The 57,671-nt window shown below is 64.6% G+C and carries 50 protein-coding genes and 1 tRNA gene (2 of these 51 running past the window's edge); 23 read left to right on the plus strand and 28 right to left on the minus strand.

All coding sequences use genetic code 11. The features are described from left to right. Window positions 1-65, minus strand: the start of a protein-coding gene (gene ahcY, locus H1S03_RS05325; protein WP_185803487.1) for an adenosylhomocysteinase. 1,327 nt of this gene lie to the left of the window's left edge; the window shows 65 of its 1,392 coding nt (coding positions 1-65); it begins with the start codon at window positions 63-65; the stop codon falls past the left edge of the window. A gap of 87 nt (window positions 66-152) precedes the next feature. Here ahcY and H1S03_RS05330 point away from each other — a divergent pair, with 87 nt between their 5' ends. After that, the gene (locus tag H1S03_RS05330; RefSeq protein ID WP_185803488.1) at window positions 153-740 is read left to right on the plus strand and encodes an HD domain-containing protein; all 588 of its coding nucleotides are present in this window, start codon (window positions 153-155) and stop codon (window positions 738-740) included. After that, window positions 737-1,645, plus strand: coding sequence for an NrtR DNA-binding winged helix domain-containing protein (locus tag H1S03_RS05335; RefSeq protein ID WP_185803489.1), 909 nt, complete (start codon window positions 737-739; stop codon window positions 1,643-1,645). The genes H1S03_RS05330 and H1S03_RS05335 overlap by 4 nt, the downstream gene beginning before the upstream one ends. A 34-nt stretch (window positions 1,646-1,679) precedes the next feature. On the opposite strand, the gene H1S03_RS05340 is transcribed toward H1S03_RS05335, so the two are convergent. From H1S03_RS05340 to H1S03_RS05350, 3 genes are all read right to left on the minus strand, one after another. Next, window positions 1,680-6,884: a translocation/assembly module TamB domain-containing protein gene (locus tag H1S03_RS05340; protein WP_185803490.1), complete on the minus strand. Its 5,205-nt coding sequence runs from the start codon at window positions 6,882-6,884 to the stop codon at window positions 1,680-1,682. Beyond that, window positions 6,884-8,680 (minus strand): BamA/TamA family outer membrane protein, encoded by a 1,797-nt coding sequence (locus H1S03_RS05345; protein ID WP_185803491.1) that lies wholly within the window; start codon window positions 8,678-8,680, stop codon window positions 6,884-6,886. The genes H1S03_RS05340 and H1S03_RS05345 overlap by 1 nt, the downstream gene beginning before the upstream one ends. Before the next feature lie 187 nt (window positions 8,681-8,867). After that, window positions 8,868-9,665, minus strand: a complete 798-nt coding sequence (locus H1S03_RS05350) for a response regulator (protein WP_249777810.1) — start codon at window positions 9,663-9,665, stop codon at window positions 8,868-8,870. A gap of 168 nt (window positions 9,666-9,833) precedes the next feature. Between H1S03_RS05350 and H1S03_RS05355 the strand changes: the two genes are divergently transcribed. The 3 genes from H1S03_RS05355 to H1S03_RS05365 are packed head-to-tail and all read left to right on the plus strand — an operon-like array spanning window position 9,834 to window position 10,717. Continuing rightward, window positions 9,834-9,986, plus strand: coding sequence for a NepR family anti-sigma factor (locus H1S03_RS05355; RefSeq protein ID WP_166188913.1), 153 nt, complete (start codon window positions 9,834-9,836; stop codon window positions 9,984-9,986). Beyond that, on the plus strand, window positions 9,979-10,527 hold the full coding sequence (locus tag H1S03_RS05360) for a sigma-70 family RNA polymerase sigma factor (protein ID WP_166188915.1): 549 nt from the start codon (window positions 9,979-9,981) through the stop codon (window positions 10,525-10,527). Before H1S03_RS05355 ends, H1S03_RS05360 begins: the two co-directional genes overlap by 8 nt. 46 nt (window positions 10,528-10,573) lie before the next feature. Continuing rightward, window positions 10,574-10,717, plus strand: a complete 144-nt coding sequence (locus tag H1S03_RS05365; protein WP_166188918.1) for an entericidin A/B family lipoprotein — start codon at window positions 10,574-10,576, stop codon at window positions 10,715-10,717. Window positions 10,718-10,792: 75 nt separating this feature from the next. Here H1S03_RS05365 and H1S03_RS05370 read toward each other — a convergent pair whose 3' ends face one another. The 6 genes from H1S03_RS05370 to H1S03_RS05395 form a co-directional block, all read right to left on the minus strand. Beyond that, window positions 10,793-12,142: a TRAP transporter large permease gene (locus tag H1S03_RS05370; RefSeq protein WP_185803493.1), complete on the minus strand. Its 1,350-nt coding sequence runs from the start codon at window positions 12,140-12,142 to the stop codon at window positions 10,793-10,795. Next, window positions 12,139-12,678, minus strand: a complete 540-nt coding sequence (locus tag H1S03_RS05375; protein WP_185803494.1) for a TRAP transporter small permease — start codon at window positions 12,676-12,678, stop codon at window positions 12,139-12,141. Before H1S03_RS05375 ends, H1S03_RS05370 begins: the two co-directional genes overlap by 4 nt. A 97-nt stretch (window positions 12,679-12,775) precedes the next feature. Then, window positions 12,776-13,768, minus strand: a complete 993-nt coding sequence (locus H1S03_RS05380) for a P1 family peptidase (RefSeq protein WP_185803495.1) — start codon at window positions 13,766-13,768, stop codon at window positions 12,776-12,778. Further along, window positions 13,752-14,492 carry an SDR family oxidoreductase gene (locus H1S03_RS05385; RefSeq protein ID WP_185803496.1) on the minus strand — a complete coding sequence of 247 codons (741 nt, stop codon included), beginning with the start codon at window positions 14,490-14,492 and terminating at the stop codon, window positions 13,752-13,754. Before H1S03_RS05385 ends, H1S03_RS05380 begins: the two co-directional genes overlap by 17 nt. Window positions 14,493-14,737: 245 nt before the next feature. Then, window positions 14,738-16,027 carry an FAD-dependent oxidoreductase gene (locus H1S03_RS05390; protein ID WP_185803497.1) on the minus strand — a complete coding sequence of 430 codons (1,290 nt, stop codon included), beginning with the start codon at window positions 16,025-16,027 and terminating at the stop codon, window positions 14,738-14,740. Further along, the gene (locus H1S03_RS05395) at window positions 16,024-17,415 is read right to left on the minus strand and encodes an aspartate aminotransferase family protein (protein ID WP_185803498.1); all 1,392 of its coding nucleotides are present in this window, start codon (window positions 17,413-17,415) and stop codon (window positions 16,024-16,026) included. Before H1S03_RS05395 ends, H1S03_RS05390 begins: the two co-directional genes overlap by 4 nt. Window positions 17,416-17,592: 177 nt before the next feature. Here H1S03_RS05395 and ychF point away from each other — a divergent pair, with 177 nt between their 5' ends. Continuing rightward, entirely contained in the window at window positions 17,593-18,690 is a 1,098-nt protein-coding gene (gene ychF, locus H1S03_RS05400; protein WP_185803499.1) for a redox-regulated ATPase YchF, read from the plus strand. 114 nt (window positions 18,691-18,804) lie between these two features. On the opposite strand, the gene H1S03_RS05405 is transcribed toward ychF, so the two are convergent. Beyond that, entirely contained in the window at window positions 18,805-19,944 is a 1,140-nt protein-coding gene (locus H1S03_RS05405; protein ID WP_185803500.1) for an MFS transporter, read from the minus strand. A 238-nt stretch (window positions 19,945-20,182) separates the two neighbouring features. Here H1S03_RS05405 and H1S03_RS05410 point away from each other — a divergent pair, with 238 nt between their 5' ends. Both H1S03_RS05410 and H1S03_RS05415 read left to right on the plus strand, forming a co-directional pair. Next, the gene (locus tag H1S03_RS05410) at window positions 20,183-20,773 is read left to right on the plus strand and encodes a biliverdin-producing heme oxygenase (protein WP_185803501.1); all 591 of its coding nucleotides are present in this window, start codon (window positions 20,183-20,185) and stop codon (window positions 20,771-20,773) included. Beyond that, window positions 20,760-23,318 carry an HWE histidine kinase domain-containing protein gene (locus H1S03_RS05415; protein WP_249777811.1) on the plus strand — a complete coding sequence of 853 codons (2,559 nt, stop codon included), beginning with the start codon at window positions 20,760-20,762 and terminating at the stop codon, window positions 23,316-23,318. The genes H1S03_RS05410 and H1S03_RS05415 overlap by 14 nt, the downstream gene beginning before the upstream one ends. Before the next feature lie 100 nt (window positions 23,319-23,418). Here H1S03_RS05415 and H1S03_RS05420 read toward each other — a convergent pair whose 3' ends face one another. The 9 genes from H1S03_RS05420 to H1S03_RS05460 form a co-directional block, all read right to left on the minus strand. After that, window positions 23,419-23,934, minus strand: coding sequence for a DUF421 domain-containing protein (locus H1S03_RS05420; RefSeq protein WP_185803502.1), 516 nt, complete (start codon window positions 23,932-23,934; stop codon window positions 23,419-23,421). Between the two features lie 336 nt (window positions 23,935-24,270). Further along, window positions 24,271-24,346 (minus strand) — tRNA-Thr (locus H1S03_RS05425). A gap of 44 nt (window positions 24,347-24,390) precedes the next feature. Further along, window positions 24,391-25,968: a heme biosynthesis protein HemY gene (locus H1S03_RS05430; protein WP_185803503.1), complete on the minus strand. Its 1,578-nt coding sequence runs from the start codon at window positions 25,966-25,968 to the stop codon at window positions 24,391-24,393. Window positions 25,969-25,988: 20 nt separating this feature from the next. After that, complete coding sequence (locus tag H1S03_RS05435) at window positions 25,989-27,602, minus strand: mitofilin family membrane protein (RefSeq protein WP_185803504.1); 1,614 nt, start codon at window positions 27,600-27,602, stop codon at window positions 25,989-25,991. Between the two features lie 70 nt (window positions 27,603-27,672). Beyond that, the gene (locus H1S03_RS05440) at window positions 27,673-28,374 is read right to left on the minus strand and encodes a uroporphyrinogen-III synthase (RefSeq protein ID WP_185803505.1); all 702 of its coding nucleotides are present in this window, start codon (window positions 28,372-28,374) and stop codon (window positions 27,673-27,675) included. Next, window positions 28,371-29,297, minus strand: a complete 927-nt coding sequence (hemC, locus tag H1S03_RS05445; RefSeq protein ID WP_185803506.1) for a hydroxymethylbilane synthase — start codon at window positions 29,295-29,297, stop codon at window positions 28,371-28,373. The genes H1S03_RS05440 and hemC overlap by 4 nt, the downstream gene beginning before the upstream one ends. A 107-nt stretch (window positions 29,298-29,404) precedes the next feature. Then, window positions 29,405-31,666, minus strand: coding sequence for a phosphoenolpyruvate--protein phosphotransferase (ptsP, locus tag H1S03_RS05450; RefSeq protein ID WP_185803507.1), 2,262 nt, complete (start codon window positions 31,664-31,666; stop codon window positions 29,405-29,407). A 216-nt stretch (window positions 31,667-31,882) separates the two neighbouring features. Beyond that, a complete protein-coding gene (locus H1S03_RS05455; protein WP_166188955.1) occupies window positions 31,883-33,133 on the minus strand; it encodes an aspartate kinase in 1,251 nt (416 codons plus the stop codon). 100 nt (window positions 33,134-33,233) lie between these two features. Continuing rightward, a complete protein-coding gene (locus H1S03_RS05460) occupies window positions 33,234-33,650 on the minus strand; it encodes a DUF1178 family protein (protein ID WP_185803508.1) in 417 nt (138 codons plus the stop codon). Window positions 33,651-33,761: 111 nt separating this feature from the next. On the opposite strand from H1S03_RS05460, the gene H1S03_RS05465 reads away from it, so the two are divergent. The 7 genes from H1S03_RS05465 to phoB all read left to right on the plus strand — a co-directional run bounded on the left by H1S03_RS05465 (window position 33,762) and on the right by phoB (window position 41,757). After that, window positions 33,762-35,027: an ATP-binding protein gene (locus tag H1S03_RS05465; protein ID WP_185803509.1), complete on the plus strand. Its 1,266-nt coding sequence runs from the start codon at window positions 33,762-33,764 to the stop codon at window positions 35,025-35,027. Between the two features lie 160 nt (window positions 35,028-35,187). Next, window positions 35,188-36,177: a substrate-binding domain-containing protein gene (locus H1S03_RS05470; protein ID WP_347339208.1), complete on the plus strand. Its 990-nt coding sequence runs from the start codon at window positions 35,188-35,190 to the stop codon at window positions 36,175-36,177. A gap of 135 nt (window positions 36,178-36,312) precedes the next feature. After that, on the plus strand, window positions 36,313-37,692 hold the full coding sequence (gene pstC / locus H1S03_RS05475; protein ID WP_185803510.1) for a phosphate ABC transporter permease subunit PstC: 1,380 nt from the start codon (window positions 36,313-36,315) through the stop codon (window positions 37,690-37,692). A 13-nt stretch (window positions 37,693-37,705) separates the two neighbouring features. After that, the gene (pstA, locus tag H1S03_RS05480; protein ID WP_221892600.1) at window positions 37,706-39,484 is read left to right on the plus strand and encodes a phosphate ABC transporter permease PstA; all 1,779 of its coding nucleotides are present in this window, start codon (window positions 37,706-37,708) and stop codon (window positions 39,482-39,484) included. Window positions 39,485-39,511: 27 nt separating this feature from the next. After that, entirely contained in the window at window positions 39,512-40,309 is a 798-nt protein-coding gene (gene pstB / locus H1S03_RS05485) for a phosphate ABC transporter ATP-binding protein PstB (protein WP_166188965.1), read from the plus strand. 22 nt (window positions 40,310-40,331) lie between these two features. After that, a complete protein-coding gene (gene phoU, locus H1S03_RS05490; RefSeq protein ID WP_185803512.1) occupies window positions 40,332-41,030 on the plus strand; it encodes a phosphate signaling complex protein PhoU in 699 nt (232 codons plus the stop codon). A 13-nt stretch (window positions 41,031-41,043) separates the two neighbouring features. Then, window positions 41,044-41,757 (plus strand): phosphate regulon transcriptional regulator PhoB, encoded by a 714-nt coding sequence (phoB, locus tag H1S03_RS05495; protein WP_166188970.1) that lies wholly within the window; start codon window positions 41,044-41,046, stop codon window positions 41,755-41,757. Window positions 41,758-41,828: 71 nt separating this feature from the next. On the opposite strand, the gene H1S03_RS05500 is transcribed toward phoB, so the two are convergent. Continuing rightward, a complete protein-coding gene (locus H1S03_RS05500) occupies window positions 41,829-42,182 on the minus strand; it encodes a glyoxalase superfamily protein (RefSeq protein WP_185803513.1) in 354 nt (117 codons plus the stop codon). Continuing rightward, window positions 42,182-42,772, minus strand: a complete 591-nt coding sequence (locus tag H1S03_RS05505) for a GcrA family cell cycle regulator (RefSeq protein ID WP_185803514.1) — start codon at window positions 42,770-42,772, stop codon at window positions 42,182-42,184. The genes H1S03_RS05500 and H1S03_RS05505 overlap by 1 nt, the downstream gene beginning before the upstream one ends. Window positions 42,773-42,915: 143 nt before the next feature. Between H1S03_RS05505 and H1S03_RS05510 the strand changes: the two genes are divergently transcribed. After that, window positions 42,916-43,725 (plus strand): ABC transporter permease, encoded by an 810-nt coding sequence (locus tag H1S03_RS05510; RefSeq protein ID WP_249777813.1) that lies wholly within the window; start codon window positions 42,916-42,918, stop codon window positions 43,723-43,725. Between the two features lie 3 nt (window positions 43,726-43,728). Here the strand turns inward: H1S03_RS05510 and H1S03_RS05515 are convergent, their stop codons facing one another. Beyond that, window positions 43,729-44,166: an NUDIX domain-containing protein gene (locus H1S03_RS05515; RefSeq protein ID WP_166188974.1), complete on the minus strand. Its 438-nt coding sequence runs from the start codon at window positions 44,164-44,166 to the stop codon at window positions 43,729-43,731. A gap of 84 nt (window positions 44,167-44,250) precedes the next feature. Between H1S03_RS05515 and hslO the strand changes: the two genes are divergently transcribed. Further along, entirely contained in the window at window positions 44,251-45,288 is a 1,038-nt protein-coding gene (gene hslO, locus H1S03_RS05520; protein ID WP_185803515.1) for an Hsp33 family molecular chaperone HslO, read from the plus strand. 49 nt (window positions 45,289-45,337) lie between these two features. On the opposite strand, the gene H1S03_RS05525 is transcribed toward hslO, so the two are convergent. Further along, window positions 45,338-45,856: a DUF4329 domain-containing protein gene (locus H1S03_RS05525; RefSeq protein ID WP_185803516.1), complete on the minus strand. Its 519-nt coding sequence runs from the start codon at window positions 45,854-45,856 to the stop codon at window positions 45,338-45,340. A gap of 48 nt (window positions 45,857-45,904) precedes the next feature. Here H1S03_RS05525 and H1S03_RS05530 point away from each other — a divergent pair, with 48 nt between their 5' ends. The 4 genes from H1S03_RS05530 (at window position 45,905) to H1S03_RS05545 (ending at window position 48,952) form a co-directional block, all read left to right on the plus strand. Then, window positions 45,905-46,537, plus strand: coding sequence for a CoA pyrophosphatase (locus H1S03_RS05530; protein ID WP_185803517.1), 633 nt, complete (start codon window positions 45,905-45,907; stop codon window positions 46,535-46,537). Beyond that, on the plus strand, window positions 46,521-47,687 hold the full coding sequence (locus tag H1S03_RS05535) for a CCA tRNA nucleotidyltransferase (protein WP_185803518.1): 1,167 nt from the start codon (window positions 46,521-46,523) through the stop codon (window positions 47,685-47,687). The genes H1S03_RS05530 and H1S03_RS05535 overlap by 17 nt, the downstream gene beginning before the upstream one ends. Window positions 47,688-47,759: 72 nt before the next feature. Next, a complete protein-coding gene (locus H1S03_RS05540; RefSeq protein WP_185803519.1) occupies window positions 47,760-48,374 on the plus strand; it encodes a LysE family transporter in 615 nt (204 codons plus the stop codon). Next, the gene (locus H1S03_RS05545; protein WP_185803520.1) at window positions 48,371-48,952 is read left to right on the plus strand and encodes a LysE family translocator; all 582 of its coding nucleotides are present in this window, start codon (window positions 48,371-48,373) and stop codon (window positions 48,950-48,952) included. Before H1S03_RS05540 ends, H1S03_RS05545 begins: the two co-directional genes overlap by 4 nt. Here H1S03_RS05545 and H1S03_RS05550 read toward each other — a convergent pair. Beyond that, window positions 48,918-49,517 carry a hypothetical protein gene (locus H1S03_RS05550; protein ID WP_185803521.1) on the minus strand — a complete coding sequence of 200 codons (600 nt, stop codon included), beginning with the start codon at window positions 49,515-49,517 and terminating at the stop codon, window positions 48,918-48,920. The two genes, H1S03_RS05545 and H1S03_RS05550, sit on opposite strands and share 35 nt — an antisense overlap. Next, the gene (hemF, locus tag H1S03_RS05555) at window positions 49,508-50,389 is read right to left on the minus strand and encodes an oxygen-dependent coproporphyrinogen oxidase (RefSeq protein WP_185803522.1); all 882 of its coding nucleotides are present in this window, start codon (window positions 50,387-50,389) and stop codon (window positions 49,508-49,510) included. The genes H1S03_RS05550 and hemF overlap by 10 nt, the downstream gene beginning before the upstream one ends. Before the next feature lie 166 nt (window positions 50,390-50,555). Here hemF and H1S03_RS05560 point away from each other — a divergent pair, with 166 nt between their 5' ends. Continuing rightward, a complete protein-coding gene (locus H1S03_RS05560) occupies window positions 50,556-52,394 on the plus strand; it encodes an ABC transporter ATP-binding protein (RefSeq protein ID WP_185803523.1) in 1,839 nt (612 codons plus the stop codon). Beyond that, window positions 52,391-54,226 carry an ABC transporter ATP-binding protein gene (locus H1S03_RS05565; RefSeq protein WP_185803524.1) on the plus strand — a complete coding sequence of 612 codons (1,836 nt, stop codon included), beginning with the start codon at window positions 52,391-52,393 and terminating at the stop codon, window positions 54,224-54,226. Before H1S03_RS05560 ends, H1S03_RS05565 begins: the two co-directional genes overlap by 4 nt. Here H1S03_RS05565 and H1S03_RS05570 read toward each other — a convergent pair. Both H1S03_RS05570 and gltX read right to left on the minus strand, forming a co-directional pair. Then, window positions 54,210-56,711, minus strand: coding sequence for a methyl-accepting chemotaxis protein (locus tag H1S03_RS05570; protein WP_185803525.1), 2,502 nt, complete (start codon window positions 56,709-56,711; stop codon window positions 54,210-54,212). The two genes, H1S03_RS05565 and H1S03_RS05570, sit on opposite strands and share 17 nt — an antisense overlap. Before the next feature lie 58 nt (window positions 56,712-56,769). After that, window positions 56,770-57,671, minus strand: the 3' portion of a protein-coding gene (gene gltX / locus H1S03_RS05575) for a glutamate--tRNA ligase (protein ID WP_185803526.1). 421 nt of this gene lie beyond the right edge of the window; only the last 902 of its 1,323 coding nucleotides appear in the window; its start codon lies off the right edge, out of view; its stop codon occupies window positions 56,770-56,772.

The raw sequence follows: 57,671 nt of genomic DNA on the forward strand, positions 1-57,671 counted from the left end.
ATGTCGAGTTCCTTGCGCCCGTAATCGGCGAGAGAGATATCCTTGACGACGTAATCGTTGGCCATAACCTGCGGCTCCCTTAATTCATACTTGACGCGCACATAGCAAAAGCGGCCACGTCTCACAATGCAGACGATGCCGCAGGAGGTGATATGACGGAACGGGCTTGGCAACGGATGCTGTCGGGACGCAGGCTGGACCTGCTGGATCCCTCGCCCCTGGACGTGGAGATCGAGGATATCGCGCACGGTCTGGCCTTCGTCGCGCGGTGGAACGGGCAGACGCGGGGCGACTGGCCCTATTCCGTCGCCGAACATTCCCTGCTGGTGGATGATCTGTTTCATGAGATGAATCCCAAAAGCCCGGCCAGATGGCGGCTGGCGGCCCTCCTGCACGATGCGCCCGAATACGTGATCGGTGACATGATCTCTCCCGTGAAATCCGCTGTCGGGCCGGGATACAGGGCGATGGACATGCGGTTGACGGCGGCGGTGCATCAGCGCTTTGGCCTGCCGCCGGTTATTCCGCAAACGGTCAAGCAGCGGATCAAGCGGGCCGACAGGATCTCCGCCTGGGCGGAGGCAGTGCGCATCGCGGGCTTCACGAAAGCGGAGGCGAACCGCCTGTTCGGGGCACCGCGTCACAAACCGGCCGAGGCGATCCGCATCGACCTGCGCCCGCCCAGCGTGGTGAAGGATGCCTTTCTGGATCGATTCGCACAGCATATGGCCGCGATGTGAGCCGGGAGATCGAACTGGGCCTCAGCGCCGTTCTGGTCGGCGTGATCGAGGGGGAGCACCGCGCCGTTCCGCATGTGCTGACCCTGCCGGGGCCGGAGCTGCCGACGCGGGCCTTTGATCCCGAACGCCACGGCACGTTGGAGATGTCGCTGCGTGACTGGGTCGAAAGCGATACTGGCCATACCCTGTCGCATGTAGAGCAGCTCTACACCTTTGGCGATCGCGCCGGGGGCGAGGGGGCGCATCACGTCTCCATCGGGTATCTGGCGATCGTGCCGGGGCGCGAACGGCTGGAGGGGCAGGACTGGCGCGCCTGGGCGCAGTTCTTCCCGTGGGAGGATCGGCGCGAGGGGGTGCCCCCGACCCTGACCGACCTGTTGGAGCCGCGCCTGCGCAAATGGGCAGATACCTCAAACAAGCGGGACCGGTTGCGACTGTCCTTCGGGCTGGATGGGCATCCCTGGCGCGACGAACTGGTGCTGGAGCGCTACGAACTGCTGTATGAAGCGGGTCTGGTGGCGGAATATTTCAACGATCGCAGGCAGCCTGTTCCGGCCGAGATCGCAGGCACGGGCCGCCCCATGCCCCGCGATCACCGGCGTATCCTCGCGACCGGCATCGGGCGTCTGCGGGCGAAGCTGAAATACCGGCCCGTCCTGTTCGAGTTGATGCGTGAGACGTTCACCCTGTTTGAATTGCAAAGTGCTGCGGAGGCGGTATCTGGCCAGCTGCTGCACAAGCAGAACTTTCGCAGGATGATGATGCAATCCGGTCTGATCGAGCCGACGGGCGCGCAAACCAGCAGGCGCGGCGGTCGGCCCGCATCCGAATACCGCTTCGCTGCGGAAGCGGAGTGGGAACGACGTGTCAGTCCCGTCCGTTTCGGCGGGGCGCGGGTGCGCTGATCCCGGCTGGCTCCGCGCATTCCGGGCGATGCCCTCAGAAATCGCGGGAATAGCTGATCCCCACCGATGACGATCCCGACCCGGCCGAGATTCGGGCGTCGATCACCACGTTGCGGATCACGTCCAGCTCGATCACCACGGTGTTCTCTCCCGATCCGTCCAGCGCGGTTTCCGCGCCGATGAACACGCCCTGACTCAACGTCTTGCCCACGGTCAGGCTGGAGCCGTCACCCCCACTGCCCGCATCGAGTTGCAGCACATCCACGCCCAGGGCACCGCGGGCGACGTCGAACGGGCCGCTGTTGCCGGACAGCAATGTCGCCAGGCCCGAGGCAAGTTGCAGCGCCTGACCCGCGTTGAGGCTTTGCTGCGACTGACCGAACAGAAGCTGGGGCAGAACCTCCTCCTGCGGCAGGGCGGGTTGCGAGGCAAAGTCGATCTGCGGATCGCTGGCGGACCCGGAAATGATGATCTGTCCCGTCAGATCGTCATCGGTACGGCTTAGAACGATGTTCAGACGCGGGTCGATATTCGCCCCGCCGTCGAAGGTGATGACGCCTTCCTCCAGATCGAAGCTTCGCCCGATAAGCGAGAAGGTGCCGCGCAACCGCTCGATCTGCCCGGTGATCCGGGGCGATGCGGCGGTGCCGCGCACGTCCAGCGCCAGGGCCCATTCCGATTCCAGACCCCGGCCCCGCACGAACAGACCGTCTGCCGCGCGAATGTCGATGTTCAGGCTGATGGAGGTCGGGGCGCTTCTCTCCTCCTCCTCCTCCGGCTCACCGATGATGCGCACGTCGTCAAGGGTGACGATCTCGGGCGGGGTGGCGTTGACCAGCCGGAATTCGGCCCGGTCCACGTTCAGATCTCCCGCCACGTCAAGCGCGCTGAGTGGCCCGTTGACGCCGACCGTGCCGCTGATCTGCGCGGTCAGGTCATCGCGGCGGACCAGAACGGCGTCCTCCGCCACGAACTCCGACACCAGGGTCAGCGGGCCGTCGCCCGTGTCCAGGTTCAACGTGCCCGATACGAAGCCTTGCCCGCCATCGCTGCCCTGCACGACGAAGCCCAGATTGCCGTTCGGGTCGATATCGCTGATGATTGTCAGTTCCGTCAGGATCAGGCCCAAGTCCAGGTTCTCGTAGCGTCCATCGGACAGTGACACGTTGCCACCGACGCGGGGCGAGGCGAGCGTGCCGTCCACGTCCAGATCCAGCGTGGCGAGGCCGGACAGAATTTGGCCCGGTGCCGGTACGAATGCCCATAACGGGCGCACTTCGCCCGCCCACCGCACCGTAGCGCTGAGCGGTTGATTCATCGCGGGTTGCGGAATCGGGCTGCCCGCACGGGCGACCAGCGGCACCGATGCCTCGATCTGGAAAGGTTCCTCGAAACCTCCGTTGACGATCACCCCCGCATCCACGACCCGGCCGTTCCAGTCGGCTTCGAAGACGGCATCGACCGTCAGCCCTTCCTCCAGCACGTCGGAGCCGACGAAATTCACCAGCGTTCCGTTCAGCGTGGCACTGGCGCGCGACGGGCGCGTGTCGAATTGCGCTGTCGCGTCCAGACGCCCGGCGACAACGGGCACGCCCAGTTCCTCGACCAGGGTTTCGAGATCTACCCCGTTCGCCTGCAGCGATCCGACCAGCCCTCCACCGATCAATTGCACGGATCCTGTCAGCATTCCTGCGCCGGGCAGGCGGATCGCGATATCATCGGCTCGCACAGCACCGCCCGCAATGGACAGTTGCAGCGGGCGCTCCAGCGAAATCCGCGCGTCGCCCACCGTTGTATTCAGGGTGGAGACGCTGACATTCGTCGCCCCGCCCTGCATTGCGACCTGCGCGCACGTGTCCAGTGTTAGCGGTTTTTCCAGTGCCGTACCCGTAGCCGCAACGCCGACCGTCAGGTCAGAGAGAGGTCCGTTTGCGTCGATATCCGCCGTGGTGATCTGCGCGGCGCCAAGGTCGAGCCCCTCGACCGCCACATCGGCGGCAATGCCCGGATCACCCCCCAGCAGGTCCGTGGCGTCGGCTTCAATCCGGGTGCTGGCTGCCGTGATCGCACCGGTTCCGGCACCGTTGAGGTTCAGGGATACAGTCGCATCCTGCCGCCCGCCGCGCGGCGTTAGGGTGATACGCCCCGAACCCGTGCCGTCCAGATCGGCCAGCGGGATCAGCGACAGATCGGCGCGCGACAGGTCCAGCGTCGCCTCGGTCAGCAAGGTGGCCAGATCGACATCGGCGCGGCCAGACAGCCGTTGCCCGACCAGCGTGCCGTCGAGGTCACGCAAGGTCAGCGCTCCGTCCGACAGCGCGATATCAGCCGTGACATCCGTGTTCGCCATCGTGCCGTCGCTGCCGATCAGGGCGATATTCGCCGCGATGTCGTCGCTCAGCACGACCTCATGTTCCAGTGCGATGGTGCCCAGCGGCGTTCCCGCCACGCTCAACCCGCGCACGCCGGCCGACCCGTCGATCCGCATCGGTTCGCCCAGCGAGACTGTGCCCTCAGCCCGCAGCACACCGCTGGCCTGAATATCGTAGGCACGGGCCAGATCGGCAATGTTGGTCGAGCGCAGCGCGTAGTCCAGCACCTGCCCGCCCTCACGCGGCGTCAGGGTGCCGCTCAACGCGTCGGAGGTCAGGTCGGCCTCAGCGGTGACCAATGCGGAATCGGTCATCCGCGCGGTGGCGTCCAGCGTGACGGGGCCGAGGATTTCGGGCGTCAGCCTGTCCACGCGCAGACCCGCCATTTCGGCATTCGCGGCGACGGTATAATCGTCGAGCGGGCCGTCCAGGCTCAGCCGGATCTCGGCGGCTGCGATATCGGCAAGCTCACCATAGGCACCGCCGCGCAGGTCCGTCTGGACCTCGGCGTCGATCACATCGTCAATGCGCGCGACCTCCGCCGTGAGGGTCAGCGCTCCTTCGAGCGGTTGACCGAAGGCCTCGGCCAGGGGGGCGAGGCGCGGCACCTCGGCATCCAGCCTGGCCGACAGATCGCCGCCATCAATGGCGTATTGCGCCGCGCCCGTCGCATCCACGGCGCGGCTGGTCAGGTCGATACGTTTCAGGTCGAGCACTCCGTCCGCGAACAGCAGTTCCGTTTCCAGCCGCACGGGCCCGATGACGTCGGCGGATACGTCCATGGCGCTCAACCGTTCGGCATCCAGCGCGCCGCGCACGGTATAGCCCGCCTCGGCCCCGCCCACCACGCTGGCATTCAGGTTCAGCCGATCGGCACGGGCGATATCGGCGAAGCGCGGCTCCAGCACTTGCGCCGTCGTGGTGGCGGACAGGACACCTTCGGACACCGTTCCCTCAGCCCGCAGATCCAGCCGCCCCGAGGCGTCGATGCCGTAGGCCTGCGCGAACGGTTCCGCCTCCTGGGTCTGGACCCGCGCCTCAAACTGCGCGAGGCCTGTTTCACGCTCCTGCGTGGCGCTCAGATCAATGTCGAGCGGGGTGGAGCGCAGGGTGAAACTGTTGAGCGTCAGGGTTTGTGTGCCGAGAGTGGCCTGGGCCTCGATCTCAGCGGGGCCGATCAGACCTGCCTCCAGCTCATCGAGGCGCAGCCCGGTGGCGGTGCCGTCCAGATTGATGCTGATATCCTCACCCTGCTGGCCGAGCTCGACCACCAGATCGAATCGCTCCAGATCGGCGGGCGGGCTGCGGAAATCCGCGATGCGCCCGGACAGGCGACCGTCCAGAACGCCCTCATTGCGCTGTACGCGCCCGATCAGCGCCAGTTCGCCTGTGGCCTCCTGACCGTAGGACCGGGCAATCGGCGCCACGCTGTCGGTGGACAGGTCGATGGACAGGTCGGCATTCTGAAAGGACAGATCGGTGCGCCCCTCGGCCGAGAAGGAGATCAGCGGGCTGTCCAGACGGGCGGTGTTCAGCTCCACCAGATCCCCCTCCTGCACCACATCTATGCGCAGGGTCGCCTCGCCCAGCGTGTCGGCATCGACCTGATCCAGCCGCAGACCGGTTCCCATGCCGTCGGCGGTGAAGCGCAGCCGTTCGTCCAGACGTCGGGCGTTCAGGGTCAGGGTCACACGTTCGGCATCGACCAGAGCGGATCGGAAGTCGATCAGCGCGCTTTGCCCCTGTGCGGTCAGGTCATCCGGCGGGCCAGTGACCTGACCCTCGAAAGTGAACCCCGCGAAGGCCACGCCATCCACCAGGTTGGACAATTCGCGGTTTCCCTCCACCCTGATCGCCAGATCGCTGGCCTGCGTTGTCAGATCGAAACTGCCGGTGCCGTTCAGTTGCAGGGCCGGGCTGTCCAGTTCCAGCGCGTCGATGCGCAGCACGCGATCCGCGCCCTGCACGATCGCGACATCCAGTTCCGCACGCTCACCAGTGACGGCGCGGATGGAGGGGGACATTTCCGGCCCGGGAACCAGGACGAAATCCGCCGTGACACCCAGCGGTTCGACATAGCTGACCACGGCCGCGCCCTCCGCCTCGAACACGTCGTCGGTTTCGGCGTCGAAGGTCAGTTGCCAATTGTCGCGCGGGCCGTTGCCGCTGAGTTGCACGGCACTGGCGCTGTCCTCGGGAAAACCGGCAAGCATGGCGACGACGCCGCCAGCGGATTCACGCGCGATCAGATCCACGGCCAGCGTTTCCGCCGCGAAATCACGCAGATAGGTTAGGTCGATTTCCCCGTCGATATCGTCGGTCCGGGTTATGGTCAGTTCCAGACGCTGCTCGTCCCCCTGATCGCGGGCCGAACCATGACCGTCGAATGTCAGGCTCTGCCCCAGAACGTCGGGTCCGATGCGGATATCCTCCAGGGTCATCTGGTCTAGGCTGACCGGAATGGGCGCGCGGGGCCAGTCGAAGGGCGACGGGGTGCCCTGCGTCTGTTGCACGTCCAGCTCGGGCGCCTCGGCGTTGGGAGATGGAAGGCGCTGCATGTCCAGACCGCGAATGATGATCCGTTCCAGTTCCAGTTGTCCGCGCAGAATGGCTGAGGAATTCCAGTCCACCACCAACTGTTCGATGGTCAGCCAGACGCCGGTGCCGTCGGAGATCTCCACCCCGTTCAGACGCGTCGCGCCCTCGGCATCCTCAACCAGATCGGCGGTAATCTCGAAACTGCCGGGCGAGGAAATCTGGCTCAGCGCGAATTGCACCAGCCGGTTGTCCAGATCGAAGATCGAGGTCTGGGCCACGGCGGGAAGGCTCAGCGTCAGCCAGATCAGCAGGGTGGTCAGAATACGCATCAAAAGGCCTGCCCGATTGCGAGGTAGAACTGGAACCCGTCCTCATCCGCGTCGGGATCGAGGGGGAAGGCGAAATCGGCCCGTACAGGCCCGATGGGTGAGTAGTACCGCACGCCCAGCCCCATGGCCGCGCGCAGATCGTCGAATTCCGGCGACACATTGTCGGAGACCTGCCCCGCCTCGGCAAAGACCACGCCGCCCAGATCGCCCCGGACGGGAAAGCGCAATTCGGTTCCGATCTCGACCGCCGACAGACCGCCGCGCGCATCGCCGTCGGAATCCTCGGGGCCCAGTGAGCGGCTGGCGTAGCCGCGCACCGATCCGCCACCCCCGGCGAACAGGCGTCGGGTGATCGGCACGTCGAACACGTCTTCCGCGATGATCGAGCCGATGCGCAGGCGTGAGGCCAGAACGAATGTCTGTTCCTCGTTCAGTGGCAGATAGTTCGCGATGCGGCCGTCGATCCGCACGAAGGACACGCTGTCGCCGTCCACCTCCCCCCCGAAGGGTGAGAGGGTCAGCCGCCCGCGAATGCCTTCGCGCGGGTCCAGCGGGTCGCCGGTATTGTCATAGGCCACGAACAGCGGGAACCCCAGAACGGAGATTTCGGTATCGATGCCGTCTTCGACCACATCGGATACTTCCAGAATGGTGGACGCGCCCGCGCGCCACTCCTCGCTCAACTCCCGCTCCACCCCGGCCCCAATGGTGAAGATGTCGCCGCTATAGGCATCCTCGTCGATATTGGCATATTTCGCGGCAAGGGTCAGGACCTGCCCGTCGCGCCCGAATTGCGGGATGCGGAAACTCAGCCCGGCCGAGCTGTTCTCAGTGCCCAGTTCGACCTCGAACAGGCCATTTTCATTGCGGCCCAGCAGGTTGCGATGCTCCAGCGAGGCATTCAGGGTGACGCCCACATCCGTGTCGTATCGCAGCCCGACGGTGCCGGTGCGCGGCTTGCGCTCATCCACCGTCACCGTGATCGGCAGAGCGGCGGTGCCGGGCGATTCCTCGGGCGGTTCGGCGGTGACGGTGTTGAACAGTTCCGTCCGCACGAGGTCCTGCTGAAATTCCGCGAGGGTCAGCGCATCATAGATCTGCCCCGGCTGCCAGGTGATATAGGTGTCGAGATATTCCTCCTCGACCGCGCTCAACCCGACATAGCTGACGGAGCCGAAGGTGTGGGGTTGTCCGGCATCAATCCTCGAGCGTACGGACAAGGAGCCATCTGCAGGGTCGGCGACGGCCTCCCGATCAACATAGCGCGCATAGGCGTAGCCCTTACCGCGCAAGGTGGCGATGGCGGCGTCCTCGGCCTCCAATATCAGGATCGCTTGCGCCCGTTCCCCGATCGGAGACCCCAGTTCGGCAGGGGGGGGCAGGGTCGGCTGGGTGACGCTGCCGTTCAGATCGAAGGCATGTTCGCGCAATTCATAGGCCGTGCCCGGCATGATGATCAGTTCGACATTCAGAACCTCGTCATCGGTGCCGCCGGTCACGACGCGCGTAACCTCGGGGGTGTAGTACCCCTCGGATTGCAGAAGCGATTTCAGCGTGTCGATATCGTTGTCCGCGCGCCGCCGCAGAAAGGCGGGCGAGGCGGCGCCGTCCTCCTGCCGCCGGTAGAGTTGCAGCGTCTCCTCGGCCAGATCGACGACATCCTGCGTCGGGGCACCGGTCAGCGTGACCGTGTAATCGACGCTTTCCGCGGTCGGAGGCACGACGAAGCCCAGGTCATCCTTTCCGCAGGCGGCGACAGTCAGAACGATCAGCAGGGAGGTCAGAATTCGCAACACCAGGGAACGCTCCGATACATTTGGGTCTGTGATAAACCCTATTCAGATCAACGCGACGATGCACCATCAAACGTGCGAACCCGACTGCCGTGCGGCTGCAAGTTCCGCACACATTCGCGTAGGGTCACACCGGCGGAATTTCGCCGGTGTGACTGTCTTCATCGCAGGTGTTGCGGTTGGCAGGGAGCTAGGCCTGTGTTTCGGGCAACATGCGGAAAAACAGCGCCTGGTCGATCAGAACGCGCAGCTTGCGCTCCTCGAACGGTTTGGTGATGACGAAGGCAGGCTCGCGACGCTCCCCCGTCAGCAGGCGCTGGGGATAGGCGGTGATGAAGATCACCGGCATGTCGGCGCCACTGGCCTCCAGAATCTCGTCCACCGCCTCGATCCCGCTGGACCCGTCGGCCAGACGCACATCGGCCAGGATCAGATCCGGCGTCAGGTCGTTCACCGCGGCGATCGCCTCGGCATGGGTGCGCGCGACGGAGATGACATCATGCCCCAACCCCTCCACGATATTGCTGAGGTCCATCGCGATCAGCGGCTCATCCTCGATGATCAGCACGCGCGATCGTTGCTCGCTTTCCAGTTCGGACATGCCGATCTCGACCAGCTCCTGCGCCTCGTCGCTGGAAACGCGCATGATCCGGGCGATGTCGCCATGGCCGAAATCCTCCAGCAAGCGCAGCAGGAGGGCCTCACGCGTGCGCGGGGTCAGGGTGGACAGGCGGCCCTGCATCACGGCCTCCCGCGCGGAGCCTTCGCTGGTATCGCTTGAAACATCCGCCCCGGTCGAGCGCCAGATGCCGCCGAATACCTCGAACAGGGTGCGTTTGGGGTCGCCGCCCTGCTCCATCACGGTGGGATCCGCCAGGATCGCCTCCAGCGTCGCGGCCGCGTAGGCGTCGCCCGCGTGTTGCGATCCGCACAAGGCGCGTGCGTAGCGTCGCAGTTCGGGCAACACCTCACCAATTTTGTCGTTCATGCTCATGTCCGTCCCCCGGAATTCAAGAAGGTTGCGAAGTCAGGCGTTTCCTTTGGAACGAACTGCCCTAACTTGTCGTTGTGAGTGTAGAGCCGTACACGTGGCGGTCAAACATGTAGGCGACAAGAAAAAACGGGACAGGCCGCCATGACGGGACAGGATTCGAAGATGAACAACGACAGCGAGCGGCGGATCGAGGCCAATCTCAAGAAGGTCTACGAGGAAAGCATGAACGAACCCATGTCCGACCAGCTCGCCAACCTCGTCGCGCAGCTGCGTGAAAAAGCCCAACCGGGCAATGGCGGTGCGGCAGATGGCTGATATGACCTTCGAGGAGGGCGTCGTGAACCTGGTTCCCGACCTCCGAGCCTTCGGGCGATCGCTCACCCGCGAACATGCCCGCGCCGACGATCTGGTGCAGGACACCATCGTCAAGGCATTGTCGAACAAGGAAAAATTCAAGGAAGGCACCAACCTGCGTGCCTGGCTTTTCACGATCCTGCGCAACACTTTCTATTCGGGAAAGCGCAAGCAGAAGTGGGAAGTGGAGGACGTTGACGGCGTCTATACCGAACGGTTGAGCGTAAAGCCCGCGCAGGACGGCGTGATGGAGCTTTCGGATTTCCGCAAGGCGTTTGAGACTTTGCCCCCCGATCAAAGGGAAAGCCTGATGCTCGTCGGTGCTGCGGGTATGTCCTATGACGAGGCAGCGGAGATTTGCGATTGCGCCGTGGGGACTGTCAAAAGCCGCGTGAACCGTGCGCGCGCGCGTCTTGCCGATATGCTTCAAATGCGTGAGGATGAACCGGGCCTGACCGATGGCGCAACACTGGCTGCGATGGTCGACATTCGCAGCGCCTGATTTTCAACCAAGACCGAGTTTTTCAACCAAGACCGAGGAGACTACAATGTCCAAGATCACTGCAACCATCTCCAGCTTCGTTCTGGCCGCCGCCGTTTTGGCAGGCTGCAACACCGTAGCCGGCGCCGGTGAGGATATTCAGCAGGGTGGCAACGCCATCGAGGATGCAGCGCAAGACGCCGCCAACTGAGTTTTCAGGGCTGAGTTTTCCATGGCCGGGCGCACGCCGTCCGGCCATGTCTGCCCACATATACCCCAGCCATGACTACATCGCGCGGACCAGCACCAGGCTGAGCCAGGGCGATGCGATCAGTACCGCCACCCGGATCAGATCGCTGACCACGAAGGGCATGACACCGGCATAGGTGCGCCTTATCGGAATCTCCCGCGCCAATGCGTTGATGATGAACAAATTCATCCCCACGGGCGGTGTTATCAGCCCGACCTCCACCACGATCAACACCAGTATCCCGAACCAGATCGCCGTCTCATCCGGGGTCAGCCCGAATTCGAGGCTTTGCACGATGGGAAAGAAAATCGGGATCGTCAGCAAAATCATGCTCAGCGAATCCATGACACAGCCGAAGATCAGATATGTCGCCAGCATCAGCAGCAACACCACCATCGGGCTGAACCCTGCGGTCACCACCCAATCGGCCAGCGCCTGAGGTGTTCGGGTGAAGGCGAGGAAGGTGTTGAACACCTGTGCCCCGAACAGGATGAGGTAGATCATGCCTGTCGCCTGCGCCGCCTCCAGAATGCTGGTGGTAAAGCTGCGCCTGTCCAGGCCGCCGGTCAGCAGACCGTATAATCCCGTCAGAACCGCGCCGACCGCCGCCCCCTCGATCGGGGTGAACAGCGCCTGTCGCCCCGGTTTCAGCCAGTTCCAGTCAGCCGCGATCCCGCCGATCACCAGCACGAAGACAGCCACCACCGGCCAGACACGAACCAGCGATGACCGGCGCACGGCCCATGGCTGGCGCGGCATCCGCTGGGCCGCATCGGGCCGCAGCGCGACATATATCATGACGACGAGGATATATCCCGCCACCGCCAGCAATCCCGGCAGGATTGCCGCCGCGAACATCTTCTCGATATTCTGCTCGGTCAGAATGGCGTAGATCACCAGAATGATCGAAGGCGGTATCAGGATGCCCAGCGTTCCGCCCGCCGCCAGCACGCCGGTGGCCAGCGGGTCGGAATAGCCGTATCTCTTCATCTCGGGCAGGGCGACCTGTCCCATGGTTGAGGCCGTGGCCAGCGAAGACCCCGACACCGCGCCGAATCCGGCGCAGGCACCGACCGCCGCGATCGCGATGCCGCCGGGCCGGTGGCCCAGCCAGTCCGCAGTGGCGCGGAACAACCGTTCGGACATACCGGATTTCGACGCGAATTGTCCCATCAGCAGAAACAACGGCACGATGCTGAGCGAGTAGGAGGCGAAGGCGTCCCAAGTCACGCTCTTGAGCAGGTTCATCATCGGATCGGGGGAGCCGCGCAGGATCCACACGCCCACGAAGCCGGTAATCGCCATCGCCGCCGCAATCGGGATGCGTATCGCGATCATGCCCAGCATGGTCCCGAAGCCGAGTATGGCAAGCTCCACCCCGCTCATCGCAGAACCTCGTTCAGGGATTGCCAGACGGAATGCAGCGTCACCACCGCGAATAGCCCCGCCCCCAGCGATCCGGCTGCGTAGCCCCACCAGACGGGCAGGTTCAACTCATATGTCGCCTCGACCCAGCAATAGGGCTGGGCGACGCCGGTCATGTTCCACAACCAGCCGAACAGGGGGTCCGACGGGTCGGCACAGAACTTGTCGATCATGCCCGCCCAAAGCTGCCGTGCTATCAGAACCGCGACCGCACCCAACGCGATGTCGCCCAACAGACGCAACGCGGCCTGCACGCGCGGGGAAAACCGCTCGACCAGCAGATCGACGGTCACGTGGCCCCGCCTGATCTGGCACCATGGCAGGAAGCTGAACACCGCAATGGCGCAGCCGATCTGGACCAGCTCGAAATCGCCCCGCACCGGGCCCAGCCCATACCCCGCCAGCGCCCGCCCGATGACGGAGATCACGGTCATTCCCGCAATCCCGGCCAGCACCAGTCCGCCGAGCAGCGCCGCGCCCATGGAAAGGGAGCTCATAAACCGGCCAAACCGCTTCTGCGCCTGTGGTGCAAGTGCCGCCATACCCACCTCCCGTCCGTTCGTGCCGCTCAGGGGCCTGAACGGACGGCCTGTGTCAAGTCGTGAGGTCTACCCAGGCCGGCACGATATCGCCGGGCGCGGCACGGGCCGCGTGCACGCCCCGTGCTATCGCGCGGGCCAGACAGATCGCTGCGGCATGGCCCAGAAGCAGCGGATCCGCCGCGTCCTTCGCCCCTGTCGCCGCGGCGAAGACCAGATCGCCATCCATCGGCGTGTGCGACGGCACGATCGCGCGTGCCATGCCATCATGCGCCGCAACCGCCATGCGGGTGCACCCGGCCTTGTCGAGGGTCGCATCCGTCGCGACAATGGCGATGGTGGTGTTGGCGCGCTCGAAGACCTCCGCCTTGGTGCGGAACGTATCGGCGAGCGAGGGCGGGGCCCCGGTGCCCAATCCGCCGAATTCCTCTCCGATCTCGAACGGGGCCGCCCAGAACCGCCGCCCGTCACTGGTCACATTGCCCAGCGAATTTACCGCGACCACGGCCCCCACGACATGTCCAGATGGCAGGCGGAGCGAGGCCGACCCCAACCCGCCCTTCAACCGCCCCGCGATGGCACCCGATCCGGCCCCGGCCGAGCCGAGGGCGAACTCGGCCCCTGCCTGCCGATACGCCATCGCGCCCAGGGCACGATAGGGGTTCACGCTCCACGATTTGTCCCCCCCATTGATCAGATCGAACAGGATCGCGGCGGGCACGATCGGTACGCGCGCCGGTCCGACGCTAAATCCGCGCCCGTCCGCCGCCAGCGCGTCCATCACGCCCGCCCCGGCATCCAGACCGAAGGCAGAGCCCCCCGACAGCACCAGCGCATCGACCGCCTGCACCGATTTGTCCGGGGCCAGCAGGTCCGTCTCCCGCGTGCCGGGGGCGCCGCCCATCACATGCACACCGCAGGTCAGCGGCGCGTCCCCCAGCAGGACGGTGCAGCCGGTCCGAACGGTGTCGTCCTGCGCGTTGCCGACGCGCAGCCCCTCAACATCGGTGATCAGATTGCGCGGGCCGGGTTCATATGCAGCGACCACCGTCCACCTCCATCGCGACACCCGTAATCATGCTCGCCTCGTCCGAGGCCAGGAAGCAGGCGGCATTTCCCATATCCTCGGGCGTGGAAAACCGGCCGAGCGGAATGGTGGCGAGGAATTTCGCGCGCATCTCCGGCGTATCCTCCCCCATGAAGCTCTTGAGCAAGGGCGTTTCCCCCGCCACGGGGTTCAGTGCGTTGACGCGGATGCCGAACGGGGCCAGCTCGACCGCCATCGCCTTGGTGGCGGTGATCACCCAGCCCTTTGAGGCATTGTACCAGTTGAGGTTGGGGCGCGGGCTGACCCCGGCGGTGGAGGCGACGTTGATGAAAACCCCCGACCCACGGGTCTTCATGTCAGGGACGAAGGCGCGCGCGGTCAGGTAGATCGACTTGACGTTGACCCGCAGAACCCGATCGAATTCGTCCTCCGTCACCTCCTCCATCGGTTTGGGCAGATGGGTGACGCCTGCATTGTTGATGAGGATATCCGGCGTGCCGAAGATCGCCTGCGCCTCGGTCGCCAGCCGCGCCACGCTGTCCGCCTCACCGATATCGACCTGAATGGCATCGCAGCCCAGTTCGCCCGCGACGGCCTGCGCGGCGTCGCTGTCAATATCCGCGATGATGATCCGGGCCCCCTCGGTTGCGAATTTCCGCGCGATGCCGGCGCCGAAACCGGACGCGCCGCCGGTGATGATGGCCGTCTTGTCCTTCAATCGCATGAGCGTGCCCTTCCTGCGTTCCCAAATTTTCCTGCCGGTGCCGCCTGTCCGTGCCGCGCCTGTGAGCGTCGTGCAGGCTGCATCCCGGTCAGGTCAGCGGCCCGTACCATGCGGCAGTGGCGATCTGTCCGGTTAGGGTGAGCCAATCGTGCGCAGGGCGAAAGGTCAAGTTTACCTTTGTTGGCTCAGACTGTGCTGGCCCAGACTGCCGGGCAGAGTCGCTTGCCGGCAAGGTTGATACCCGATCAGAGGCGGTCGCGCAGGGCATACCAGCTCATCGCGAGGGCCAGCAGCGGTGTGCGCCAGCGGCGCGGTCCGGGAAAGGCACGATGCGCAAGGCGGGCCATCGTGTCGAAGCGCGGACTGTCGCCGGTGATCGCCTCGGCCATCAGCGCGCCGGACAGCGTGGCCAGTGCGACGCCATGCCCCGAATAGCCCGAGGCGGACATCACGCCGTCCTGCAATCGCCGCAGATAGGGCAGCCGCGACAGGGTGATCGCCAGCGTTCCGCCCCATGCGTGGGTGATCTTCGCGTCGGCAAGCTGGGGAAAGATCTCGATCATCGGCTTTCGTGCCTTCGCAGCCAGATCGCGGGGAAAGCGGTAGGAATAGCTTTCGCCGCCACCGAACAGCATCCGGTTATCCCGGCTGAGGCGGAAATAGTTCACCACGAACTTGCTGTCGGCCACGGCCTCGTTGTGGGGGATCAGTTCGCGAGCCAGTGCCTCGCCCAGCGGTTCGGTCGCGACGATGTAATTGTTGATCGGCATGACATGGCGCGAAACCTGATCGTCCAGCCCGCCCAGATAGCCGTTGCAGGCCAGAACGACGTGATCGGCGGTGATCTGGCCGCCGGGGGTTTGCAGGACGCGGCCATCGCGCGACGTGACGGGCGTGTTCTCATGTATCGTCACGCCTGCGGTGCGCGCCGCTGTGGCCAGACCCAGCGCGTAGTTCAAGGGGTGCAGATGCGCGCCGTCCGGGTCGTGCAGGCCCGAGTAATAAGCCTGCGTTCCCAGCCGTTCGCGCACCGCCCCGGCGTCGAGGTATTGCAGCGCCGTGTTGTAGTGACGGTTCATATGCTCGACATAGGCGCGGGTGCCAGCGGCATAGCGTTGGCGGTGATCGGTATAGGTGATGCCGGGGGTCAGGTCGCAGGGGATCGTGTGCCTGGCAATTAGGGATTTGACCAATTCGCGCGCGTCCTGCCCGATGGCCCACAGGTCACGCGCCATGTCGTGGCCCAGACTTTCCTCCAGCTCGGGCTGGTTGATGCGTTGCCCCGATCCGATCTGCCCGCCATTGCGCCCCGACGCGCCCCAGCCCACGCGGTGCGCATCGACCAGCACAACCTGCCGCCCGGCCTGCGCCAGATGCAGCGCCGCGCTGAGCCCGGTATAGCCGGCACCGACCACGGCGACCTGGGTCTGGATGTCGCGGTCCAGAGCCGTGGCAATGGGGCGCGGGACCGCCGTGTCGGCATACCAACTGGGTGGATAGGTCCCCGGAATGTCGTTGGCGTAGAGCAGGTTCACGCGGTGAACGCCCCCTCGGCCCTGGCCGTGGCCATCCCCTCATCCAGGGATTTCCAGGCAAGTTCGACCAATGTGTCGATCTCGGAATCCGAGATGGTCAGCGGCGGCGAGATGATCATCTTGTCCCCCACATGACGCATGACCAGACCATTGGCGAAGCAGCGGTCGCGGGTCATCAGGCCGACCGTCCCCTCATTCGCGAAGGCCGCGCGGGCAGGCGCGTCGGGTGTCAGCTCCAGCGCGCCCATCATGCCGACCATCCGCGCCTCACCCACCATCGGGTGATCGGCGAGGGAGGACCATTTTTTCTTCAGATACGGCCCGGTATGGTCGCGAACCCGATCCACGATGCCTTCCTCCTCAAGAATACGGATATTCTCCAACGCGACCGCCGCCGCGACAGGGTGCGAGGAATACGTGTAACCGTGGTTGAACTCGCCGCCATCCTCGATGACCTGCGCCACGCTTTCGCGGATGATCGAACCGCCGATGGGCTGATAGCCCGACGACAGCCCCTTGGCGATGGTCATGATGTCGGGGTCGATGTCGTAGGTCTGTGAGCCGAACCAGTTGCCCGTTCGCCCGAAGCCGCAGATCACCTCATCCGCGATCAGCAGGATGTCACGCTCCCGGCAGATGCGAGAGATTTCGGGCCAGTAGGTTTCGGGCGGAACGATGACGCCGCCCGCGCCCTGCACGGGTTCCGCAATGAAGGCACCGACATTGTCCTGCCCCAACCGGTCGATCATCTGGTCGAGTTGCGCGGCACGGATGCGGCCGAACTCCTCGGGCGAGTGATCGCCGCCCTCGGCCCACCAGTGCGGCTGGTCGATATGCACGATATCGGGGATCGGCATCCCGCCCTGCGCGTGCATTCCGGCCATGCCGCCCAGCGATGCCGCCCCCATGGTCGAGCCGTGATAGCCGTTCTTGCGCGCGATGATCGTCCGCTTGTTCGGCTTGCCCATCAATGCCCAGTAATGGCGGACGAGGCGAATGTTGGTGTCGTTCGCCTCGGACCCCGAACCGGCATAGAACACCCGGTTCTTGTCGCCCGGCGCGATCTGCGCCAGCTTCGCGGACAGGGCCACGGCGGGCGGGTGTGTGGTCATGAAGAAGGTGTTGTAGAAGGGAAGCTGCTGCATCTGGCGGGCCGCGACCTCGGCCAGTTCATGCCGGCCATAGCCGATATTCACGCACCAAAGCCCCGCCATACCGTCCAGGATGCGCTTGCCCTCGCTGTCAGTCAGCCAGCAGCCATCGGCCTGCGTGATGACGCGCGCGCCCTTGGCCCGCATCTGGGCGGTGTCCGAAAACGGATGGATGTGATGCGCGGCATCCAGGGCCTGCATTTCCGTGGTGGGGGGGTGGTTGTCCTTGGGTGCCATGCGACTCGCTCCTTTGGCGCGAGAGTGGCGCGGCGCGGCGGCGAAGGAAAGAGGTGGTGAGAGCCCGCGACGCGGATATTTGGCATCACCGCGCGGGAACGGCGCGGCGCGCGGGCTTGACCGACATGGCCACACGGCCTTAGTGAAGCCGGTCATTCCGGGTCAAGGAGCAGGAACATGGGTTTCAAATGTGGTATCGTGGGCCTGCCCAATGTGGGCAAATCGACGCTCTTCAACGCGCTGACGCGCACGGCGGCGGCGCAGGCGGCGAACTTTCCGTTCTGTACCATCGAACCGAATGTCGGTGAGGTTTCGGTGCCCGATGAGCGCCTGAACAAGCTGGCTGCCATCGCGCAATCGAAAAGCGTGATCCCCGCCCGCCTGACCTTCGTGGACATTGCCGGTCTGGTAAAGGGTGCCAGCAAGGGGGAGGGGCTGGGCAACCAGTTCCTCGCCAATATTCGCGAAACCGATGCCATCGCCCATGTGCTGCGCTGTTTCGAGGATGACGACATCACCCATGTGGACGGGCGCGTCGATCCCGTCGCGGATGCCGAGGTGATCGAGACGGAACTGATGCTCGCCGATCTGGAGAGCATCGAGAAGCGGCTTTCCAATCTGCAACGCAAGATCAAGAGCGGCGACAAGGATGCCAAGGCTCAGGTCGAGCTGTTGGCCAAGGCCAAAGCCGCAATCGACGAGGGGCGCCCCGCCCGCACGGTCGAGGTGGACGAGGATGAGCGCAAGGCCTGGGACATGCTGCAACTGCTCAGCGCGAAGCCGGTCCTGTATGTTTGCAATGTGGAGGAATCCTCAGCCGCGCAGGGCAATGCCCAATCCGCCAGGGTGGCGGAAATGGCGGCGGCGCAGGGCGCTGTCTCCGTCGTGATCTCCGCCGCGATCGAGGAGGAGATCAGCCAGCTCGACGATGCGGAGCGTAACGAGTTCCTCGACGATATGGGGTTGGAGGAGGCCGGTCTGGACCGGTTGATCCGCGCGGGCTACGGCCTGCTGAACCTGCAGACATATTTCACCGTCGGGCCGAAGGAAGCGCGCGCCTGGACCATTCACGAGGGCACAAAGGCACCGCAGGCCGCCGGCGTGATCCACGGCGATTTCGAACGCGGCTTCATCCGGGCGGAAACCATTGCCTATGAGGATTTCGTGACCCTTGGCGGCGAACAGAAAGCCAAGGAAGCAGGCAAGATGCGCGCCGAGGGAAAGGCCTATACCGTCGCGGATGGCGACGTTCTGCACTTCCTGTTCAATACCTGATCGCGCGACCCGGGTCAGCAAGCCGATATTTGCGACCCGGTGATGGCGAACGCGATGCAGGCAAACGTGGTGAAAACGGCTCCGCGCCATGGCCGGTCGGGGGGGGTCACCGTCTCAACCGCGATGTGCGACCCGGTGGGACAGCAGCAGGTGCAGCAGGGCGATCACGGCGACCCCCGCGCCGATCAGGCCCAGCGAATCCGGCCCCAGCACCCCGATTGCCATCGCCCCGATCGAGGAACCGATCGTCGCCCCCAGATAGATCGCCGCCGCGTTCAGGGCCAGACTGACCGTGGGCGGGTTGCCGGACATGCGCACGACGCGCACCTGCTGCCCCGCGACGAAGGACCACCCGGCCACCGCGAACAGGATCATGACTCCCGCCAGCATCCAGTCCGCATAGGGCAGGAAGCTGAAAGCGGGCATGATCGCGATCTGCAACAGGCACAGCGTGCCGAGGGTGCGCAGCGGCCCGATCCGGTCCGCCATCCACCCCCCCAGGTAGTTGCCCACGACCGCCCCCGCCCCGAACAGGATCAGCAGGAACGTGATGCCGTCACGTTCGTAGCCCATGCGCGATTCCAGCAACGGCGCGATATTGGTGTAGATAACGTAGATGGAGCCCAGAAAGCTGGTGGTGAACCCGATGACCAGCAGCCCGCGCCAGTTTGCCAGCGCCTCACCCAGACTGTGCAGGCCCGTGACCTCGAACGGCAAATCGTGGGGCACGAACCGCGCAATACCCGCTATGCATACGATGCTGAGCACGGCGACAAGCCAGAAGGCCGATTGCCAGCCGAAGGTGTAGCCGATCCACGTGCCCGCCGGCACCCCCAGCACCTGCGCGAAGGTCAGCCCGGCGAACACCGTGGCCATGACCTTGCCCTGTCGTTCCGGCGCGCTGATCGAGGCCGCAACCCCGGCAGTGACCGGCGTGACCATTCCGGCCCCCAGCGCGGACAGTGCCCGCGCGCCGAACAGAACCTGCGCCGTGGGGGCCAGCGCGATCATGACGGCGGACAGGGCGAATATGCCCAGTCCGATAAGCAGGACGTTCCGGCGTGACCGTGCCCCCGTCAGTGCCACCAGAACCGGGGAGCCTATGGCATAGGTGACCGCATAGATCGTCAGGATCAGACCGGATTGCGTTTCATCCAGCCCGAAGGCCTGCCGTATCGGTAACAGCAGCCCGATGGCGACGAACACGCCCATCCCGATGGCAAAGTTGGCCAGCGACAGTATGAAAACGAGCATGTAGCGTATCCTAAGAAGGGCGGGACCGTGAGGAAGGGTAGGCCGAAAGGAAGGGTAGGCCGAGAGAACGTCCGCCAGGGGATCGCAGCTTGACCAGAGGAAGGAACCCTTGGCTACGATGTACGGCGGCTTGTGTCTTCCCCAAAAACATGTGACCGTCCGAGGCTACGCAAAAGTGTCCAAGAGTGTCGAAGTGGTTCTCTTCCGTTTTTGCGCGGAAGGCACCAGACGTTCGGATATGGCACTCACCTTTGCACCCTCCCAGGATTTGACCGGCAATCTGCGCGACGATCTGCGTCATGCGACCGGACCGGCGCATCTCAAGCTCGATACGCGCATCATGGCGCTGGACGTGGCGACCCGCTCGGGATTGGTGACGTTCCTGCGGGGCAGCGCCTCGGCGCTTCAGACGCTTGCGCCCGTTCTGGACAGCGTGCCGCTGCCGTCCTGCACCCCGCTGCGTGATGCGATCGCGGGCGATCTGTCATATCTGGGCGTGCAGCCCGACCCCCCGCCCGCCGGGGGCCTGCATCTGGACGCGAACGGTGCGCTGGGGGCCTACTACGTTATCGCCGGGTCCAGACTGGGCGCGCAGGTGCTGAAACGGCATCACGCGAAATCCACCGATCCGACAATTCTGGGCGCGGACCGCTATCTTACCGCACCAACGGGACTCGGCATGTGGAAGGCTCTGCTATACCAACTGACGGAAATGAATTCCAAAAAGAACGGCGCTGCGGTTATTGCCGGGGCGCTGGACGCGTTCGATGTGTATGTCCGGGCCTTCGAGGCGCTGGAGCCGGGGGAAAAGACCCATGACGATGAGTGACGAAAACCTGCAACCGCAAGATGTCGATCTGACGAATTGTGAACGTGAGCCGATCCACCAATTGGGCTACGTGCAGGATTTCGGTTGTCTGATCGCGGTGTCCCACGATTGGAACATCACCCATGTTTCTGACAATGTGGGCCGGTTTTTCGACGTGAACCCGCACGATATCATCGGTGGCCCGCTGTCGCGTCTGCTGAACCCCACCGCGCTGCACGACATTCGCGGTCGGTTGCAAGTTCTGGCCGGTGCGGATGCGGTCGAGCGGCTCTTCCACCTCGACGTGGCGCAGGCATCGGTTCCCATGGATGTGGCAATCCATATGTCGGGCCGTTCCATCGTGCTGGAGTTTGAGCGCAGCATGACCCGGGGGGCAGGCGATCAGGCCTCGCTCGTGCGGCCGATGATCGACCGGCTGAACGGCGCGCAATCCCCCGCCCAACTGCTCGATCTGGCGGTGCGCAACATGCGGGCGCTGACCGGATTCGACCGGATCATGTTGTACAAGTTCGCTGATGACGATTCGGGTGAGGTCGTGGCCGAGGTCACCCGCCCCGATCTGGAGGCATTCAAGGGCCTGCGCTATCCGGCGTCTGACATTCCCAAACAGGCGCGGGCGCTGTACGAACGCTCCCTGCTGCGGATCATCGCGGATGTCGATGGCCACAGATCGCAGGTCCTGCCTGAACGTGGACCGGACGGCACTCCGCTGGATATGTCGATGTCCAGCTTGCGGGCCGTATCGCCCATCCATCTGGAATATCTGCGCAACATGGGGGTCGGTGCCTCCATGTCCGTTTCCGTGCTGCGGCGGGGCAAGTTGTGGGGGCTGATCGCCTGCCACCATATGAGCCCGCGCACGCTCAGCTACGAAACCCGTTCCGCCGTCGAAATGTTCGGTCTGGTGCTGTCGTTCGTGCTGGACCAGAAGTTGAGCGACCAAGAACAGACCCAGCTTGAGCGCGCGCGTTCGGTTCACGACCAGCTGATGTCGCAGGTTGTCGAGGGCACACCCCTGGCGGAGAATTTCGACGCATTCACCGATGCGATTGCCGATGTGATCCCCTGGGACGGGGCCATCGCCAGCATCGGGGGCAGCTTCCAGTCGCGCGGTCTGGCCCCCTCAGCCGAGGCTTTCGGAAAATTGCAACGGTTTCTGAACACCACGCAGGCCAGCTCGATCTACGCCACTTCGGAATTGGCGAAGGTCTATCCCGAGGCCGAGGATCTGGGCTCCGATATCGCAGGTATCCTCGCGATTCCGGTTTCGCGCACCCCGCGCGACTATTTCGTCCTGTTCCGGCGCGAAATCGCGCGCACCGTCGTGTGGGCCGGCAACCCGGACAAGCCGGTGACACCCGGTCCCAACGGCGCACGCCTGACCCCGCGTAAGAGCTTCGCCGCCTGGCAGCAGGTCGTGCGCGGCACCAGCCAACCATGGACCGAGGCTGAGTTGCGGGCCGCGGAATCGATGCGCACCACGCTGATCGAGATCATCCTGCGCCTGACCGACAGCGCCTCGCAGGATCGCGACCGTGCCCATGAACGGCAGGAATTGCTGATAGCGGAGCTGAACCACCGCGTCCGCAACATGCTCAACCTGATCCGGGGTCTGATCGCGCAGAGCGCATCGGGCAAGACATCCGTCGCGGATTTCACCGAGGTTCTGGGCGGGCGGGTCTACGCCCTGGCCCGCGCGCACGACCAGTTGACCACAAAACAGTGGGAGCCCGCCTCGTTCCACGGCCTGGTAATGGCCGAGGCGAAGGGATTTCTGGGCGATGAGAGCCGCCTGACAATCGACGGTCCCGACCCCATGCTGCGACCGCTGGCATTCTCGACCTTGGCGCTGGTGATGCATGAGTTGCTGACCAATTCGGTCAAATACGGCGCGTTGAGCGTGCCCGCCGGTCGCATCACCATCGACCTGACGCATGAGCAGGACGGCGGCGTCACCATCGTGTGGAAGGAACATGACGGCCCGATCGTGCAGGCGCCCCTGCGCCACGGCTTCGGCACTGCGATCATCGACCGGTCCATTCCACACGAACTGCACGGCCGCGCGCAGATGCGCTACGATCTGACCGGGGTGGAGGCGACGCTGTACATCCCGCAACCGCAGATCGCGACGATCCGCACCGAAATCGGCAGCGACCGCGCGGCACAGGACGCCGTAGCCCGCGATACCCGGCTGGATATCGGCATCGCCATGATTGTCGAGGACAACATGATCATCGGTATGGATGCCGAGGGCATATTGCAGGAACTGGGCGCGAAGGAGGTCTATCTGGTCGGCAACAACGCCGCAGCACTGGATCTGCTGGGCCGGGTCAAGGTCGATGTCGCGCTGCTCGACGTCAACCTCGGCACGGAGACAAGCGCCCCCGTCGCCCGCATGCTGGCGGAACAGGGCGTTCCGTTCATGCTGACCACAGGCTATGGCGAAGTCGGCACCAGAATGGACGTCAGCGAGGATGTGCCCGTGCTGCAAAAACCGTTCAGCAACGACGCAATCCGCAACGGGCTTCGCAAATTGCTGAGTTGACCGGGGGGCGACCCGCCGGATGACGAAATGCGATTGTATTGTCAGAGGGCAGTGGCGTCAGAGTTTTCATTCATGACTAAATAGCGATGGAGTTTTAACGCTAGAGGCGGCGGACGCCTTTCAAAACCGCATCCTGTAGGTTCTGGCCATGAAGAACAGATACATCACCTGTAGTCTCTAAAACCACTGCGCGTACCTCGGCTAAATCAAGAATATTTGCTTCCCGAAGCTTGGCGATAAGATCATCTTCAGCAACACGCGTGGCTTCGAGAGCGTCGTGTAGAATAGCACCATCGCGCATCAACATGACCGGGCAATTTTGTATGACTTGTTCAAACTGACCCGATTTCCGCCGCAGGCGTGCCAATACGTACTGTACGCTAAGTAGTGCGGTCATAGCGATAATAGCTTGAAAGAAAGCCTGCCAAGTTGATGACTGACTGGCGCCTGCTAGCAAAGATGCAGTTGCGAGTGTCACGACAAAATCGAACGATGTCATTTTCGAGAACGCTCGAAGCCCAACAAATCGTACAACTATTATGATCCAGAACAGTGCTAAGGATGATAGCAGTAGGCCGCGGAAAATTGTATCGAGAGCTTCGTTTTCAAAAAACATGATAAAGTATCCTATGGCAGGGCATGTTCTGACCTATTACCTTTGGTTGTATTACCAGTCTTGTGAGTGGGTTGCTCAACAAACCCTCGCTTTTCGGCCATACGTCAACCACCTCATTGGAGGCTACCAAAAGCCCCACTCGAAACCCAAGGCCTTGTTGCAGGTTTTTGACCGTCTCGTGACACCCGACTTTCGCTGCGTAGCCGAATTCGGTCAAAACGTGCTCTTTTGAGACCTTCGCCGCGACCTGCGCAAAGGTCGGCTATGCCGTTTTCCAAAAACTAGGCCGTTGATGACGTAAAGGTCAAAGTCATCTGACGTTTCACAAGTGAAAAGTGGTGCCGCAGAAGGGATTCGAACCCCCGACCCCATCATTACGAATGATGTGCTCTACCAACTGAGCTACTGCGGCGACGGGCCGTGATTAGCGATTGCGCGTGATCTGCGCAAGAGAAATCAGGCCGATTTCGCGGGTTCCGTTTCCTTGCGCGCGGCGGCGGCTGCCAGATCGGTTTCGTCCATTGCGGCGCCGTCGATATCGCCCGTCATCGGATTGGTCTCAGGCGGAACGGTCCCTGTCTCTTCGGCTGTGGACCCGCCAGATACCGAGTGCTCCTCAGACTCAATCGGTGAGCCCTCATCCTGCGCGTCGGAACCGAGAATTCCGGTGATAACGGGCAGCATTGCCGCACTGTCGGTTCGGCTGGCGGAAGGTTGCGACAGTTCGAGCCAGTCGATGGTGTCGAAGGCGTCGCAGTTGGAGCAGGTCGCGGACCACTCGGCGTGGGTGGCGCGGCAATTCGTGCAGACCCATTGCGGCCCCTGCGATGCGGTCAGCGCCTTGGCCAGCCAGCCGCGCACGACCTTGTCGTCGGCCCCTTCGCCGCGTTCGACCGCCGCCATGATCGCCAGAGCGCGAGTGGTCGGTGCTGTCGTCGCCAGATCGCCCATTGCACGGCGCGCTGCGGGGAAATCCTCATCCGCGATGGCCAGTTCGGCCTTGAGCATCCTGGTCTCCGGGTGATCGGGATGCGCCTGAAGCAAGGGCTCGAACCGCTTGCGCCGCGCCGAGGGATCCTCATCCGGGACAAGCGCGGCAAAGGCGGCTGCCAGATCGGGGTGCGGCGCGATCTTCCATGTCTTGAGCAAGGTACGCTGCGCGGCGCGGGGGCTGTTGCGATGCAGATGCACGCGCGAGGCGGTAACGGAGGCGGGAACATGTCCGGGCGTCAGGCGGTGCGCCTCAAGCGCGGCATCACCGGCGGGGCCTGCGTCGTCCACGGCGATACGCTCCCGTGCGGAGGCGAGGGTCAGCATCGCGTCGCGCCGGTTTGCAACGTCACGGGGCAGGGCGCTGGCCTTGACCTGAGCGGCCAAGGTGCGGCGCGCGCCGTCCCATTCTGCCTGTTCGGTTTGCAAGGTGAACAGCGTGCTCAAAAGCCCCTCATGCCGGGGCCGGATCGCAAAGGCACGCTCGGCCAGTTTCAGCGCGGTTTCCGTCTCCCCCTTGGCGAGGCGTTGGCGCATCAGGCCGTGAATGCCCACGAAACGCGTGCGTCCATCGGACAGCATGGCCTTGTACTGTTCCTCGGCCAGATGCCGCTCACCCGCTTCCTCCGCCGCCTGCGCGGTGACGAGGCGGGTCAGTTCGGGGCGGTCGAGCAGTTTGTCGGCCTTGCGCGCACGGCTCAACGCGTTCTTGCCATCACCCGAGGCGTTCAGCATCATCGCCTCGGCCAGGGCGTTGAACCCGCGACGTTCCCTGTTGCGATCGAAAAAGCGCGACAGCGCCGTTTCATCCCCCGTCAGGAACCGCAGCACCGCGATCAGAAGCCCCACGAGTTTCAGCACGATCAGGAAAAGGATCATTGCGATGGCCAGAACGACCAGCACCTCGATCGGCTCGAAGGGATATTCGCGCCCGCCCACGGCGAGCGTCAGACCGCCGTCCTGATCCATCACATAGATCACACCGAAAGCGGCCGCCGTGATAAGAGCGACGAAGAGAATGATTTTGAGCAGGGACCAGAGCATCTAAGCGTTTCCTCGGGAATTCAGTTATCGGCGTCCAGACGTTCGGCCAGGGTGCGGTATGCGGAAAGGGCATCATGGCGCGCGCGCAAGTCCGCGATCCATGACGAGAGGGTTTCGGCAGAGGCGCCGGACAGCTGCTCCGCCTCGGTCAGTGCGGCCTCCAGATTGCCCCGACGCAGGCGCGCCTCAACACGTGAGAGGATGGCGTCGGCATCGTCGCCTTCGCGTTCGACCAGCGAGCGTCCAGCAACGCGAGAGCGCAGGAAGGCGCTGGCGCTGGCCAGGATATTATCGTCCTCACCCGGTGCGATTTCGGCGCGGATGGCCTGACGCGCAACCTCGGGGAAGCTGGTTTCCAGCGCGACCTGGGTCGGCACGCCGGTGGGTGCCAATTCCGGCAGGGGGGCAGGAATCTCGACCTGTTCAGCGAGTTCAGCGAGCGGTTCCTCGAACGGCTCCCCGGTATCGAGGGCATTTGCCAGCGCGGTCATGGCCGCCTGTTCCGAGGCGACGGCGACCTGCGCCTCGGCCTCGGCCTGCGCGGCGGCGACTTCCTCACGCGCGGTGGCGAGCTGACGTTCCGCAGTGGCGGCAACCTCGTCGATCCGCTGATCCAGTGCCCCGTTGCGCGCGGATATCGAATCCAGTTCGGCTTGTAGCCCCTCCAGCGCGGCGGTGAAGGCGTCGATCTGGGCCGCGTTCTGGCCGGTGATGCCGCCTTCACCGGCTGCAAGGCCCGTCAGATCGCTGCGCAGCGACGACATCTCCGCGGCGATGCCCTCCAGCCGGGTTTCGACCTGAGCCAGACGTTCCTCGATCGCGGCACTGTCGGCGGCGGCGACCTGATCGGACAAATCGTTGACCTGTGCGCTGAGCGCGGTGATCGATTCCGCGCTCCGCTGTTCGCTCTCGACCAGGGCGGTGTCGATGCGCTCATCCACACTTTCGGGCGTCAAACCGGTGTCGAGCGTGTCGATCCGGGCGTTCAGCCGGGCCTCCATCTCCTCCACCTGCATTTGTGCGGCCCGCTGGCCGGGGGTCAGCCATTCGGCGACCGGGGCAAGACCGGAGGGCAGGTTGGGCGCGACCTTGGGCCCGGCCCAAAGGATCAGCACCGCACCCGCTACCAGCAGGAACAGCCAGAACAGAACACGCCCCGCGATGGAGCCTGTATCCTCATGATATTCATCATCCGATGATATGCCGTCGGATGAGGACGCATCAGGTGCGATGTAGCTGGGGCTGGCCGGATCGGAGGTCGAGCGCGCGTTCACATCCGCGGGCGCGCCGCCCCACGGCGTGGTTGCGGCGGCTGCGGTGGCGCCGGGGATGACGGAATCAGCGTCATCCTGCGGCGTGTCGTCTGCATCGTCATCAGGGGAAACGTCATCGGCGTTCACGTCGGCAGGAACGGTATCCGCCCCGGCCGCGATGATGTCGTCATGAGTCTCATCGTCCTGCACTTCGATGTCCGAATTGTCATCGTCGGGGATCACCAGCGGGTCCGTCTTGGCCGGAGGGGTGTCCGGCGTCTCGACCAGTTCGGCATCCTCGACATCGGGCAGATTTGTGTCGGCACCGTCGACCTTGTCGTCGGTATCGTGCTGCTGGTCGGGGCGCTTGGGGTCGGACATGGCAAAAACTCTCGATAGGCGCGGCTGTGGATGCAATTCAAGCTAGGTCAGCGGGCGAAAGCGGCAAGCCTTAACATTGTGCGCTCTTGCGGTGCAGCAATGCAAGCAGACCGTTCGTATCAGGCGTGGGCGACGTTTCCACGCCCTTTGATGCCAACGGGGCCAGAATTCGGGCGGTTGCGGGGCTGATGGCGATCAGGCGCGTCGCGTCCAGCCGCCAGCGATCCGTGCGTTCGGCCAGCAACCGTGCGGCGGTTCGCGGGGAAAAGACCGGGATCATGTCGATTTCCCCAGCCTCCAATGCATGATGAGCGTCGGGCGACAGGGGGCGCGCTTCCGCCTCATAGGTGATGCAGGTGGCGATTTGGCGATCCGGCAGCAGGTCTGCCAGCTCAGCGGAAACATGCGTGCCGCGAATGTGCAGCAGGGGGCCGCTGGATTGCTCTCGCAAATGGGGCGCCAGCGCGATGAGTGTCGGGGCCGTCGCGGCAATGGGGAACCCCGCCGCCCGTGCGGCCTGCGCCGTACGCGCCCCGACGCAAAAGGCCGGCAGGGTGCAGGTGCCGTTCCGCCGCCGCCAGCCCGCCACCCCGTTGGTGGAGGTGAACACCACCGCCCGGGCCGGGCCCGTATCCACCACCGGGTTCAGAAACCGGATCTCCAGCAAGGGGGAGGTCAGAACCTCGAAACCAGGCCCCAGCGCCTGCGCGAAATCCTGCGATTGCGCGCTCGGACGGGTCAGCAGAACCCGCGTCACAGAAATCCCGGTCACAGAAATCCGGGGCCGGCGCGGCGCAGCAATTCGCGCCCGGCTGTCGCCCCCATCTCCACCCCATCGGCGCAGGGCGCGCGCCATGTGTCGGAATGCGTGATGGAGCCGTCAGGCTTCAGGATTTCGCCGCGCAGGGTCACGTGCCCGTCCTGCATCTGCGCCAGCCCGCCGATGGGCGTGCGGCACGATCCGTCCAGCTCCGCCAGAAAGGCCCGCTCCACCGCGACGACCAGCGCACTGTCGGCGTCGTTCAGCGGGGCGAGCAGGGCGCTTGCCTGCGCATCATCCGCCCGCTGTTCGATCGAGATCGCGCCCTGCGCCACGGCGGGCAGCATGGTTTCGGGGGGGATCGGGTTGAGAAGGTCCGTCTGTCCCAGCCGGTTCAGCCCCGCACAGGCCAGCAGGGTCGCAACGGCCAGACCGGCATCCAGCTTGGCCAGCCGGGTCTGCACGTTGCCGCGAAACTCCACGAACCGCAGGTCGGGACGCCGTGCGGCCATCTGCGCCCTGCGCCGGATCGAGGATGACCCCACGACCGAACCCTGCGGCAGCGCGTCGAATGTCGCATATTTGCGGGAAATGAAGCTGTCGCGCACGTCCTCACGCGGCAGGAACGTGCTGAGCGTCAGGCCGTCAGGCAGAAGGTTTGCCACGTCCTTGGTCGAGTGTACGGCAATGTCGATGCGGCGGTCCATCAGAGCGGCTTCGAGCTCCTTGGTAAACAGGCCCTTGCCGCCGATCTCGCTCAACGGTCGGTCCTGCACGGCGTCGCCGGTGGTCTGAATCACCGTGATGGCGAAGCAATCCTCGGGCAGGGAATGCGCGGTGGCGAGGCGTCCACGCACCTCATGCGCCTGCGCCAGGGCGAGCGGCGATCCACGGGTTCCGATTTTCAGCGGGGTGTCTGGGGTCGGTTCTGTCATGGGGCTATCTAGCCATGTGACGGGTTTTCAGCAAGTGTGACACCGCCCTGCCATGTAGGTGCGGCTGAACGGGCATGGATGCGTTCGGGCGCACCGGCCCCTGCGGATCACGGCGTGATGTTGTTGCGGTACAGCCAATCCTCGATGGCGGGGCGCACGCTTTGCGCACCGCTGGCGCAGGCGTCGTCTATCACGGCGCGGACCTCATCCAGATCGCAGCGGCGCAGCAGATGCTTGACCGGCCCGATGGAGGCTGGGCGCATCGACAGATTGCGCAACCCCATCGCTGACAGGCACAATGCCTCGATCGGGCGGCCGGCATCTTCGCCGCAGAAGCTGACCGGCGTGTCGTGGCGGTCGCAACGCTCGACGATCTGGCTGATGAAGGTCAGGTAGCTGACGTTCAGCGTGTCATAGCGGCGCCGGACGCGCTCGTTCTCGCGGTCCGCGGCAAAGAAGAACTGTTTCAGATCGTTGCCCCCGATCGAGACGAAATCGACGATCTCGAAGAAGGCATCAGGCGCGAAGGCCAGGCTGGGCGTCTCCAGCATCGCGCCGACTTCCAGCGATTGCGGCGCGACATGACCCATGGAAACCTCACGCGCGGCCTCATCGAAGACCAGCTTGCGGGCCTCAAGGAATTCGTCGAGCTGTGCGACCATGGGAAACATCACCGACAGCGGACGCCCGTTCGCGCCGCGCAGCAGGCTTTGCACCTGCATCCGCATCACCCCGCGCCGGTCGAGGCCGAGGCGGATCGCGCGCCAGCCCATCGCCGGGTTCGGCTCATCCGTGGGGCGCATGTAGGGCAGCACCTTGTCCGAGCCGATGTCCAGCGTGCGAAAGACCACGCGCTTGCCGCGCCCTGAATCCAGAATCCGCGAATAGAGCGCCGCCTGCTCCGCCCGGCGGGGCACCTTGGAGCGGACGAGGAATTGCAGCTCGGTGCGGTACAGCCCCACCCCCTCCGCGCCGCTGCTCACCAGCGAGGGCAGATCCGCCATCAGGCCTGCATTCATGTGCAGCGACACGATCGTCCCGCACAGCGCCTGCGCGGGAAGTTCGCGCAGCGTGGCGTATTTTTCCTGCGCTTCGGCGCGCATGGCCATCTTTTCGCGAAAGGCGCTGCGCACGCTGTCCTCGGGGCGCAGATGGACGAACCCGGTGTCGCCGTCGATCAGGATCGGATCGCCCTCCAGCGCCTCCCGCGTGATGCGTCCGGCTTGCAGAACCAGCGGGATCGCCAGTGCGCGCGCCACGATCACCGCGTGCGAACTGACGGCGCCCTGTTCCAGCACGACACCGCAAAGCCGGTTGCCATAGTCCAGCAGCTCCGCCGGGCCGATATTGCGGGCGACCAGCACCGCGTTGTCGGGAATGTCGAACCGGTCGTCGCGCTGCCCCGAAAGCAGTCGCAGCAGACGATAGGACAGATCGTCCAGGTCGTGAAAGCGTTCGCGCAAATACGGATCGGTCATGTGCGACATGCGTTTGCGAATGCTGGCCTGTTCCTTCTCGACCGAGACCTCGGCGGCCAGACCTTCGCGGATGCCGTCCTCTATCCGGGTGATCCAGCCGCGATCGCGGGCGAACATCGCATAGGTGTGCAGGACCTCGGCCGCCTCGCCCGCCTCATCGACCGCGCCGGTGTCGAGCATACGGTCCACTTCGCCGTGCAATCTGTGCAGGGCGTCGTGCAGACGGCGATGTTCGGCCTCGGGGTCGTCGCTGACGGGGTTCGTGATGACGATATGCGGATCGTGCAGATGGACGACCCCTTCGGCGACCCCCTCCTGCCCCTGGATGCCGCGAAAGAAGACCGGGCTGGAATGGGGCGGGGCAATTCCCCCCAGATCGCCGCTGGAGGTGAAGGCCCCGGCCTCCGCCATTTCGGCGATCACCATCGCCACGACCTCCAGCCCGTGCAGGTCGTCCTCGGAAAATTTGCGGACCGACTTGTTCTGAACGACCAGCACGCCCAGTGATTCGCCAAGCCGCTGGATCGGCACGCCCAGAAAGCCGGAATAGATTTCCTCGCTCGTTTCGGGCATGTAGCGAAACCCCGGGGTGCGCGGCGCGTCGGCGGTGTTGACCGCCTGACCGTGTTCCGCGACCCGGCCCACCAGACCCTGGCCGAACCGCATCCGGGTCTGATGCACGGCCTCGGGGTTGAGTCCTTCCGTTGCGCACAACTCCAGCGTGCGTTCGTCGCAACGCAGGTAGATCGAGCACACTTCGGTGTCCATCGTTTCGGCGATCACCCGGACCATGATGTCCAGCCGTTCCTGCCCGCCCTCACGATTGGCGAGAACGTCACGCAGCTTTTGCAGCAACACCCTCGAAGAGGCACCGCGTGTAGGGGTGTTCATCTCGGGCTCACCATACGCTCGTTCTAGTTGTGGGGACTATAGGGCCGCGAATGGATGAGGTGAAGGGCGATAAGTCCCGCCAGGTGTAGCCAAAGTCACAGCGCGAGAAATGATCACCGCACGGAATGCGCCGATAAATGACCGCGCGGGATGCGCCGATATCCGCAGGTGCGGCTAAAGCCCCCGCAGGATCACGACGAGGGCTTCAGCGAAGGATCATCCGACCTTGTGTAGCTCGAACGTGTCGTGCAGCGCCTGCACGGCCAGCTCCATGTATTTGCGGTCCACCAGGACGGAGACCTTGATCTCGCTCGTTGTGATGACCTTGATGTTCACGCCGTCATTGGCCAGCGCGCGGAACATCTTTCCGGCGACACCCGCATGGGAGCGCATTCCGATGCCGACGATGGAGATCTTGGCGCAATCGGTATCCACCACCAGATCATCATAGGAGATGGTGCCCGCAGTCTTGCCCGCCTCGACCGCAGCCGTCGCGCGGGCGACGTCATCCACAGGGCAGGAGAAGGTGATGTCGGTGTACCCTTCCTCCGAGATGTTCTGGATGATCATGTCCACATTCACGCCCGCATCCGCCAGCGGGCCGAAGACGCTGGCCGCGATGCCGGGGCTGTCGGCCAGATGCAGCAGGGTGATCTTCGCCTCGTCGCGGCTGTAGGCGACACCGGAGATGACGTTGGATTCCATGATTTCATCCTCATCGCAGACGAGCGTTCCGGGCTCGTCGGAAAAACTGGACCGCACGGCGAGGCGGACCTTGTGGGCCATGGCCAGCTCGACCGAGCGGACCTGAAGCACCTTCGCGCCGAGGCTGGCAAGCTCCAGCATCTCCTCATAGGCGATGCGGTCCAGCTTGCGGGCCTTCTTGGTGATGCGCGGATCGGTGGTATAGACGCCGTCCACATCGGTATAGATGTCGCAGCGTTCCGCGCCCAGCGCGGCGGCAAAGGCGACGGCGGTGGTGTCGGACCCGCCGCGACCCAGTGTGGTGATCCGGCCCTCGGCGCTCAGCCCCTGAAAACCGGCGATCACCGCATGGGTGCCCTCAGCGAATTTCGCGTCCAGATTGGCGGTGTCGATGCCCTCGATCCGCGCGACGCCGTGGGCGGAGGACGTGCGCACCGGCACCTGCCATCCCAGCCAGGACCGCGCGTCGATGCCCATCTGCTGCAAGGTCAGCGCCATCAGGCCCGCCGTCACCTGCTCACCCGAGGCGACGACGCTGTCATATTCGCGCGCATCATAGAACCCGGCGGAATTGCTGCCTGCCGGGGCGGCGGCATCGCGCACCCAACCGACCAGCTCATTGGTCTTGCCCGACATGGCGGACACGACGACGGCAACGTCGTAGCCTGCGTCGATCTCCCGCTTGACCTTGAGGGCGGCGTTCCTGATGCGGTCCAGATCGGCGACCGAGGTGCCGCCGAATTTCATCACGAGGCGGGGCATGAGGCGTATCCTGACGTATTGATATTTGCCCTGAACGGCGGGCCGGAAAATCCGCGCGGTACTTAGCGTGTCGCGCGACAATGGGCAAGCAATCGCGCGCTCAGTGCGTCTTTCGCGGGCCGAAGGGCAGGGGGGCCACCGGAATGCCGTCGTCGATCAGGGCCTTCGCCTCCGCCTGCGTGGCCTCACCCCAGATCGGGCGTTCGTCGCTTTCGCCCTCATGAATGCGGCGGGCCTCGCTCGCGAAGGTCTTGCCCACATAGTCGCTTTCGGCCTCGACCTTTTCGCGCAGCGCGCGCAGGGCAATCTCGGCCGGCGACCGGTTCGCGGTCAGCGGCGCGCTCTCTTCCTCCGCCGCGCTTACGCGGGGGGCCATCATCGCCTTGACCACATCGTCATCGCCGCAGATCGCACAGGACACATGCCCGGCCCCGGCCAGGCGGTCATAGGTGTCGCTGTCAGCGAACCAGCTTTCGAAGCGGTGCCCGGCACTGCATTTGAGGGTATAGCGGATCATCTCGTCACCGTTGCGTCAAATCACTGCGTTAGATAGCGATGGTCCCGCCCGATGCAAAGCGGCATCGCCGTCGCGGGCATTTGGCAAGGCCACCTTACACGAGGAGACCCGATGACGATACGAGGCTGGCGCCGAATCGCCGTAGTGCTGGTCTGCACCGTGATGGGCGGGCTGGTCGTCGCCTGGGGCGTGCCGACCCTGGGCGCGATGGTCTTGATCGCGATTAGCGGGCTGTCGGGCATCGCGGTGTTCGCGATTCTGGCGCCGGACGTCGATGACGAACCCGCGACCAACGCCCCCAAGTCATCCGGCGCCTTGCCGCGCGGTGTCGGGCGGCATCTGCTGGAACGCATCCCCAGTCCGCTGTTCCTGATCGACGCGCGCGGGCGCATCGTCTACGCCAATACGGCGACGCGCGCGATGCTGCCCCGGCTGGAACAGGGCGTCCATTATGCCTCGCTGTTTCGGGCACCCGCCTTCGTTGATGGTGTCGCGCAGGTGATGCAGGGCACGGCGGAGCAGACGGTGACCTTCACCACGTTCTTCGCCGGGATCGAGACACATCTTCTGGCGCAGATGCGACAGATGGAAGCGGATCAGGAATTCGGGGCCGGCCAGCAAGTCCTCGTCCAGTTGTCGGATGAGACGCGGCGCATGGCGACGGAGCGGATGCGCACGGATTTCATCGCCAATGCCAGCCACGAATTGCGCACGCCGCTCGCCTCGATCATCGGTTATATCGAAACGCTGCAAGGCCACGCCCGCGATGATGAGGCCGCCCGCATTCATTTCCTCGACATCATGTCGCAACAGGCGGCGCGAATGCAGCGGCTGGTGGAGGATCTGATGTCGCTCAGCCGGATCGAGATGGACGCCCGCTCCACCCCGACGACGCCCTGCGATCTGTCGCGGATCGTGCTTGAGGTCACGGATGGAATGCAGCCTCTGGCCCAGCGGCGCAAGGCAACGTTGCAGGTCACGTTCGGGCAGGAAAGCGCCGGGATCGTCGCCGATCGCGATCAGATCGGGCAGGTGCTCAGCAACCTGATAGAGAACGCGCTGAAATACGGGGGCGAGGGCGGCACGGTCAGGGTTTTCCGCACCGAAGCCGATTCGCGGTTTCCCGGCATGATCGGCGTGGGGGTCAGCGACGACGGCCCGGGGATCGGTCGCGAACACCTGCCCCGCCTGACCGAACGTTTCTACCGGGTCAACGCCAAGCAGAGCAGGGCGCAGGGCGGCACGGGGCTGGGCCTTGCCATCGTGAAGCACATCCTCGCCCGGCATGGCGGGGAACTGGACGTCGCGTCAGTTCAGGGGCTGGGCAGCACCTTTACCGCATGGTTGCCGTTGCATACGCAGGACGAGGCGGCGTGACTCTGGCTTATTCCATGCAAAATCAACGTCATGAACTGTCATATTTCCGATATGGCCTGCTGTTAGACAAACCCCGACTTCGGTTGTCGCCGAGGGTTTCGAGTGGCAGCATTGTCGCATAACGAATGGGTCCCAGACCCGAATAGCGGAGTTTCTCACTGTGAAAAAATCAAGCATCCTCGCGCTCACGACTGTCGGCATGGTCGCCGCCGTCACCGCGAACGCCCAGTCGCGCGATCAAATTCAGATCGTCGGTTCCTCCACGGTGTTCCCCTTCTCCACCGCTGTGGCCGAGCGTTTCGGAAACGTCACCGACTTCCAGACCCCGATCGTGGAATCGACCGGCTCGGGCGGCGGCATCCGCCTGTTCTGCGCCGGTGTCGGTGTCGAGAACCCGGACATGACCAACGCCTCGCGCCGGATCAAGGCATCCGAGCTGGAAACATGTTTCGAGAACGGCGTGACCGACGTGATCGAAGTGAAGATCGGCTATGACGGCATCGTGTTGGCCAATTCCAGCGAGGCCCCCGTCTACAACCTGACCACCGGGCAGATCTGGCAGGCGCTGGCCGCCGACGGCCCCCTGCCCACGATGTGGAATGAGATCGACCCCTCGCTGCCCGCAGTCGAGATCGAGGTTCTGGGACCGCCGCCGTCCTCCGGTACGCGTGATGCGTTCGAGGAGCTGGTGATGGAAGCCGGATGCGAGACGATTTCCGGCGCGAACTGCGAAAACTCCGCCCATATCCGCGAGGATGGCGTCTATGTCGACGCGGGTGAGAACGACAACCTGATCGTCTCGCGCCTCGAAGCGAACCCGCAGGCTGTCGGCGTGTTCGGCTTTTCGTTCCTCGACCAGAACAGCGACGTGATCCAGGGATCGCTGATCAACGGGGTCGAGCCGACCTTCGACGCCATCGCTGACGCGGATTATCCGGTCGCACGCTCGATGTATTTCTACATCAAGGACGCGCATATCGGCGTCGTTCCGGGCATCGCGGAATATGCCGAGCTGTTCGTGTCCGAGGACATGATCGGCGAAGACGGTTCCCTGCTCGATCTGGGCCTGATCCCGCTGCCCGAGGATGAGCTGGAAACGACGCAGAGCAATGTCGCGAACCGCACTGTGCTGACGACACAAGACTTCTGATTTCATGTCGCGTATGCGATTGAAGTAAGATGACGGACAGGGGCGCGCGCGTCCCTGTCCCCACTTTCTGGCCCCACTTTCCGGCCCCGCTTTTCGGGAACGGGCGGTGGGCCCGGCAGGAATGGAGAAGACGGCATGGTGCTGACAGCGAGTTTTGTGGCGATTTTGTTTCTGGCTGTCGCGGGATACGGCATGTCGCGGTCGCGCGCCGTCTCTGTCGCGGGGGGCAATCTGGCCCGGCTGCATTCACGGCCCAGCTATCACGGCACGTATTCGCTGCTGTGGGTGCTGATCGCCGGCATCGCCACCCTGCTGATCGTGGGCGAGGCATGGGCGCTGCTGAACGAACGTATCTATTTCTCGATCATCGAGGACGCCCGTCCCGGTCTGGCACAGATCGAAAAGCAGCTGATCCTTTCGGATGCGCACCAACTGGCCAGAGGCGGGATCGCCTCCGCCACGGGTGAGGTGCGAACCGCGCTGGCCGAGACGATCCGCGTGATGGACACATGGCGCGTCGTCGTGACGGCGATTTTGTCCCTGGCCGCCGCCGCTGCCGCCGCCGCCCTGACATTTGGCCGGATCGACGCGGACTGGCGCGCGCGCAACCGGTCCGAGAACATTATCCGCGCGATCCTGATGATCTGCGCGATCATCGCGATCCTGACGACGATCGGCATCGTGCTGAGCCTGATTTTCGAGACGATAAATTTCTTCGGAAAGATCGACTGGCAGGTGCACAAGTTCCTGTTCGGCACCACCTGGTCGCCGCTGTCCGGCGTCAGCGCGGGCAAGCTGGATCCCGACAAGGTCGGCGCCGTGCCGCTGTTCGCGGGCACGTTCATGATTACCATCATCGCGATGCTGGTCGCGGTGCCGGTCGGCCTGTTCGCCGCCGTCTACCTGTCGGATTTCGCCAGCAAGGCGACTCGCGCCTGGGCCAAGCCGATGCTCGAAATCCTCGCAGGGGTGCCGACGGTGGTCTACGGCTTCTTCGCCGCGATCACGGTGGCCCCCGCGATCCGCGACGCCGGGAATTTCCTGGGGTTGAGCGTGGACAGTTCCTCGGCGCTGGCGGCGGGTACGGTGATGGGGATCATGATTATCCCGTTCATTTCTTCCCTGTCGGATGACGTGATCAATTCCGTACCGCAAAGCCTGCGCGACGGTTCCTACGGGCTGGGCGCCACCAAGGCAGAGACGATCCGCCAGGTGGTGCTGCCCGCCGCGCTGCCCGGGATCGTGTCCGCCGTTCTGCTGGGCGTGTCCCGCGCGGTGGGGGAGACGATGATCGTGGTGATGGCCGCCGGTCAGGGGGCCAATCTGACGTGGAACCCGTTGGAGGCCGTGACCACCGTCACCGTGCAGATCGTCATGCTTTATACCGGCGATACCGATCTGGAGACGGCCTCCGGTCCTGTCTTCGCGCTGGGCTTCACGCTGTTTTGCGTGACGCTGCTGCTGAACGTGGTGGCCTTGCGCATCGTGCGCCGCTACCGCGAAATGTACGATTGAGGGAGACCGCATCATGGTCGCCATGAACGAACTGAGCGCCCTGCACGGATCCGACGCGTCCAAGCGTCGCCTGCGCAAACGGCGCGCCGCCGAGACCCGGCTCAAGATGTACGGCATCGGCGCGATCATCATCGCCGGTCTGGCGCTGGTCACGCTGATGTGGTCGGTGGTGGGCAATGCCCGCTACGCCCTCAGCGAGAGCTACATCACCTTGCCGTTGACCCTGTCGGCGGAGGAGCTGGGCGTCGATCCCGCCGATCCGCAGAGCATTCGGCGCGGCGATTACGAAAACTTCGTGCGCGACGCATTCCGTGACAGGTTCGACTATGTCTCCGGCCGCACACCACGCCGTGAACTGGGGGACCTTTACTCGAACGCCGCCGGGTTCGACCTGCGCGACATGGTGGTCGAAAATCCCGCCCTGATCGGACAGACCGTGGATGTGCGGATGCTGGCCTCGGACGTGGCGGACCTTTATATCAAGGGGGATTACGGCACGCTGCAAACGCCCGATCTGTCCTCACCGCTGCGGTTCACCGCAACGGGTGAGGATACCGTGCTGATCGAGGCGACACAGCCCGTCTTCGCGGATGTCTTCGCGGACGTGCAGAACGATCTGCTGGCCCTGGCCGAGCGGCGCGGGCGTGAGGCCGCCCGGCAGGAGCTTGGTCGCATCGAATTCCTGCGCCGCGCCGATATCGCCGAAACCACCGAGGAACGCACCGCCGCCATCGAGGAGGCCGCCCGCCGCGAGGCCGCGCGCGACGCGCTTCAGGAGGAGGCCGACGATCTGCGCGACCGCGCGATGGCATCCGACGGGTTCGAGGAACTGACCGAGGATAACGAAAGCCTGCTGTTCAAACTGAACGGCGGCTGGCTCAAGGCGACGATGGTCGGCCCGGACGTGGCCGAGGCGACGATCATCGCGCCGCTGGACAGCCGCGACCTGAACAATCCCGATTATGAAATGCTGGTGCAGCCGGTGCCTGAAAGCGCGCGCAAGTTTTCGGACGATCAAATCGTCTGGATCGAGGAATTGCGCAGCCAGGGTGCCGTGGAACAGGTGTTCAACTGGCGCTTCTTCACCGCCAGCGACAGCCGGGATGCGGAACGTGCGGGCATCTGGGGGGCGGCCGTCGGCTCGTTCTGGACGATGCTGGTCACCTTCCTGCTGGCCTTTCCCATCGGAACCCTGGCCGCGATCTATCTGGAGGAGTTTGCCCCCCGCAACCGCTTCACCGATTTCGTCGAGGTCAACATCAACAATCTGGCGGCCGTACCCTCCATCGTGTTCGGTCTGCTGGGTCTGGCGGTGTTCCTGGGCTTCTTCGGCGTGCCGCGATCCGCGCCAATCGCGGGCGGCATCGTGCTGGCCCTGATGACCCTGCCGACGATCATCATCGCCAGTCGGGCGGCGATCCGGGCCGTGCCGCCGTCGATCCGCGATGCGGCGCTGGGGCTGGGCGCGTCGAACTTGCAGACCGCCTTTCACCACGTTCTGCCGTTGGCGATGCCGGGTATCCTGACCGGAACGATCATCGGCATGGCACAGGCCTTGGGTGAGACCGCCCCCCTGATCCTGATCGGGATGGTGGCGTTTATCGTGGACGTGCCCGGCTCCGTCACCGATCCGGCGACGGTTCTGCCGGTTCAGGTCTTTCGCTGGTCCGACTTCCCCGAGCGCGCATTCGAGGCGCGTACCGCCGCGGCGATTTGTGTGCTGCTCGCTTTCCTAGTACTCATGAACGCATTCGCTGTGTTCCTCCGCAAACGTTTCGAGCGGCGTTGGTAGGACGCCATGGCCGAAGGAAACCCAGATATGACGAATATGCGCATGACCGAACAAGACCTTCAGGATCGTGAAACCAAGATCGCCTCACGCGGGGTGGACGTGTTTTATGGCGCGACGCACGCGATCAAGGACGTGGACATCGACATCCTCAACAATACGGTCACGGCCTTCATCGGCCCATCGGGCTGTGGCAAGTCCACGTTCCTGCGGTGCCTGAACCGGATGAACGATACGATCGACAGTTGCCGCGTAACGGGGCAGATCCTGCTGGACGGAGACGATATCTACCACAGTTCCGTCGATCCCGTGACCCTGCGCGCCCGCGTCGGGATGGTGTTCCAGAAACCGAATCCGTTCCCCAAATCCATCTTCGACAACATCGCCTACGGCCCGCGCATTCACGGGCTGGTCAACAACAAGGCGGAACTGGATGAGGTGGTTGAGAAATCGCTGCGCCGCGCCGCCATCTGGAACGAGGTCAAGGACCGTCTGGATCAGCCGGGAACCGGTCTGTCCGGCGGTCAGCAGCAGCGCCTGTGCATCGCCCGCGCCATCGCCACCGCGCCGGAGGTCCTGCTGATGGATGAGCCGTGCTCCGCGCTCGACCCCATCGCCACTGCGCAGATCGAGGAGCTGATAGACGAGCTTCGCCAGGATTTCGCGGTGGTCATCGTCACGCACTCAATGCAGCAGGCCGCGCGGGTCAGCCAGAAAACGGCGTTCTTCCACCTGGGCGTTATCGCGGAACATGGCGACACCAACCAGATTTTCACCAATCCGGTGGACAAGCGCACGCAGGATTACATTACTGGCCGTTTCGGCTGATCTCATTGCAGGAGGGCGCGTCATGGGTCCGCATATCGTATCTTCTTTCGACGACGATCTGATCGCCGTGCAGGCGCGCATTTCGGAAATGGGCGGCATCGCGGAGGAGATGCTCTCGGGCGCGCTGGAGGCGGTGAAGAACCGCGATGCCCAGATGGCGCAGGAGGTCATCGCCCGCGACAAGCGGCTGGACGCGATCGAGATGGAGGTCGAAAACCTGGCCACCCGCGTGATCGCCCTGCGCCAACCGATGGCCGGCGATTTGCGGCTGCTGATCTCCGCGCTGAAGATGGCCTCGACGTTGGAGCGTGTGGGCGATCTGAGCAAGAACATCGCACGCCGCGCCGTCTATCTGGCCAATGCGCGCCCGGTCAGGCTGTCCTCCTCCATCGTGCGCATGGGCAACCAGACGCTGGGCCAGTTGACCGAGGTGCTGGACGCCTTCACCTCCAGGGATACCGCGCTGGCCGTCTCCGTCTGGAAACGGGATGTGGAGGTGGACGAGATGTACAACTCCATCTTCCGCGAGGTCGTCACCTACATGATGGAGGATCCCCGGACCATCGGCCTGGGCTCGCAATTGCTGTTCGTGGCCAAGAATCTGGAACGGATCGGCGACCACTCCACCCATCTGGCGGAGACGATCTATTACATCGTCGAGGGAACGCCGCTGGGCGATGACCGCCCCAAGGGGGAGCCGCTGGGGCTCGAAGGGTACTGAGGGGAGAGGCGACATGGCCAAGGTTTTGGTGGTCGAGGATGAACAGGCGCTCAGCGAATTGTTGAGCTACAACCTCAGCAAGGAGGGCTTTGACGTCTGCCTCGCGATGGATGGCGAGGACGCGCTATACATGGTCGAGGAGGACGCGCCCGATATCATCCTGCTCGACTGGATGCTGCCCAACGTATCTGGCGTGGAAATTTGCCGTCAGGTGCGCGCGCGCACGCAGACCAAGGATATTCCCATCATCATGCTGACCGCACGCGGTGAGGAAGAGGACAGGGTGCGCGGCCTGGAAACCGGTGCCGACGACTATCTGACCAAGCCGTTTTCGATGACGGAACTTGTGGCGCGGATGCGCGCGGTTCTGCGCCGCTCCCGTCCGGGGGTGGCGGGCGATGTCGCCACCTTCGCCGATATCGTGCTGGACCGGGAGACGTGTCGCGTGCGTCGGGGCAAGCGGGACGTGCATCTGGGCCCGACGGAATTTCGCCTGCTCGACGTGCTGATGCAACGTCCGGGCCGGGTGTTCAGCCGTGAGCAGTTGCTGGACCGGGTCTGGGGCCACGACGTCTATGTCGAGATTCGCACGGTGGACGTACATGTCGGGCGTCTGCGCAAGGCGCTGAACCGGCGCGGCGAACAGGATCCGGTGCGCACGGTGCGTTCCGCCGGATATGCGCTGGATGAGACATATTCGGCAGTGGCACATGCGCGGGCAAGCTGAGGCTTAACGATAGGTTAAGTTATTGATTAAAATGGTAGGTTTCGCACGCGAAACCATCAGCTTGCGCGGCGTCATGCCGGTGCCCAGAACAGCAGCACATTGCCCGAGGGATCCGTGACCCGGACTTCCCGCGCGCCCCATGGCGTCTCCTCGATTTCGGGGCGTGCATAGCGATAGGCCGGATCGAGTGCCGCATGGAACGCGTCGATATCCGCGACCTCGATCCGCAAACGGGCGCCAGGCGATCCGTCGCCGTGATGCTCGCTCAAATGCACCACGCAATCGCCGCGGCGCAGTTCCATATAGAGCGGTAGGTCAGGGGCGAAGCGGTGCTCCCACGCAATCTCAAACCCCAGGTAGCCGATCCAGAAGTCCCGCGCCCGCCTCGTATCGAAGCTGCGCAGGACAGGGACCGGCGGCCGCATCAGCGGCTTGCCGAGCGGCGGTCGCGGCGCGAGGACATCGGCTGGAACGCGACGGCGGTATGCGCCTCGCAATAGGGCTTGCCGGGTTGGCAGGGCAGGCCGCAGAACCAGAATTCCTCCGTCGCGGGATCACCGATGGGCCATTTGCAAGTCCGCTCGGTCAACTGCATCAGGGTCAGCTTGCGGGCGCGCTTCTCCACCTCGGCCAGATTCGCCAGAGCTTCGGCGCTGATCTCATTGGCGGAGGGTTGCGGCGGCAGGGGCTGACCGGCGGTGATGATCGGCTTGCGCGGCGGAATCGGCAGGTTCGCGGGCTTTTCCACCGGCTTGGGGGCGGCGGCCTGCGGGGCAGGTTCGGGCTTTTTCGCCTCCGGCTCCCGCGGGGGGGGCGGCTTCACGGCCTCAGGCTCGGGCGTGGTCTTGGCGGCGGCGGCAGGTGCCGCGGTCCGATTCGACAGGCCGAGGCGATGCACCTTGCCGATCACGGCGTTGCGCGTGACACCGCCCAATTCCTTTGCGATCACCGAGGCGGACTTGCCTTCGGCCCACATCTGCTTGAGGATTTCCACACGCTCATCGGTCCAGGACATCGCTCACGCCTTCCTTGGGTCTGTCAAAAACAAAAACGCGGCCCATATGACCGCTGGTGATATCTTCATATCAATTCACTGACTGCATAGTATGGCGTCAGGCCCCCCGGATACAAGGGGCCGGGATGCCCTGAGAGGACTTCATGACCGCGATCGACAACCGCCCGATGGGCGAACGCCGTTTTGGCCGCTGGAATACGCTGGGAACGCAGACGCTGGCCCTGCGTGAGATTCGCCGGTTCACCAGCGTCTGGACGCAAACTCTGGCCGCGCCGATGGCGACGGCACTGTTGTTCATGCTGATCTTCGTGCTGGCGCTGGGCGACCGGCGCGGCGACGTGATGGGAATGCCCTTCGCGCAGTTCCTGGCGCCGGGCATCGTGATGATGACGGTGATCCAGAACGCGTTTGCCAACACCTCCTCCTCAATCGTGATATCCAAGGTGCAGGGCAATATCGTCGATACGCTGATGCCGCCGCTGTCCGCGTCCGAGATCATGCTGGGCTATGTCGCGGGGGGTGTCGCGCGCGGGGCGCTGGTGGCGGTCGCGGTGGCGCTGGTCGTCTTTCCGTTCGCGGCGGTCTGGCCCGCCAACCCGATCTGGACGCTGGTTTTCGTGCTGCTGGGCGCCACGATGATGAGCCTGGTGGGCATTCTGGCAGGCATCTATGCCGAGAAGTTCGATCAGATGGCGGCGATCACCAACTTCATCGTGACGCCGCTCAGCTTTCTGTCGGGCACGTTCTATTCGCTGGAAACGTTGCCGCCCGCGATGTCGATCATCAGCCACGCAAATCCGGTGTTCTATGTGATCGACGGGTTCCGCTACGGCGTGCTGGGGCAGTCGGACAGCTCCCCATGGTTGGGCGTATTGGTCTGCGTCGGGGTCTGTGCGGTAATCGCGGCGATCTGCTGGCGGTTCTTCGCGACGGGCTACAGGCTGAAATCCTGAGCCTCAGATACGGAACTGGCGCCTTACGAAGTGCCGTTCCGCCCCGACGCTGAGACGCTCGGCGGCATCCGTCGCGCGCATCCAGACGGGGAAGTGATCGGGTTCCGTCGGCGGGGCCAGTTGGCGGACCGGGTGGCACAGGTAGACCGCGCAGATCTTGTGCGCCCACCAGCCATATTCCGGCATGAAGACATAGCGTTGATACGCGCCCAGCCTCCGGGGCCGTGCGACGCGCCAGCCGGTTTCCTCGATCACCTCGCGGTGCAGACCGGCCAGAGGATGCTCCCCCTTGTCGATGCCGCCGCCAGGCAGCAGAAGCGTCTGATCCCTGACGGTGGTGCGCGCCAGCAGCAGCCACGCGCCATCCGCGATGATGGCATAGGCACCGGGGCGATCGGCATAGGCCTGACCGCTCTTTATCGCTTCGCCGAACCTGCGCATATTCTGCTCCCGCCTCACAGGGGTTACATTGCCCCGGTCTGAGTACTATGTCGCATCCTCATGTGAAAAGCCCGGAGTGAGAGAATGAGCACCGCCGCAACCATCGCCTGGGATGATTCCATCCTGCCGTTTCAGCTCGATGCATCCGACATGCGCGGCCGGATCGCGCGGTTGGACCACTCGCTCGAAAATATTCTGGGGCAGCATGACTATCCCGCCAACGTGTCCGAGCAGGTGGCGCAGGCCGTCCTGCTGACCGCGATGATCGGGCAGACGATGAAGCTGCGCTGGCGGTTGTCGTTGCAGATTCGCGGCGACGGGCCGCTGCGCCTGATCGCCACGGATTACTTCGCCCCGGCCAAGGCGGGGGAGCCGGGACAGGTTCGCGCCTATGCCAGCTATGATGAGGAGCGTCTGCAAGACGGTCCCGGATTTCCGCAGATCGGCAAGGGCATGTTCGCGGTCATCATAGATCAGGGTGAGGGGATGCAGCCCTATCAGGGCATCACGCCACTGGCGGGCGGATCCCTCGCCGCCTGTGCGGAGACGTATTTCGCACAGTCCGAGCAGTTGCCGACCCGCTTCGTACTGGGTGCGGCCCAACAGGTCGAGGCCGAGGGTGAGACGTGGCGCGGCGGTGGTATCATGGTTCAGCACATGCCGCCCGCAGGCAGTCACGTCACGGGCGAGGAAGGCTCGGGCGAGGGCGGTCTGCTGGATGCGAACGATCTGATCGGGCGCGACGCGGAGGAAGACTGGAACCGCGTCACGATGCTGCTGGAGACGACCGAGTTGATTGAACTGGTCGGGCCGCATGTGACGCCGGATCAGTTGCTGGTGCGCCTGTTCCATGAGGAGACGCCGCGTGTCTTTGACGCGCAATCGGTCAAGTTCGGCTGCACCTGTTCGGCGGCGAAGGTGGTGCAGACCATGTCGATGTATTCCAGCAAGGATGTCGGCCACATGACCACCGATAACGGCACCGTCACGGCCGATTGCCAGTTCTGCGGGGCGCATTACGAATTGCCCGCGCAGGTTCTGGGTTTCGAAGCCGATCCCGAGGCCGCCGAGGCCGCAGCGCAGGCGGCCAAGCCCAGCTGGCCGGGTCGCCCCGCCGGCTAGGCATGGGTCAGGCCAAAGGCGGGCGCGATGCCTGGCACCGCGCGCGCGATTACTCTCCGAACCGGTTCAGCAACTGGTCCAGCGTATAGCGTTCCGGCACGGACCTGCTGCCGCGCGCGGTAAAGGCCGGGTCTTGATACAGGCACCCCAGCCCGCAAAGCTGCTGCGCCACGCGGCGACGCCAGTCGAACACCCAGATCCGCCCGCCCGGCGTGCCGACATAGCCGTCTGTCTGCGAATCCATGTCGGAATACACGTCGATGGGGGAGGGGACCTCGGCATCGTATTCCTGCGTCCAGGCACCGTGGCTGTGATAGGAGGCGACCACCGTCCAGCCATCGGGCGCGTTCTTGATCAGGCAGCTTGCATGGGTTCCGGGCGCGGCGCGGGTGGCGCGCAGCACACCATCGGTATCATAGGCGATATAACCGCAATATTCCCGGCTTTCCTCAACGCTGCGCCGCTGAATGTCCTTGAGCGCCTGAAAGGCGAGGGCGTGGACGGGGTTCTTGTGCTGAGCCATCGCGGGTGCTGCCAGCAACAGCAGGATCGCCAGATAGATGCGCAAGGTGGCGCTCCTCTTGTGTCGGTGCCCAAGCTAGGCCATCACAGGCGCATGGAGCAAGCAGATCAGGCAAATCGCGAACTGGAACAGGTGCGCAGGGCGCTGGCACGGGGGATTCCGGCGGATTCCTCTGACTTCGATCTGAACGCGCAGTTCCGCGCAGCCCTGCCCGAGGGGCGGACCCTGCGTCCGGCGGCCGTGCTCTGCCCGTTGGTGGTGCGCGGGGGACGGGTGCGGGTGATCCTGACGCGGCGGTCCTCTCAACTGCGGCACCATCCGGGGCAGGTCGCCTTTCCCGGTGGCAAGGTCGATGCCGGTGACGATGGCCCGCTGGCCGCTGCCCTGCGTGAGGCATCCGAGGAAATCGGCCTCGCCCCCTCGCAGGTCGAGCTGTTCGGTGAACTGCCCCAGCATGAGACGGTGACCGGGTTTCGGATGCATCCCTATATCGGGCTGGTCGCACCGGATTTCACGCCGCGATCCGACCCCGGAGAGGTCGAGGAAGTGTTCGAGGTGCCGCTGGCGCATCTGGTCGATCCCGCGCGCTGCCAGGTGCATACGCGGCAGTGGCGCGGGCATGGGCGCAGCTATTACGCGATGCCCTACGGGCCGTACTATATCTGGGGCGCGACCGCCCGGATCCTGAAGGCCCTGTCGGACATGGTAAATGCGACTGACATCTGACTGGATAACCGCGCCACGCTCGCAACTGGTTCTGCGCGTGGCGGGCGGCGCGGCGGGTCCGGCGCTGTTCGTCGGCGGATCGGTGCGCAACGCGGTGCAGGGCCGCCCGATCGGAGATCTGGATATCGCCACACCGGCCTTGCCCGAAACCGTGATGGCGCAGGCGAAGGCCGCAGGGCTGAAGGCGATCCCCACAGGTCTGGACCACGGCACGGTGACCATCGTGGCGCAGGGTGTCGCGCATGAGGTGACGACATTCCGCCGCGATGTGCGCACCACGGGCCGCCATGCCACCGTCGCGTTTTCACACGATATTGCGCAGGACGCGGCGCGGCGCGACTTCACGATGAACGCGCTTTATGCCGGTGCGGACGGGCAAGTGATCGACCCGCTGGGCGGCTTGCCCGATGCGCTGGCAGGCAGGGTCCGCTTCATCGGTGACGCAACCGCCCGCATCGCGGAGGATTACCTGCGCATTCTGCGCTTCTTTCGCTTTACCGCGATCTATGCCTCCGGCCCGGCGGATGCGGAGGGGCTGGCCGCGTGTGCCGCTTCGCGCGATGGGATCTCCCGCTTGTCGGTGGAGCGTGTGACCGGCGAGATGTGCAAGCTGTTGCAGGCCCCCGCCCCGGCCCGCGCCGTGGCGGAGATGGAGGCCGTCGGCATATTGCAGAGCGTTCTGCCCGGCGCGCAGCCGCAGCACTTGCCGCCGTTGCAAAGGGCGGAGGCCGCGCTGGACGCCGCCCCGCGCTGGCGCCGCCGCCTGTTGGCGCTGGGGGGCGACAGTTCGGGCTGGCGTCTGTCCAACGCGGATCGCAAGGCCCTGACGCAGGCGCAGCAGATGCTGGGCACCCCTGCGACCACCGCCGAACGGGCCTATCGCGCCGGTGCGGACCTCGCGCTGGACGCGGCGTTGGTCGAGGCGGCGTGGGCCGATGCGATGCCCGCTGCCGACCTGCGCCGGGATTGCGACCGGGGCGGGAGCGCGCGATTTCCGCTGGCGGCGGCCGACCTGATGCCCCCCTACCGCCCCGGCAGCGCGCTGGGGGCGGAGTTGCGCCGGCTGGAGGACCACTGGATCAGGCGCGATTTCACCCCCGACCGCGCCGCCCTGCTGGACGCGATGCGCCCGCCGCCGGACCTGCCGTAACGATACAAACTGAACGTTGACGCGCCCCGCGCGGCCCGCGAAGGTCTGGTCCGCAACGACCGGAGCCTGCCCGTGACCATCGAGACCATCATCGCCATCGTGGCACTGGCCGCCGGCACCGTCTGGACGCCGGGGCCGAACAACGCGATGCTCGCCTCATCCGGGGCGCGGTTCGGGTTTCGCGCCACGCTGCCCCACGCGATGGGGGTGGCGGTCGGCTTTCCGGTGATGTGCTTCGTCATGGCGCTGGGACTGGGGCAGGTGTTCGAGGCGCAGCCCCTGATCGGTGAGATCCTGCGCTGGATCGGCGCGGCGCTGCTGCTGCGGATCGCGTGGAAGACCCTGAACGCGAAACCGCCCGGAACCGATCAGGGCGCGGCGAAGCCGTGGACGTTCCTGCAGGCCAGCGCCTTTCAATGGATCAACCCCAAGGCGTGGGTGATGGCCGTCTCGATGATCTCGCAATTCGTGACCGGAGTGGATCCGGTGCGCGAGGCGGCGCTGGTCGCGGGCATCTATCTGTTGGTGGGGCTGACATCCGCCAATGGCTGGGCGGGCTTCGGCGCGGCGCTGCAACGGTTCCTGTCCACACGCGGGCGGATGCTGGCGTTCAACGCGGTAATGGCGGGGCTGATCGTGTTGACCGTGGTGGGGCTGATCTTTGCGGATCTGAGGCCGGGCGCTTGATTCCGGCCTCGCTGGCCTTTTTCGTTTTCGTCGGTCTGTTCTCACCTGGGCCGAACGTGATCCTGCTGACGGCATCGGGGGCGCGGTTCGGGTTTCGCGCGACGGTTCCGCATATCCTCGGCGTGGCCATCGGCGTGGGGATCACGGCCGGGCTGACCGGGCTGGGGCTGGGGGCCGCGATCATGGCCGTTCCCATGCTGACCGTCGTGCTGAAGGGCGTGGCGATGATGTGGATCCTGTATCTGGCCTACAGCCTGTACCGTGCCACCCGCGCGCCGAGGGCACAGAGTGCGCAGAGGCCCTTTACCTTCGTGCAGGCGGTGCTGTTCCAGTGGGTCAACCCCAAGGTCTGGGCCGTTGCGCTGGCGGCATCGTCCTTCGTCGCGGATCAGGGGCCGGTGGGGGCGGGGCTAGCGCTGGCATTGGCGTTCTCAGCCATCAACCTCGCCGTGTGTCTGTTCTGGACCAGCGCCGGGCACCTGCTGGGGCGTCTGCTGGCGGATGAGGCGCTGTGGCGGGCCTTCATGACCGTGATGTCGGGGGCTATGGCCCTGTCCGCTGTGCTGGTCCTGCTTTGAGCGAGGTCCACCAAGGGTCCGCCGCCAGGGCGCGGCGCAAGGGGGTCATCGTGGTGGCCGGGGCCTCCTGAATATAGCGGTGCGCCTCCTCGATCTGGTCGCCCTGCAAGGTTTTGAGATAGGCGATCGCACCCGCCACGGTGAAGGGGTCGCGCGGTGACTCGTGGAAATTCGGCTCCAGATCGGTCCAGATGGCGGCATCGTAATCGCCGGTCGCGCACCATTCCATCACCCGGTCATTGACCTGTGGCAGGCGACCGAAGGCGTCTGTCGCCGTGGCCCAGCCGATCCGGTCCAGCGGTGCGCGTTCGCGTGCGGCAAGGTCGGTCGCGGCCTGCGCCACCTGCGTGCGGGTGGAGCGGATGGCGTGGGTGGGGCACAGGGCACCGTCCTGCGGGTCCAGGCAGACCGCCAGCCCCATCTTGCGCTTGGCCGAAACGCGCGAAAATTCCATCGGCAGGTCTGGCCCGCCGCTCATGTGCCATGCGCCTGTAACATGGGGGGCGAGGATCTCGATATCCCAGATCAGGGACCCCCAGCCGAGGATCGCGATCCTCATGGCCATGCGGCCAGCGGCGGCAGGCTCATCAAGACGGCCTCGGGGTTGTGGCCGGTCTGCAAGCCGAAGGTCGTGCCCCGGTCATAGACCAGATTGAACTCCGCGTAGCGGCCGCGCCGGAACAGCTGGTGATCGCGGTCGGCCTGGGTCCACTCCTCGAACATCCGCTTTTCCACAATCGGCACGAAGGCCTTCAGAAAGGCCCGTCCGACATCCTGCGTAAAGGCGAAATCGGCGTTCCAATCGCCCGAGCAATGATCGTCGTAGAAGATCCCGCCGACGCCGCGCGCCTCGTTCCAGTGGCGGATCATGAAATACTCATCGGCCCATGCCTTGTAACGCGGGTACAGATCGGCGCCGTGCGGGTCGCAGGCGGCCTGCTGCTGCGCGTGGAAGAACGCGGTATCCTGCGGCACCTCGACCATGGGGTTCAGATCCGATCCGCCCCCGAACCACCAGCCATGCGGGGTCCAGAACATGCGGGTGTTCATGTGCACGGCGGGCACCTTGGGGCTGCGCATATGCGCGACCAGGCTGATGCCGGAGGCCCAGAATCTGGGATCCTCGGCCATGCCGGGCATATCCTTGCGCGCGGCCATGGCCCGCTGTGCCGGGGGGGCCAGGGTGCCGTAGACCTCAGAGATGTTGACGCCGACCTTTTCGAAACAACGGCCGCCGCGCATGACGCGCATCTCACCGCCGCCGGCATCCGAACCATCATCGGAATGGCGTTTCGTCGGCTTGCGTTCGAACCGCCCGGGGGCCAGGTCAGCGAACGGGCCCGAGGTCTGAGCGTCCTCCAACCCCTCGAATGCATCGCAAATCCGGTCGCGCAAGCTGCGGAACCAGTCCGCCGCGCGGCGTTTTTCGTCTGTCATGTCCATTTTCGGATGTCTCACCTGGTCGTTTCGGGCGGATTTTCATCCTTTGTGCGGCAAGGTTCAAGGGAAGGGGCGCAACGCGGTTGTCCTCCGCGTCACAGGGCATAGGTTAACGGGGTCTGCGGGTCGCGCGTCCCGTGCCGTCCCGCCGAGGAATTATTCCATGTTTCGCTTCTTTGAGAAGCTGGTGGACCCCTACCAGCCCTATCCCGACGACGACGTGCCACCGACACGTTTGTGGCCCTTCCTTGCGGATTACATGCGACCCTTCCGCAGCGTTCTGATGTGGACCCTGCTGACCACATTCGCCGTTACCGTGGTCGAGATTGGGTTGATTTTCTATACAGGCCGGGTGGTTGACCTGCTGGAGATCAGCGGTCCGACGGCCTTTCTCAGCGATCACGGGGTCGAACTGGGTCTGATCGCGGCGTTCATTCTGCTGCTGCGGCCCATTGCGCAGATGCTCAACGCGATGCTGTTGAACCAGGCGCTGCTGCCCAATATCGCCACGCTGGTGCGCTGGCGCTCACACAGGCATGTTCTGCGACAATCGGTCGCTTGGTTCCAAAGCGATTTCGCCGGACGGATCGCCAACCGGGTGATGCAGACGGCCCCCGCCACGGGCGAGGCGGTGTTCCAGATCTTCGACGCGCTGGTCTATGCGGTGATCTATCTGATCGGGGCGCTGCTGCTGCTGGGCGGCACCGACCCGCGGCTTATGCTGCCACTGGCCGCGTGGGGGCTGGCCTATATCGTGCTGTGCATCGTTATCATTCCGCGCATCGGACGCGCATCCAAGGATTTTTCCGACGCCCGATCCGCCATTACAGGCCGGATCGTGGACAGTTACACCAACATCCAGACCGTCAAGCTGTTCGCCCACACGCGTGAGGAAGAAGCCTTTGCCGGTGAAGCCATCGAACATGCGCGGGACAAGTTTCAGGTGCAGATGCGGCTGATAACAGCGATGGAGCTGGGGTTATTGCTGATCAACGGCCTTCTGATTGTCGCGGTCATCGGATGGTCTATCGCGCTGTGGCAACAGGGGATCGGAACGGTCGGGACCGTGGCCGCCGCCTCCGCTCTGGTTTTGCGGCTGAATTCCATGACGGGCTGGATCATGTGGGCGCTGTCCTCGTTCTTTCAGAATCTCGGCGTTGTGCGTGAGGGGATGGAAACGATCGCCCAGCCCATCGACCTGACCGACGCGCCGGATGCCCGCCCGCTGCACCTGAAAGGCGGCGAGATCGCGTTTCACGACGTCAGTCACCATTACGGACGCGAAGCCGGGGGGCTGGACCGCGTGAACCTGACGATCCGTCCGGGGGAACGGGTGGGTCTGGTCGGGCGATCCGGCGCGGGCAAGTCCACGCTGGTCAACCTGCTGTTGCGGTTTCATGACGCGGAATCCGGCCGCATCACGCTGGACGGGCAATCGTTGGCGGATGTCACACAGGACAGTCTGCGCCAATCGGTGGGGATGGTGACGCAGGATACCTCGCTGTTGCACCGGTCGGTCCGCGAAAACATCCGCTATGGCTCCGCCGACGCGACCGAGGCCGAGATCATCGCCGCGGCCAAGCGGGTGGAGGCGCATGAATTCATCCTCGATCTGGGGGATATGAACGGGCGCACCGGCTATGATGCGCATGTCGGGGAGCGGGGCGTCAAACTGTCCGGTGGGCAAAGACAGCGGATCGCACTGGCCCGTGTCGTGCTGAAGGACGCGCCGATCCTGATTCTGGACGAGGCGACCTCGGCCCTGGACAGTGAGGTCGAGGCCGTCATTCAGGACGCCCTGTACGGGTTGATGGAGGGCAAGACCGTCATTGCTATCGCACACCGCCTGTCCACCATCGCCGCGATGGATCGCATCGTCGTGCTGGATGCAGGTCGGATCGTCGAGGAGGGAACCCACGACGCGCTGATCGCGCAAGGCGGGTTGTATGCCGGATTCTGGTCGCGCCAATCGGGCGGATTCTTGAACGCGGCGTCGAAATGAAGGCGTTCTTTGCCAACCTGATCGCTCCCTTCGCACCGGCGGACGGGCCGCCGCCGCAAACTCTGGGCGCGTTCCTGCGCTGGGCATTGGCCGGATCGGGGCGCGTGGTGGCGATCACCGCGCTGTTCGGGCTGGCGCTGGGCATCAGCGAGGCGGTGGCCGCGTGGCTGGTCGGGCATATCGTCGATCTGGCGGTGGCACAGGGAGGCGAGGCATTCTTCGCCCGCAATGCCGGGCTGTTGCTGGGCGCGGGGGCGTTTTTCGTGCTGCTGCGTCCGATGCTGGTTACGCTGACCTCGGCGCTGAATTCGCTGTCCGTTGGGCCAAACGCCACGACGCTGGCTATGGCGCGGCTGAACCGTCACACGATGGGGCAATCCCTGCGCTTTTTCGAGAACGATTTCGCGGGACGGATCGCGCAAAAGCAGATGCAGACCGTATCGGCCATCGGCTCGATCCTGTCGGAGATCGTGAACTCGCTGGCGTTTGCGTTCTCCGTTCTGATGGGATCGCTGTTGGTGCTGATCCAGGTCTCGCCCCGACTGGGACTGGTCCTGGCGGGATGGTTCGTGATCTACGTCCTGTATGTCCGCTACTTTCTGCCCAAGGTACGCCAGCGTTCCCGCGCGCGGGCCGGGGCGCGGGCGGCGCTGTCGGGGCAGTTGGTCGACGTGCTGTCCAACATGGCGACCGTCAGGCTGTTTGCCACAGGCGCGAGCGAGGAGCGCGCCGCTGAGAGGGCGATGGGAACCCTACGCGACAAATCAATGGATTTCGGCGCGATTTCGGTCGCGTTCCGCGGGGGGCTGAGCCTGATGGGTGGCCTGCTGCCGGTCGCCCTGATCGGATGCTCCGTCTGGTTCTGGCAAAGCGGGGAAGCGACGCCCGGCGACATCGCCATCGCGGGCCTGCTCTCCACCCGTCTGGGGCAGATGTCGGGCTGGATCAGCTTCGTCGCGATGGGGATTTTCGCCAATATAGGTGAGATCGAGAACGGCATGAATACCCTCGCACCCGCGCATGACCTGCCGGATCGCGGCGGTGCCATTCCCCCCGGCCCGGTGGCGGGTGAGATCGCGTTTCACGATGTCAGCTTCGGCTATGGCAGGCCGGACGGCGGTGGCCTCGACGGGCTAAACCTGCATATCGCCGCCGGGCAGAAGGTCGGCTTGGTGGGACGTTCGGGGGCGGGGAAATCCACCGCGCTGTCGCTGCTGCTGCGGCTCTACGATGTGGAAGGCGGGCGGATTACCCTGGATGGAAAGGATATCCGTGACCTGACGCAGGACGGCTTGCGCGGGGCGATCGCGATGGTTCGGCAAGATACCGCGATGTTCAACCGCTCCGCCTTCGACAACATCTCCTACGGAATCGCGAATGCCGATCCCGCGGCGGTCGAGCGGGCCGCGCGGCGTGCGCAGGCCCATGATTTCATCGTCGGTCTGTCCGACCCGGCCGGGCGCACGGGATATCAGGCGCATCTGGGCGAGCGCGGTGTTCGGTTGTCCGGCGGGCAGCGGCAGCGGATCGCCATCGCCCGCGCGTTCCTCAAGGATGCGCCGGTGCTGATGCTGGATGAGGCGACGTCGGCCCTCGATTCGGAGACGGAGGCGGCGGTGCAGTCCGCTCTCGAAGACCTGATGCAGGGGCGCACGGTTGTCGCTGTGGCGCACAGGCTTTCGACGCTGGCGCATATGGATCGGATTGTCGTGATGGAAAACGGCAGGATCGTGGAATCGGGCCATCATGCCGAATTGCTCGACCTGCCGGGGGGCACCTACGCGGCATTCTGGCATCGGCAATCGGGCGGCTTCATCACGACCGAGGCGTGACCGTCGCGGCAATCGGCGGCGTCTCGACCTCAACCGGGGTCAATTGAAACTGCGCGATCAGTTTGCGCAACCGCTGGGCACTGTCCTGCAAGCTGCGCGCGCGCTTGGCGCCGCCTTCGGCCAGGGCGGTTTGATGCTGGGTGGAATCGTCCATGGCGCTGATCGCGACCGTGACCTCCTCGACCGAGCGGCTCTGCTCCGTGGACATGGTGGAAATCGCGATGATTGCACGGTTCATGTCGTTGACGGACTGCGCGATGGTCGCGAGCTTTTCCCCGGTTTCGCTGACCTGTATGGCCCCATTTTCCACATGCTCGATGCTGCTGGAAATAAGCGCGGAAATGTCCTGGGCGGATCGCGCGGCGCGGTCGGCCAGATGCCTGACCTCGGAGGCGACGACCGCGAATCCGCTGCCGGCATGGCCGGCGCGGGCCGCCTCGACCGCGGCGTTCAGGGCGAGAAGTTTGGTTTGGAACGATATGGCGTTGATGACGGCCACGATGTCGCGCATTCGGGAGGCCGCGCTCTCGATCCCGGTCATGGAGGCGCGGGCCGCCTCAGCGATATCGGCGGCTTCGACCGCGCCGGACGCGGTCGTGGTGGACAGCGCGCGCAATTCACGGCCGCGTTCGGAGGTCATGGCGATCGCGCGGGCCATTTCGCGCACCGTGGCAGAGCATTGGCGCAGAGCGGAGGCCTGCATCTCCGTCTGTCGGGACAGTTGATCGGCCTCCTCCGCGACCTCTCCACTATGGATGGCGAGGGCTTCGCCGGTCAGTGTAATGTCTCCCACCACCTCACCCAGCGTCGCGATGGAACGGTTCACATCCCTTTGTAAGAGGTGGAATATGCCGTCATGCTGGCCATCCATCCGGTGTGTGAGATCGCCATGCGCCACGGCTGCGATGGTGGTGGCGACGCTGGCGAAGCCGCGCTCGAAGCTTTCGCACATGCGGTTCACGTCCTGGCCGATCTCGTTCAGTTCGCCGCCATCGGCATTGTCCGCGATACGGGTGGTGAAATCCCCTGCGATGACACGGCCAACAAGGTGGCCGATATCGTGCTGCAACGTGCGCGCCGCTGTCTGATCGACAAGCTGTATGACAAAACCGGCCCGTGTGTTGTGTTCCGCTATGGGACGGATGACGGCGTCATAATGGCGATCCGCGATATGCACCGCGACGGTCGCCTCCACCCCATTGGCCACCTTGCGGGCCAAATCGTTGTCTAGTGACACCAACCAGGCGAGCGGATTGTCGTATTGCGTGTCCGTGTCGTGCGCGCGGGCCAGATCCTCCAGCTGTTTGCTGACATACAGCACGTCGCTGACGGAATGCGCGACCAAGAGCATCATGTCGGAGCGATCGAGCGCCTCACGTATGCGGCGTGCGGCGACCCCGCGTTGGTCGATGAGCGTTACGGCTGTCGCCATCTGCCCGAATTCGTCATTGCGACCGCCGGGCATCTGACCTGCGGCCTTGTTCTGCGCGATATTGCGGACGGCCCGCAGAAACTGGTTGAGAGGTCGCAACAGCGAGATGATGTTGAACAGGGTCATCAACATAAGAACCACGAAACTGATGATTGCGATCAGGACCACGGTGTTGCGGGTGGTCATCGCCGTGTTGACCGCCTGAGCGTCGGCCCAGGCGCGAATCGTGTTGAGCTCCTCGACGATTCCGCTGAAATCCCGGTAGATCGCCGGCGATGAGGAGTTGATCCGCTGCTCCTCCAAGGCGCGGGCGTTTTCGTCCAGTGCGCTCAGCCGACCGAGTGCATCCTGCATGGCCTCCAGAACGGTGACAAAGGGGTCGATCCGATTGCGCAAATCCTCCGCCGCCAACGCGCGCAGACGGGGCATGGGGGCCAGCATCGCGGACAATTCGTCGGCCATGGTTCGCATCAGGGCGGTGTCGTGGGGGAAGCGCGGGTTCTGCATCAGCTTCCAGAGAGCGTCGTGGGCCGCGCTGACCTCCGCCAGCATATCGAATCGACCATCACCGATCACGACCTGATCCGAGGCGTTGATGCGCGACAGCAACGGGTCGAGGGTGGAGAACGCCGCTTGCAGCTCAAGGCCGATGGCGTCAATCTCACCCTGCACCGCCACGGCGTCATCATAGAGGGCGTTGAAGGCCACCACCTCCGTGCGAAGAGCGCTTAGCTGGTCCGTGACGTCGGTTTCGATCGACACTATTTCCGACATCATTCCCAGATGTTCGACGACATGGGCGAACTGTTCGTTCGCATAGCTGCGCAGATCGAGGTTTTCGCGGCGCAGATCGAGGGTGGAGGCCCGATCCGCGTTGGCGAACGCGCTTTGCGCATCGTGCAGATGCATCAGCGAATCGCTCCTGTCGGAGGAGCGGATGACCTGAGAGCGGACCTCGTTCATGCTGCTCCACACGAACAGGATGATGCCCATCAGTCCCAGTCCGGTCAGGATGAAACTTGCGATAAAACGCAGTGCGATCGTATTCTTCATCCCGGGCCTCGACAGAAAATGCTGCCAAAAGGCCTAAGCCGCACAGGTTAAGGTAACGCTAACTCCCCTTGGGAGCTTTGGAAAGCAGCGGCATCAGCCGGGCCATGTCGGGTCCGCGCTCCATCCCGGACAGCGCCTTGCGCAGGGGCATGAACAGGGACTTGCCCTTGCGGCCGGAGCGTTCCTTCATGGTGTTGGCCCAGTCAGACCAGCTCGTCTCACCCCACGGTTGCGGGGGCAGATGGGCGAGGGCGTCCGCGATGAAGTCCGCGTCCTCCTCCGCGATCAGGGGGGTCGCGCCGTTCTGCACGATATCCCACAGCGGATCGACATCGGCGATCACCTGAACGTTTTCGCGCGCCATCAGCCAGAAAGGCTCCGCCTTGGGGCCATCGATGCCGCGCGCGGCCAGGGCCTCGGCCACGTCGGCATAGGGGCGGGCGTGCAGAACGCGCGCGGTCAGGGGGCGCAGGTCGTCCACGTCGAACTTCGTGGGGGCGGAGCCGAAGCGGCTGAGGTCGAACCCGTCGATCAGTTCCTGATGCGTCGTGCGCAACTCGACCGGATCGGAGGAGCCGAGACGCGCCAGGTGGCTGAGCAGGGCCATCGGCTCGATCCCCGCCGCGCGCAGATCGCGCAGCGACAACGTGCCCAGTCGTTTCGACAGCGCCTCACCCTGCGGGCCGGTCAGCAGCGAGTGGTGGGCGAAGCGCGGATGCGAATGCCCCAGCGCCGCCATGATCTGGATCTGGGTCGCGGTGTTGGTCACGTGATCCGAGCCGCGCACCACGTCCGTGATGCCCATATCGGTATCGTCCACCACGCTGGCGATCGTGTACAGAACCTGCCCGTCGCCCCGGATCAGCACCGGGTCCGACACCGACGCCGCGTCGATGGAGATGTCGCCCAGGATACGGTCCGTCCACTCGATCCGCTCGTGATCCAGCTTGAACCGCCAGT

Origin of the sequence: Pontivivens nitratireducens, assembly GCF_014235845.1 — a bacterium.
Taxonomy (GTDB): domain Bacteria; phylum Pseudomonadota; class Alphaproteobacteria; order Rhodobacterales; family Rhodobacteraceae; genus Pontivivens; species Pontivivens nitratireducens.

Excerpts from the sequence above, each read along its gene's own strand:
- H1S03_RS05560 (WP_185803523.1), top strand. The coding sequence starts at position 50,556 with ATGTTTCGCTTCTTTGAGAAGCTGGTGGACCCCTACCAGCCCTATCCC.
- H1S03_RS05350 (WP_249777810.1), bottom strand. The coding sequence starts at position 9,665 with ATGAACGACAAAATTGGTGAGGTGTTGCCCGAACTGCGACGCTACGCA.
- phoB (WP_166188970.1), top strand. The coding sequence starts at position 41,044 with ATGGCCAAGGTTTTGGTGGTCGAGGATGAACAGGCGCTCAGCGAATTG.
- H1S03_RS05530 (WP_185803517.1), top strand. The coding sequence starts at position 45,905 with ATGGAGCAAGCAGATCAGGCAAATCGCGAACTGGAACAGGTGCGCAGG.
- H1S03_RS05395 (WP_185803498.1), bottom strand. The coding sequence starts at position 17,415 with ATGGCACCCAAGGACAACCACCCCCCCACCACGGAAATGCAGGCCCTG.
- H1S03_RS05385 (WP_185803496.1), bottom strand. The coding sequence starts at position 14,492 with ATGCGATTGAAGGACAAGACGGCCATCATCACCGGCGGCGCGTCCGGT.
- pstC (WP_185803510.1), top strand. The coding sequence starts at position 36,313 with ATGGTGCTGACAGCGAGTTTTGTGGCGATTTTGTTTCTGGCTGTCGCG.
- H1S03_RS05365 (WP_166188918.1), top strand. The coding sequence starts at position 10,574 with ATGTCCAAGATCACTGCAACCATCTCCAGCTTCGTTCTGGCCGCCGCC.
- H1S03_RS05455 (WP_166188955.1), bottom strand. The coding sequence starts at position 33,133 with ATGCCCCGCCTCGTGATGAAATTCGGCGGCACCTCGGTCGCCGATCTG.
- H1S03_RS05405 (WP_185803500.1), bottom strand. The coding sequence starts at position 19,944 with ATGCTCGTTTTCATACTGTCGCTGGCCAACTTTGCCATCGGGATGGGC.
- hemC (WP_185803506.1), bottom strand. The coding sequence starts at position 29,297 with ATGACAGAACCGACCCCAGACACCCCGCTGAAAATCGGAACCCGTGGA.
- H1S03_RS05460 (WP_185803508.1), bottom strand. The coding sequence starts at position 33,650 with ATGATCCGCTATACCCTCAAATGCAGTGCCGGGCACCGCTTCGAAAGC.
- H1S03_RS05410 (WP_185803501.1), top strand. The coding sequence starts at position 20,183 with ATGGCACTCACCTTTGCACCCTCCCAGGATTTGACCGGCAATCTGCGC.
- ychF (WP_185803499.1), top strand. The coding sequence starts at position 17,593 with ATGGGTTTCAAATGTGGTATCGTGGGCCTGCCCAATGTGGGCAAATCG.
- hemF (WP_185803522.1), bottom strand. The coding sequence starts at position 50,389 with ATGACAGACGAAAAACGCCGCGCGGCGGACTGGTTCCGCAGCTTGCGC.
- H1S03_RS05465 (WP_185803509.1), top strand. The coding sequence starts at position 33,762 with ATGACGATACGAGGCTGGCGCCGAATCGCCGTAGTGCTGGTCTGCACC.
- H1S03_RS05550 (WP_185803521.1), bottom strand. The coding sequence starts at position 49,517 with ATGGCCATGAGGATCGCGATCCTCGGCTGGGGGTCCCTGATCTGGGAT.
- H1S03_RS05370 (WP_185803493.1), bottom strand. The coding sequence starts at position 12,142 with ATGAGCGGGGTGGAGCTTGCCATACTCGGCTTCGGGACCATGCTGGGC.
- H1S03_RS05505 (WP_185803514.1), bottom strand. The coding sequence starts at position 42,772 with ATGTCCTGGACCGATGAGCGTGTGGAAATCCTCAAGCAGATGTGGGCC.
- pstA (WP_221892600.1), top strand. The coding sequence starts at position 37,706 with ATGGTCGCCATGAACGAACTGAGCGCCCTGCACGGATCCGACGCGTCC.
- H1S03_RS05330 (WP_185803488.1), top strand. The coding sequence starts at position 153 with ATGACGGAACGGGCTTGGCAACGGATGCTGTCGGGACGCAGGCTGGAC.
- H1S03_RS05535 (WP_185803518.1), top strand. The coding sequence starts at position 46,521 with ATGCGACTGACATCTGACTGGATAACCGCGCCACGCTCGCAACTGGTT.
- H1S03_RS05420 (WP_185803502.1), bottom strand. The coding sequence starts at position 23,934 with ATGTTTTTTGAAAACGAAGCTCTCGATACAATTTTCCGCGGCCTACTG.
- phoU (WP_185803512.1), top strand. The coding sequence starts at position 40,332 with ATGGGTCCGCATATCGTATCTTCTTTCGACGACGATCTGATCGCCGTG.
- hslO (WP_185803515.1), top strand. The coding sequence starts at position 44,251 with ATGAGCACCGCCGCAACCATCGCCTGGGATGATTCCATCCTGCCGTTT.
- H1S03_RS05435 (WP_185803504.1), bottom strand. The coding sequence starts at position 27,602 with ATGTCCGACCCCAAGCGCCCCGACCAGCAGCACGATACCGACGACAAG.
- H1S03_RS05515 (WP_166188974.1), bottom strand. The coding sequence starts at position 44,166 with ATGCGCAGGTTCGGCGAAGCGATAAAGAGCGGTCAGGCCTATGCCGAT.
- H1S03_RS05375 (WP_185803494.1), bottom strand. The coding sequence starts at position 12,678 with ATGAGCTCCCTTTCCATGGGCGCGGCGCTGCTCGGCGGACTGGTGCTG.
- H1S03_RS05430 (WP_185803503.1), bottom strand. The coding sequence starts at position 25,968 with ATGCTCTGGTCCCTGCTCAAAATCATTCTCTTCGTCGCTCTTATCACG.
- H1S03_RS05500 (WP_185803513.1), bottom strand. The coding sequence starts at position 42,182 with ATGCGGCCGCCGGTCCCTGTCCTGCGCAGCTTCGATACGAGGCGGGCG.
- H1S03_RS05355 (WP_166188913.1), top strand. The coding sequence starts at position 9,834 with ATGAACAACGACAGCGAGCGGCGGATCGAGGCCAATCTCAAGAAGGTC.
- H1S03_RS05360 (WP_166188915.1), top strand. The coding sequence starts at position 9,979 with ATGGCTGATATGACCTTCGAGGAGGGCGTCGTGAACCTGGTTCCCGAC.
- H1S03_RS05510 (WP_249777813.1), top strand. The coding sequence starts at position 42,916 with ATGACCGCGATCGACAACCGCCCGATGGGCGAACGCCGTTTTGGCCGC.
- H1S03_RS05340 (WP_185803490.1), bottom strand. The coding sequence starts at position 6,884 with ATGCGTATTCTGACCACCCTGCTGATCTGGCTGACGCTGAGCCTTCCC.
- ptsP (WP_185803507.1), bottom strand. The coding sequence starts at position 31,666 with ATGAACACCCCTACACGCGGTGCCTCTTCGAGGGTGTTGCTGCAAAAG.
- H1S03_RS05570 (WP_185803525.1), bottom strand. The coding sequence starts at position 56,711 with ATGAAGAATACGATCGCACTGCGTTTTATCGCAAGTTTCATCCTGACC.
- H1S03_RS05415 (WP_249777811.1), top strand. The coding sequence starts at position 20,760 with ATGACGATGAGTGACGAAAACCTGCAACCGCAAGATGTCGATCTGACG.
- H1S03_RS05565 (WP_185803524.1), top strand. The coding sequence starts at position 52,391 with ATGAAGGCGTTCTTTGCCAACCTGATCGCTCCCTTCGCACCGGCGGAC.
- pstB (WP_166188965.1), top strand. The coding sequence starts at position 39,512 with ATGACGAATATGCGCATGACCGAACAAGACCTTCAGGATCGTGAAACC.